56 protein-coding genes, 1 tRNA gene and 1 pseudogene (1 of these 58 only partly in view) are annotated in these 56335 nt (G+C 68.8%); 41 read left to right on the top strand and 17 right to left on the bottom strand.

The window, feature by feature from the left end; all coding sequences use genetic code 11:
* The 10 genes from ACFVVM_RS30395 to ACFVVM_RS30350 form a co-directional block, all read left to right on the top strand.
* Positions 1-301, top strand: partial view of a TIGR02234 family membrane protein gene (locus tag ACFVVM_RS30395; RefSeq protein ID WP_387625311.1) — the 3' end only. It extends 416 nt beyond the left edge of the window; only the last 301 of its 717 coding nucleotides appear in the window; its start codon lies off the left edge, out of view; its stop codon occupies positions 299-301.
* Positions 302-425: 124 nt separating this feature from the next.
* Entirely contained in the window at positions 426-1247 is an 822-nt protein-coding gene (trpC, locus tag ACFVVM_RS30390) for an indole-3-glycerol phosphate synthase TrpC (RefSeq protein WP_387625309.1), read from the top strand.
* On the top strand, positions 1244-2509 hold the full coding sequence (gene trpB / locus ACFVVM_RS30385) for a tryptophan synthase subunit beta (RefSeq protein ID WP_387625307.1): 1266 nt from the start codon (positions 1244-1246) through the stop codon (positions 2507-2509). The genes trpC and trpB overlap by 4 nt, the downstream gene beginning before the upstream one ends.
* Positions 2506-3306, top strand: a complete 801-nt coding sequence (gene trpA, locus ACFVVM_RS30380) for a tryptophan synthase subunit alpha (RefSeq protein ID WP_387625305.1) — start codon at positions 2506-2508, stop codon at positions 3304-3306. The genes trpB and trpA overlap by 4 nt, the downstream gene beginning before the upstream one ends.
* A 121-nt stretch (positions 3307-3427) precedes the next feature.
* A complete protein-coding gene (gene lgt, locus ACFVVM_RS30375) occupies positions 3428-4504 on the top strand; it encodes a prolipoprotein diacylglyceryl transferase (RefSeq protein WP_387625303.1) in 1077 nt (358 codons plus the stop codon).
* 191 nt (positions 4505-4695) lie between these two features.
* The gene (locus tag ACFVVM_RS30370) at positions 4696-5232 is read left to right on the top strand and encodes an NINE protein (RefSeq protein ID WP_387625301.1); all 537 of its coding nucleotides are present in this window, start codon (positions 4696-4698) and stop codon (positions 5230-5232) included.
* Between the two features lie 170 nt (positions 5233-5402).
* On the top strand, positions 5403-6155 hold the full coding sequence (locus tag ACFVVM_RS30365; protein ID WP_387625299.1) for an amino acid ABC transporter substrate-binding protein: 753 nt from the start codon (positions 5403-5405) through the stop codon (positions 6153-6155).
* 3 nt (positions 6156-6158) lie between these two features.
* A complete protein-coding gene (locus ACFVVM_RS30360) occupies positions 6159-6830 on the top strand; it encodes an amino acid ABC transporter permease (protein WP_387625297.1) in 672 nt (223 codons plus the stop codon).
* Positions 6831-6918: 88 nt separating this feature from the next.
* Entirely contained in the window at positions 6919-8337 is a 1419-nt protein-coding gene (pyk, locus tag ACFVVM_RS30355) for a pyruvate kinase (protein WP_387625295.1), read from the top strand.
* Between the two features lie 2 nt (positions 8338-8339).
* Positions 8340-9248 (top strand): acyl-CoA thioesterase, encoded by a 909-nt coding sequence (locus ACFVVM_RS30350; RefSeq protein ID WP_387625293.1) that lies wholly within the window; start codon positions 8340-8342, stop codon positions 9246-9248.
* A gap of 5 nt (positions 9249-9253) precedes the next feature.
* Here ACFVVM_RS30350 and ACFVVM_RS30345 read toward each other — a convergent pair whose 3' ends face one another.
* The 3 genes from ACFVVM_RS30345 to ACFVVM_RS30335 all read right to left on the bottom strand — a co-directional run bounded on the left by ACFVVM_RS30345 (position 9254) and on the right by ACFVVM_RS30335 (position 11075).
* A complete protein-coding gene (locus tag ACFVVM_RS30345; RefSeq protein WP_387625291.1) occupies positions 9254-9634 on the bottom strand; it encodes a hypothetical protein in 381 nt (126 codons plus the stop codon).
* Between the two features lie 131 nt (positions 9635-9765).
* Positions 9766-10380, bottom strand: a complete 615-nt coding sequence (locus tag ACFVVM_RS30340) for a low molecular weight phosphatase family protein (RefSeq protein WP_387625289.1) — start codon at positions 10378-10380, stop codon at positions 9766-9768.
* 185 nt (positions 10381-10565) lie between these two features.
* Entirely contained in the window at positions 10566-11075 is a 510-nt protein-coding gene (locus ACFVVM_RS30335) for a monooxygenase family protein (protein ID WP_387625287.1), read from the bottom strand.
* A gap of 110 nt (positions 11076-11185) precedes the next feature.
* Between ACFVVM_RS30335 and ACFVVM_RS30330 the strand changes: the two genes are divergently transcribed.
* From ACFVVM_RS30330 to ACFVVM_RS30280, 11 genes and pseudogenes are all read left to right on the top strand, one after another.
* A tRNA-Leu gene (locus ACFVVM_RS30330) sits at positions 11186-11272 on the top strand.
* A 174-nt stretch (positions 11273-11446) separates the two neighbouring features.
* The gene (locus tag ACFVVM_RS30325; RefSeq protein WP_071927361.1) at positions 11447-12064 is read left to right on the top strand and encodes an ANTAR domain-containing response regulator; all 618 of its coding nucleotides are present in this window, start codon (positions 11447-11449) and stop codon (positions 12062-12064) included.
* A 272-nt stretch (positions 12065-12336) separates the two neighbouring features.
* On the top strand, positions 12337-13494 hold the full coding sequence (locus ACFVVM_RS30320; RefSeq protein ID WP_387625284.1) for a branched-chain amino acid ABC transporter substrate-binding protein: 1158 nt from the start codon (positions 12337-12339) through the stop codon (positions 13492-13494).
* Positions 13495-13559: 65 nt separating this feature from the next.
* A complete protein-coding gene (locus ACFVVM_RS30315) occupies positions 13560-14597 on the top strand; it encodes a branched-chain amino acid ABC transporter permease (RefSeq protein WP_387625282.1) in 1038 nt (345 codons plus the stop codon).
* A complete protein-coding gene (locus ACFVVM_RS30310) occupies positions 14594-16012 on the top strand; it encodes a branched-chain amino acid ABC transporter permease (RefSeq protein ID WP_387625280.1) in 1419 nt (472 codons plus the stop codon). Before ACFVVM_RS30315 ends, ACFVVM_RS30310 begins: the two co-directional genes overlap by 4 nt.
* Positions 16009-16959 (top strand): annotated as a pseudogene (locus ACFVVM_RS30305) (ABC transporter ATP-binding protein); the annotation flags it as partial. The gene ACFVVM_RS30310 and the pseudogene ACFVVM_RS30305, both read left to right, overlap by 4 nt.
* 150 nt (positions 16960-17109) lie before the next feature.
* Positions 17110-17805, top strand: a complete 696-nt coding sequence (locus ACFVVM_RS30300; protein WP_387625462.1) for an ABC transporter ATP-binding protein — start codon at positions 17110-17112, stop codon at positions 17803-17805.
* 344 nt (positions 17806-18149) lie between these two features.
* On the top strand, positions 18150-18416 hold the full coding sequence (locus ACFVVM_RS30295; protein ID WP_387625278.1) for an acyl-CoA-binding protein: 267 nt from the start codon (positions 18150-18152) through the stop codon (positions 18414-18416).
* A 132-nt stretch (positions 18417-18548) separates the two neighbouring features.
* Complete coding sequence (gene polA, locus ACFVVM_RS30290; RefSeq protein WP_387625276.1) at positions 18549-21281, top strand: DNA polymerase I; 2733 nt, start codon at positions 18549-18551, stop codon at positions 21279-21281.
* 212 nt (positions 21282-21493) lie between these two features.
* Complete coding sequence (locus tag ACFVVM_RS30285) at positions 21494-22846, top strand: glycosyltransferase (protein WP_387625274.1); 1353 nt, start codon at positions 21494-21496, stop codon at positions 22844-22846.
* A 113-nt stretch (positions 22847-22959) separates the two neighbouring features.
* Entirely contained in the window at positions 22960-23730 is a 771-nt protein-coding gene (locus ACFVVM_RS30280; protein ID WP_387625272.1) for an acyl-[acyl-carrier-protein] thioesterase, read from the top strand.
* Positions 23731-23844: 114 nt separating this feature from the next.
* Here ACFVVM_RS30280 and ACFVVM_RS30275 read toward each other — a convergent pair whose 3' ends face one another.
* On the bottom strand, positions 23845-23964 hold the full coding sequence (locus ACFVVM_RS30275; protein WP_387625270.1) for a DUF6191 domain-containing protein: 120 nt from the start codon (positions 23962-23964) through the stop codon (positions 23845-23847).
* A 370-nt stretch (positions 23965-24334) separates the two neighbouring features.
* Between ACFVVM_RS30275 and ACFVVM_RS30270 the strand changes: the two genes are divergently transcribed.
* Positions 24335-24757: a 2-keto-3-deoxygluconate kinase gene (locus ACFVVM_RS30270; RefSeq protein WP_387625268.1), complete on the top strand. Its 423-nt coding sequence runs from the start codon at positions 24335-24337 to the stop codon at positions 24755-24757.
* Positions 24758-24821: 64 nt separating this feature from the next.
* On the opposite strand, the gene trxA is transcribed toward ACFVVM_RS30270, so the two are convergent.
* Positions 24822-25196 carry a thioredoxin gene (gene trxA / locus ACFVVM_RS30265; protein WP_387625266.1) on the bottom strand — a complete coding sequence of 125 codons (375 nt, stop codon included), beginning with the start codon at positions 25194-25196 and terminating at the stop codon, positions 24822-24824.
* 142 nt (positions 25197-25338) lie between these two features.
* On the opposite strand from trxA, the gene ACFVVM_RS30260 reads away from it, so the two are divergent.
* The 4 genes from ACFVVM_RS30260 (at position 25339) to ACFVVM_RS30245 (ending at position 29166) form a co-directional block, all read left to right on the top strand.
* Positions 25339-26418, top strand: a complete 1080-nt coding sequence (locus tag ACFVVM_RS30260; protein ID WP_387625264.1) for an isocitrate/isopropylmalate dehydrogenase family protein — start codon at positions 25339-25341, stop codon at positions 26416-26418.
* Between the two features lie 126 nt (positions 26419-26544).
* Positions 26545-27450, top strand: a complete 906-nt coding sequence (locus ACFVVM_RS30255) for an ABC transporter substrate-binding protein (RefSeq protein WP_387625262.1) — start codon at positions 26545-26547, stop codon at positions 27448-27450.
* A 1-nt stretch (position 27451) separates the two neighbouring features.
* The gene (locus ACFVVM_RS30250) at positions 27452-28390 is read left to right on the top strand and encodes an ABC transporter permease subunit (protein WP_387625260.1); all 939 of its coding nucleotides are present in this window, start codon (positions 27452-27454) and stop codon (positions 28388-28390) included.
* A 23-nt stretch (positions 28391-28413) separates the two neighbouring features.
* Positions 28414-29166 carry an amino acid ABC transporter ATP-binding protein gene (locus ACFVVM_RS30245; RefSeq protein ID WP_387625460.1) on the top strand — a complete coding sequence of 251 codons (753 nt, stop codon included), beginning with the start codon at positions 28414-28416 and terminating at the stop codon, positions 29164-29166.
* 48 nt (positions 29167-29214) lie between these two features.
* On the opposite strand, the gene ACFVVM_RS30240 is transcribed toward ACFVVM_RS30245, so the two are convergent.
* The gene (locus tag ACFVVM_RS30240) at positions 29215-29856 is read right to left on the bottom strand and encodes a MerR family transcriptional regulator (protein WP_387625258.1); all 642 of its coding nucleotides are present in this window, start codon (positions 29854-29856) and stop codon (positions 29215-29217) included.
* A 101-nt stretch (positions 29857-29957) separates the two neighbouring features.
* Between ACFVVM_RS30240 and ACFVVM_RS30235 the strand changes: the two genes are divergently transcribed.
* Both ACFVVM_RS30235 and ACFVVM_RS30230 read left to right on the top strand, forming a co-directional pair.
* Complete coding sequence (locus tag ACFVVM_RS30235) at positions 29958-30908, top strand: hypothetical protein (protein ID WP_387625256.1); 951 nt, start codon at positions 29958-29960, stop codon at positions 30906-30908.
* The gene (locus tag ACFVVM_RS30230) at positions 30905-31366 is read left to right on the top strand and encodes an ABA4-like family protein (protein WP_387625254.1); all 462 of its coding nucleotides are present in this window, start codon (positions 30905-30907) and stop codon (positions 31364-31366) included. Before ACFVVM_RS30235 ends, ACFVVM_RS30230 begins: the two co-directional genes overlap by 4 nt.
* Positions 31367-31444: 78 nt before the next feature.
* On the opposite strand, the gene ACFVVM_RS30225 is transcribed toward ACFVVM_RS30230, so the two are convergent.
* Positions 31445-32359 carry a LysR family transcriptional regulator gene (locus ACFVVM_RS30225; RefSeq protein ID WP_387625252.1) on the bottom strand — a complete coding sequence of 305 codons (915 nt, stop codon included), beginning with the start codon at positions 32357-32359 and terminating at the stop codon, positions 31445-31447.
* A gap of 71 nt (positions 32360-32430) precedes the next feature.
* Between ACFVVM_RS30225 and ACFVVM_RS30220 the strand changes: the two genes are divergently transcribed.
* The 3 genes from ACFVVM_RS30220 to ACFVVM_RS30210 all read left to right on the top strand — a co-directional run bounded on the left by ACFVVM_RS30220 (position 32431) and on the right by ACFVVM_RS30210 (position 34945).
* Positions 32431-33783, top strand: a complete 1353-nt coding sequence (locus tag ACFVVM_RS30220) for an FAD-binding oxidoreductase (protein ID WP_387625250.1) — start codon at positions 32431-32433, stop codon at positions 33781-33783.
* Between the two features lie 93 nt (positions 33784-33876).
* Positions 33877-34764, top strand: coding sequence for an SPFH domain-containing protein (locus tag ACFVVM_RS30215; protein ID WP_387625248.1), 888 nt, complete (start codon positions 33877-33879; stop codon positions 34762-34764).
* Between the two features lie 10 nt (positions 34765-34774).
* Positions 34775-34945, top strand: a complete 171-nt coding sequence (locus ACFVVM_RS30210; protein WP_387625246.1) for a hypothetical protein — start codon at positions 34775-34777, stop codon at positions 34943-34945.
* 35 nt (positions 34946-34980) lie between these two features.
* On the opposite strand, the gene ACFVVM_RS30205 is transcribed toward ACFVVM_RS30210, so the two are convergent.
* On the bottom strand, positions 34981-35628 hold the full coding sequence (locus ACFVVM_RS30205) for a TetR/AcrR family transcriptional regulator (protein ID WP_387625244.1): 648 nt from the start codon (positions 35626-35628) through the stop codon (positions 34981-34983).
* A gap of 112 nt (positions 35629-35740) precedes the next feature.
* On the opposite strand from ACFVVM_RS30205, the gene ACFVVM_RS30200 reads away from it, so the two are divergent.
* Positions 35741-36610 (top strand): NAD-dependent epimerase/dehydratase family protein, encoded by an 870-nt coding sequence (locus ACFVVM_RS30200; RefSeq protein WP_387625242.1) that lies wholly within the window; start codon positions 35741-35743, stop codon positions 36608-36610.
* A gap of 200 nt (positions 36611-36810) precedes the next feature.
* A complete protein-coding gene (locus tag ACFVVM_RS30195; protein WP_387625240.1) occupies positions 36811-37365 on the top strand; it encodes a hypothetical protein in 555 nt (184 codons plus the stop codon).
* Here the strand turns inward: ACFVVM_RS30195 and ACFVVM_RS30190 are convergent.
* Positions 37362-38216, bottom strand: coding sequence for a class I SAM-dependent methyltransferase (locus tag ACFVVM_RS30190; RefSeq protein ID WP_387625238.1), 855 nt, complete (start codon positions 38214-38216; stop codon positions 37362-37364). The two genes, ACFVVM_RS30195 and ACFVVM_RS30190, sit on opposite strands and share 4 nt — an antisense overlap.
* Before the next feature lie 285 nt (positions 38217-38501).
* Here ACFVVM_RS30190 and rpsA point away from each other — a divergent pair, with 285 nt between their 5' ends.
* Positions 38502-39974, top strand: coding sequence for a 30S ribosomal protein S1 (rpsA, locus tag ACFVVM_RS30185; RefSeq protein ID WP_387625236.1), 1473 nt, complete (start codon positions 38502-38504; stop codon positions 39972-39974).
* A 155-nt stretch (positions 39975-40129) separates the two neighbouring features.
* Here the strand turns inward: rpsA and ACFVVM_RS30180 are convergent, their stop codons facing one another.
* On the bottom strand, positions 40130-40342 hold the full coding sequence (locus ACFVVM_RS30180) for a hypothetical protein (protein WP_387625234.1): 213 nt from the start codon (positions 40340-40342) through the stop codon (positions 40130-40132).
* A gap of 149 nt (positions 40343-40491) precedes the next feature.
* On the opposite strand from ACFVVM_RS30180, the gene coaE reads away from it, so the two are divergent.
* Together coaE and ACFVVM_RS30170 are read left to right on the top strand one after the other, a co-directional pair.
* Positions 40492-41697: a dephospho-CoA kinase gene (gene coaE, locus ACFVVM_RS30175; protein WP_387625232.1), complete on the top strand. Its 1206-nt coding sequence runs from the start codon at positions 40492-40494 to the stop codon at positions 41695-41697.
* 120 nt (positions 41698-41817) lie between these two features.
* The gene (locus tag ACFVVM_RS30170) at positions 41818-42249 is read left to right on the top strand and encodes a hypothetical protein (RefSeq protein WP_387625230.1); all 432 of its coding nucleotides are present in this window, start codon (positions 41818-41820) and stop codon (positions 42247-42249) included.
* A 65-nt stretch (positions 42250-42314) separates the two neighbouring features.
* Here the strand turns inward: ACFVVM_RS30170 and ACFVVM_RS30165 are convergent, their stop codons facing one another.
* Positions 42315-42839: a DUF402 domain-containing protein gene (locus ACFVVM_RS30165; RefSeq protein ID WP_387625228.1), complete on the bottom strand. Its 525-nt coding sequence runs from the start codon at positions 42837-42839 to the stop codon at positions 42315-42317.
* Between the two features lie 89 nt (positions 42840-42928).
* On the opposite strand from ACFVVM_RS30165, the gene uvrB reads away from it, so the two are divergent.
* Complete coding sequence (gene uvrB / locus ACFVVM_RS30160; protein ID WP_387625226.1) at positions 42929-45112, top strand: excinuclease ABC subunit UvrB; 2184 nt, start codon at positions 42929-42931, stop codon at positions 45110-45112.
* An 84-nt stretch (positions 45113-45196) separates the two neighbouring features.
* On the opposite strand, the gene ACFVVM_RS30155 is transcribed toward uvrB, so the two are convergent.
* Positions 45197-45661: a VOC family protein gene (locus tag ACFVVM_RS30155; RefSeq protein ID WP_387625224.1), complete on the bottom strand. Its 465-nt coding sequence runs from the start codon at positions 45659-45661 to the stop codon at positions 45197-45199.
* 82 nt (positions 45662-45743) lie between these two features.
* Between ACFVVM_RS30155 and ACFVVM_RS30150 the strand changes: the two genes are divergently transcribed.
* Positions 45744-46562: a DUF6597 domain-containing transcriptional factor gene (locus tag ACFVVM_RS30150; RefSeq protein WP_387625458.1), complete on the top strand. Its 819-nt coding sequence runs from the start codon at positions 45744-45746 to the stop codon at positions 46560-46562.
* A 286-nt stretch (positions 46563-46848) separates the two neighbouring features.
* Complete coding sequence (locus tag ACFVVM_RS30145; protein ID WP_302873926.1) at positions 46849-47301, top strand: universal stress protein; 453 nt, start codon at positions 46849-46851, stop codon at positions 47299-47301.
* A gap of 72 nt (positions 47302-47373) precedes the next feature.
* Here ACFVVM_RS30145 and ACFVVM_RS30140 read toward each other — a convergent pair whose 3' ends face one another.
* Genes ACFVVM_RS30140 through ACFVVM_RS30130 form a run of 3 tightly spaced genes read right to left on the bottom strand, consistent with a single transcriptional unit; the run spans position 47374 to position 51417 of the window.
* The gene (locus tag ACFVVM_RS30140; protein WP_387625222.1) at positions 47374-49674 is read right to left on the bottom strand and encodes a HelD family protein; all 2301 of its coding nucleotides are present in this window, start codon (positions 49672-49674) and stop codon (positions 47374-47376) included.
* A gap of 44 nt (positions 49675-49718) precedes the next feature.
* Complete coding sequence (locus tag ACFVVM_RS30135) at positions 49719-50066, bottom strand: antibiotic biosynthesis monooxygenase family protein (protein ID WP_387625220.1); 348 nt, start codon at positions 50064-50066, stop codon at positions 49719-49721.
* A 13-nt stretch (positions 50067-50079) separates the two neighbouring features.
* Entirely contained in the window at positions 50080-51417 is a 1338-nt protein-coding gene (locus tag ACFVVM_RS30130; RefSeq protein ID WP_387625218.1) for a diguanylate cyclase domain-containing protein, read from the bottom strand.
* 84 nt (positions 51418-51501) lie between these two features.
* Between ACFVVM_RS30130 and ACFVVM_RS30125 the strand changes: the two genes are divergently transcribed.
* A complete protein-coding gene (locus ACFVVM_RS30125) occupies positions 51502-52695 on the top strand; it encodes a beta-ketoacyl synthase N-terminal-like domain-containing protein (RefSeq protein WP_387625215.1) in 1194 nt (397 codons plus the stop codon).
* 3 nt (positions 52696-52698) lie between these two features.
* Here the strand turns inward: ACFVVM_RS30125 and ACFVVM_RS30120 are convergent, their stop codons facing one another.
* A complete protein-coding gene (locus ACFVVM_RS30120; RefSeq protein WP_387625213.1) occupies positions 52699-54525 on the bottom strand; it encodes a GAF domain-containing protein in 1827 nt (608 codons plus the stop codon).
* A 143-nt stretch (positions 54526-54668) separates the two neighbouring features.
* Between ACFVVM_RS30120 and ACFVVM_RS30115 the strand changes: the two genes are divergently transcribed.
* On the top strand, positions 54669-55448 hold the full coding sequence (locus ACFVVM_RS30115; protein WP_387625211.1) for a sigma 54 modulation/S30EA ribosomal C-terminal domain-containing protein: 780 nt from the start codon (positions 54669-54671) through the stop codon (positions 55446-55448).
* A 4-nt stretch (positions 55449-55452) separates the two neighbouring features.
* Here the strand turns inward: ACFVVM_RS30115 and ACFVVM_RS30110 are convergent, their stop codons facing one another.
* Positions 55453-56085, bottom strand: a complete 633-nt coding sequence (locus tag ACFVVM_RS30110) for a response regulator transcription factor (RefSeq protein ID WP_302873938.1) — start codon at positions 56083-56085, stop codon at positions 55453-55455.
* Positions 56086-56335: the final 250 nt, after the last annotated feature.

Raw genomic sequence — 56335 nt, 5'->3', positions numbered from 1 at the left:
CGCCGACACACACCTCGGGCCTGCGATTCTGTCGATTCTGGCGGCCACTCTCGCCCTGATCGCCGGCGTCCTGCTGACCCGCCGGACCGGCCGGGGCACCGAACTGTCGAGCAAGTACGACAACCCGGTGGTCCGCCGCGCCGACGCCAGCGCGCAGGTGAGCAAGCAGCAGTCGGAGACGCGAACCGCCGCGCCGCTGTCGGACCGGGTGCTCTGGGACGCGCTCGACGCGGGCACCGACCCGACCGAGGACCCCGACGAGCCCGGTGCGGACCGCGCGCCGGGCGAGCGGAAGCCGTGACGCCCGGCACCCCCGCCGCAGTGACACGCGCGGCGGCCATTTATTCTTGTCCAGCATCGGTGAGACAGCGCCTGAGGGGACTCTCAGGTGAGAAGTTCGTCTCCCCAGAAAGGATTCGAGCCAGATGACGGTACTCGACTCGATTCTCGACGGGGTGCGGGCGGACGTTGCCGCCCGCGAAGCCCTCCTCGATTTTCAGGCGATCAAAGCTGCCGCGGCCGCCGTGAAGGCACCGCTGGACGCGCGGGCCGCGCTGCACGAGGACGGGATCGGTGTCATCGCCGAGGTGAAGCGCGCCAGCCCCTCCAAGGGCACGCTGGCCGACATCCCCGATCCCGCCGTGCTGGCCAAGGCCTACGAAGACGGTGGCGCGCGCATCATCAGCGTGCTCACCGAGAGCCGCCGCTTCGGCGGTTCCCTCGACGACCTCGACGCCGTGCGCGCCGCGGTGAACATCCCGGTCCTGCGCAAGGACTTCGTCGTCGGCCCGTACCAGATCCACGAGGCCCGTGCCCACGGCGCCGACGTGATCCTGCTGATCGTGGCCGCGCTCGAACAGGATGTGCTCGCCTCGCTGATCGACCGCACCGAATCCCTCGGCATGACCGCCCTGGTGGAGGTGCACACCGAGGAAGAGGCCGATCGCGCGCTCGAGGCCGGTGCGTCGGTGATCGGCGTCAACGCCCGCAATCTCAAGACCCTGGAAGTCGATCGCGACGTGTTCGCGCGGATCGCGCCCGGTCTGCCCTCGGAGGTCATCCGGGTGGCCGAGTCCGGGATCCGCGGCACCGCCGACCTGCTGGCCTACGCCGGTGCGGGCGCCGACGCGGTGCTCGTCGGCGAGGGCCTGGTGACCAGCGGCAACCCGCGTTCGGCGGTGTCCGAACTGGTGACCGCGGGCACCCACCCGTCCTGCCCGAAGCCGGCCCGCCGGAGTATTCGGTGACCGCTCTGCCCCCGGCCAGTGCCGGTGTCGCCCGGTACAGCGACTACGAGCCCGACGCGGGCGGGCACTTCGGCGTCTACGGCGGACGGCACGTCCCCGAGGCGCTGATGGCGGTGATCGAGGAGGTCACCGCCGAGTACGACAAGATCCGTTCCGATCGCGGCTTCCTCGACGAGCTCGACCGGCTGCAGCGCGACTACACCGGCCGGCCGTCGCCGGTGTTCGAGTGCACCCGGCTGGCCGAGCACGCCGGTGGCGCGCGGATCTTCCTCAAGCGCGAGGACCTCAACCACACCGGTTCGCACAAGATCAACAACGTCCTCGGCCAGGTCCTGCTGGCCAAGCGGATGGGCAAGACCCGCGTCATCGCCGAGACCGGCGCCGGTCAGCACGGCGTCGCCACCGCGACCGCGTGCGCGCTGCTCGGCCTGGACTGCGTGATCTACATGGGCGCGGTCGACACCGCCCGCCAGGCGCTCAATGTCGCCCGGATGCGGTTGCTCGGCGCCGAGGTCATTCCGGTCGATTCCGGTTCGCAGACCCTCAAGGACGCCATCAACGAGGCGCTGCGCGACTGGGTCAGCAACGCCGACGACACCTTCTACTGCTTCGGCACCGCCGCGGGCCCGCACCCGTTCCCGCTGCTCGTGCGCGATTTCCAGCGCGTGATCGGGCTCGAGGCGCGCGAGCAGATCCAGCAGCCGAGCCAGGCGGGCCGGCTGCCCGACGCGGTGGTGGCCTGCGTGGGCGGCGGCTCCAACGCCATCGGCATCTTCCACGCCTTCATCCCGGACGCCGGTGTGCGCCTGGTCGGTTTCGAGGCGGCCGGTGACGGCGTCGAAACCGGGCGGCACGCGGCCACGTTCACCGGTGGCACGCCCGGTGCGTTCCAGGGCGCCTACTCCTACCTGCTGCAGGACGAGGACGGGCAGACCATCGAATCGCATTCGATCTCGGCCGGTCTGGACTATCCGGGCGTCGGGCCCGAGCACGCCCACCTCAAGGACATCGGTCGCGCCGAGTACCGGCCGATCACCGACACCGAGGCCATGGACGCGCTGCTGCTGCTCTCTCGCACCGAGGGCATCATCCCGGCCATCGAGTCCGCGCATGCCGTGGCGGGCGCGCTGAAGCTGGGCCGTGAGCTCGGCGAGGGCGCGGTCGTCCTGGTCAACCTGTCCGGTCGCGGGGACAAGGACATGGACACCGCGGGCCGCTGGTTCGGTCTGTTCGACGACGACGCCGAGGAGAACCAGTCGTGAGCCAGCAGTCCCGTCTGGCGAACACCTTCGCCGCCGCGCGCGCGGAGAACCGGGCCGCGCTCGTGGGGTACCTGCCCGCGGGCTATCCCGATCTCGCCGGATCGATCGACGTGGTTCGTGCCATGGTCGAATCCGGTTGCGACATCGTGGAAGTCGGCGTCGCCTACTCCGATCCGGTGATGGACGGACCGACCATCCAGGCCGCCGCCGAGCAGGCCCTGCGCGGCGGGGTGCGGGTGCGCGACGTGTTCCGGGTCGTCGAGGCCATCACCGAGGCCGGGGGACAGGCCGTGGTGATGAGCTACTGGAACCCGGTGCTCAAGTACGGCGTCGACACCTTCGCGCGCGACCTGGCCGCGGCCGGTGGCGCGGGCATCATCACGCCGAACCTGATCCCCGACGAGGCCGACGACTGGTTCATCGCCTCGTCCACGCACAATCTGGACCGCATCTTCCTGGTCGCGCCGTCCTCGACCGAGGAGCGACTGGTCAAGACCCTCGAGGCCTCGCGCGGTTTCGTCTACGCGGCCTCCACCATGGGCGTGACCGGCGCCCGTGACGCGGTCTCCTCGGCCGCGCCCGCCCTGTGCGCCCGGATCCGCGCGCACTCCGACATCCCGATCGGCGTCGGCCTCGGCGTGCGCTCGGGGGCACAGGCCGCCGAGATCGCCGGCTACGCCGACGGCGTGATCGTCGGCTCGGCCCTGGTCTCGGCCGCCGCCGAGAGCCTCGACGCCGTGCGGGCACTGACCGCCGAGCTGGCCGAGGGCGTGCGTTCGGCGACCGTCCGCATCTAGTTCGTCCGACATCCGGGCCCGGCAGCGCAGACGCTGCCGGGCCCGGTGTCGTCATCGGTGCGGCGACCACTGTTCGGGTGGCGGCAACGTGCCCGTGCGCCCTTCCATTAACCTGGGGCGCGTGAACTCAGTCCTGGCCTACATTCCGAGTCCGCCCCAGGGCGTCTGGCACCTCGGACCCGTCCCGCTCCGGTCCTACGCGCTGTTCATCATCCTCGGCATCATCGTCGCCCTGTGGTGGGGTGAGCGCCGGTGGCGCGCGCGCGGCGGTCAGCCGGGGGCGGTGCTCGATGTCGCGATGTTCGCGGTGCCCGCCGGGCTGATCGGCGGCCGGATCTACCACGTGGCCACCGACTGGCAGAAGTACTTCGGCGAGGGCAAGGACCCGATGGAGGCCCTCTACGTCTGGCAGGGCGGCCTTGGCATCTGGGGCGCGGTGTTCTTCGGCGGCGTCGGCGCCTGGATCGGCTGCCGGGTGTACAAGATCCCGCTGCCCGCCCTCGGTGACGCGATCGCGCCCGCGGTGCTGCTCGCCCAGGCGATCGGCCGCCTCGGCAACTACTTCAACCAGGAGCTCTACGGCCGCCCGACCGATCTGCCGTGGGGTCTGGAGATCTACAACCGGTTCAACCCCGAGACCGGCGCGCGGGACATGATGAACGGTGTCTCGACCGGCCAGGTCCAGGAGGTCGTGCACCCGACCTTCCTCTACGAACTCATCTGGAACGTACTGATCGTCGTGCTGCTGGTGCAGCTGGACAAGCGCTACCGGATCGGGCACGGACGCCTGTTCGCCCTCTATGTCGCCGGGTACAGCTTCGGCCGGTTCTTCGTCGAGCTGATGCGCAGCGACGAGGCGACCCAGGTGCTCGGCATCCGGATCAACTCGTTCACCTCCGCGATCGTCTTCCTCGGCGCCATGGCCTATTTCGCACTGGCGACCAAGGGCAGGGAGACCCCGGCGCAGTTGCAGCCCAGCGATGAGGTGCGGCCGTGGCCGTGGCAGATCTCGAAGCTGCGGGCGGCCGGTGCGGCCGACAACGCCGCGGACGCCACGTCCACGGACAAGGCGGCGACCACGGACAAGGCCGTGAGCACGGACAAGGCCGCGCCGACCCAGGACAAGTCCGACGACGAGACCCCGGCGGCCGAGGACGCGGTCGCCGAGCCGACGAAATCGGGGACGAAGAAGTCCTGAACCACGAAGGGTTCGCCAAATCGGCGGGCGTGCGGCAACATTCCAGACGCCCGCCGCGATATTTCGTCGACAGTGTCGCCGGTCGTTCGAGGGGCGCCCGAGGCGACACCGGCCGCGGGCGCGCCGCCGTTCGGCCGATCGCCACCGGCCGGGGGCCACGACGGGTACCGCACGAATGATGGAGGACATGAGTGACCGACCCCTACAACCCCAATCCACAATACGGCCCTGACCTCGGCAAGCAGCCCGATTCCGGTGCCCAGCCGCAGTACGGTCAGCCCGCCTACGGCCAGCCGTCGGATCCTTACGCGCAGCAGCCGGGCTATGGCCAGCCGCAGCCGGGATACGGTCAGCCGCAGTACGGTCAGCCGCAGCCGGGGTACGGTCAGCCCGCCGATCCGTACGGTCAACCCCAGCCCGCCTACGGCGGGGCGCCCTACGGCATGCCGCAGGGCTACAACCCGGCCGATCCGGAAGCGCCGTACGGCCGGGACATGTACGGCGTCCCGTTCTCGGACAAGCAGAAGCTGATGGCAGGCCTGCTGGAGATCTTCCTCGGCAGCTTCGGTGTCGGCCGCTTCTACCTCGGCTACACCGGTCTCGGCATCGCCCAGATCGCCGTGGTGTGGCTGACCTGTGGCCTCGGCGCGATCTGGCCGCTGATCGACGGCATCATGATGCTGACCGGCAAGGTGCCCGACGCGCAGGGTCGTCCGCTGCGTGACTGAGCGTGATCACCGCTCGCGCCGAACGGGTGCTCCGCCTCCGCGGGGCACCCGTTCGCGTTTCCGGGTGAGAATTCCGATCATGGTGAGCGATACTCTGTGTCGGTCTGTGGCGGCGCCGTAGCGTCGCTTGGCCTGCGCGTACCGACGCGCAGCGGAGAAAGGGATCTCTCGTGCGCAAATTACTTGCCGCCGCCGTACTCGCCGTCGTCACCGCGACCGGCCTGTCGGCCTGCTCGTCCGACGCCGACCCGAACGTGCTGAAGGTGGGCACCGAGGGCACCTACGCGCCGTTCAGCTACCAGGAGGGCGGCACGCTCACCGGCTACGACGTCGAGGTCGCGCAGGCGGTCGGCGAAAAGCTCGGCAAGCGGGTGGAATTCGTGCAGACCCCGTGGGACTCGATCTTCGCCGGCCTCGAGTCCAAGCGCTTCGATCTGGTCGCCAACCAGGTCACCGTGAATCCCGAACGCACCGAGAAGTACTCGCTCTCGCAGCCCTACACCATCTCCGAGGGCGTGATCGTCACCGCCGCGGACAACACCACCATCACCTCGCTCGCCGATCTGGCGGGCACGACCACCGCGCAGTCGGCCACCAGCAACTGGGCCAAGGTCGCCGAGGGCGCGGGCGCGAAAGTCGAAGCGGTGGAAGGGTTCGTCCAGGCCGTGCAGCTGCTCAAGGCCGGTCGCGTGGACGCCACCGTCAACGACACCCTCGCCGTGGGCGAGTACGTGAAGAAGACCGGCGACACCGGTGTGAAGATCGCGGGCCAGACCGGCGAGACGAGCGAGCAGGCCTTCGCCGCGCGTAAGGACGACGCCGCGCTGATCGCCGACGTCGACAAGGCGCTCGCGGAACTGGCGGCCGACGGCACCCTGGCCCGGCTGTCGGAGAAGTACTTCGGCACCGACGTCAGCAAGTAGCGGATGGACTCCGCGACCAGGGAGCTGATCTGGCACAACCTGTGGCCGATGCTGAAGGCCACGGTCACCATGACGCTGCCGTTGACGGCGATCAGTTTCGTCATCGGCCTCGTCATCGCGGTGGGTGTCGCGCTGGCGCGGATGTCGTCGCGGCGGGTGTTCTCGGCACCCGCCCGCTTCTACATCTCGATCATCCGCGGCACGCCCCTGCTGGTGCAGCTGTTCATCGTGTTCTACGCACTGCCGCAGTTCGGGGTGGTGATCGATCCGTTCCCGGCCGCGGTGATCGCGTTCAGCCTCAATGTCGGTGGCTACGCGGCCGAGGTGGTGCGCTCGGCGATCATGAGCGTCGCGCACGGGCAGTGGGAGGCCGCCGAGTCACTCGGCATGACCTATCCGCAGACGCTGTGGTTCGTGGTGTTCCCGCAGGCTTCGCGGATCGCGGTGCCGCCGCTGTCGAACACGCTCATCTCCCTGGTCAAGGACACCTCGCTGGCCTCGACGATCCTGGTGACCGAGCTGCTGCGCACCGCCCAGCTCGCCGCCGCCCCCACCTTCGACTTCTTCGCCCTCTACGGTGTCGCCGCGATCTACTACTGGATCATCTGCCTGTTCCTGGGCTTCGGCCAGACCCGGCTGGAGACCCGATTGTCGCGGCACGTGGCGGTTCGGTAGCAACCGATTTCGTGAACACCTCGCTAACTCACCGGTCAACCCGACCGGGGAAAAGACGCGCCGGGGCGGGAGGACTACGCTCTTACCCGTGATGCGACGGACGAAGATTGTGTGCACCCTCGGACCGGCCACTGCCTCCCAGGACCGTATTCGTGAGCTCGTCGAAAGCGGCATGGATGTGGCCCGGCTGAACTTCAGCCATGGCGACCACGCCGACCACGCCGACAACTACAAGATGGTCCGCGCGGCCTCCGACGAGACCGGCCGCGCGGTCGGCATCCTGGCCGACCTGCAGGGCCCCAAGATCCGCCTCGGCCGCTTCGCCGAGGGCCGCACCGAGTGGGCCAACGGCCAGCAGGTGCGGATCACCGTGGACGACGTCGAGGGCACGCACGGCCGCGTCTCGACCACCTACAAGGAACTCGCCACCGACGCCAAGGCCGGTGACCGGCTGCTCGTCGACGACGGCAAGGTCGGGCTCACCGTCGAGCACATCGACGGCAACGACGTGGTCTGCCGGGTCACCGAGGGCGGCCCGGTCAGCAACAACAAGGGCCTGTCGCTGCCGGGCATGAACGTGTCGGTGCCCGCCCTGTCCGGCAAGGACATCGAGGACCTCGAGTTCGCGCTGAAGCTGGGTGTGGACTTCATCGCCCTGTCGTTCGTGCGCTCGCCCGCCGACATCGAGCTCGTGCACGAGATCATGGACCGGGTCGGGCGGCGGGTGCCGGTGATCGCCAAGCTGGAGAAGCCCGAGGCGATCGACAACCTCGAGGCGATCGTGCTCGCCTTCGACGCGGTGATGGTGGCCCGTGGCGACCTGGGCGTGGAGCTGCCGCTCGAGCAGGTGCCGCTGGTGCAGAAGCGCGCGATCCAGATGGCCCGTGAGAACGCCAAGCCGGTGATCGTGGCGACCCAGATGCTGGAGTCGATGATCGAGAACTCCCGCCCGACCCGCGCGGAGGCCTCCGATGTCGCCAACGCGGTGCTCGACGGCGCCGACGCGGTGATGCTGTCGGGGGAGACCTCGGTCGGCGCCTGGCCGATCGACGCGGTCCGCACGATGGCGCGCATCGTCACCGCCGTGGAATCGGAGACCTCCCGGGTCCCACCCCTGACCCACGTCCCGCGCACCAAGCGCGGCGTGATCTCCTACGCCGCCCGCGACATCGGCGAGCGCCTCAACGCCAAGGCGCTGGTGGCGTTCACCCAGTCCGGTGACACCGTGCGCCGCCTGGCCCGGCTGCACACCCCGCTGCCGCTGCTGGCGTTCACCCCGCTGCCGGAGGTGCGCAGCCAGCTGACGCTCACCTGGGGCACCGAGACCTTCATCGTGCCCATGGTGGAGAGCACCGACGCGATGATCCACCAGGTGGATCAAGCGCTGCTGTCGATGGAGCGTTATCGCAAGGGTGACCTCGTGGTCATCGTCGCGGGCTCCCCGCCGGGTACCGTCGGTTCCACCAACCTGATCCATGTGCATCGCATCGGCGAGGAGGACCACTAGTCGTGAGTAGTTCGGTAGGCGGATCGGTCGAGGTCGACGCCGCGCAGGGTGAGCCGTCCCCCGATCTGGGGGTGCTGCTCGGTCTGCTCGACCTCGAACCGATCGGCGAGGACGTCTTCCTCGGCAACCATCCCGAGAAGGTGTGGAGCCGCACCTTCGGCGGGCAGCTGGTGTCGCAGGCGATCGTCGCTGCCGGACGCACCGCGGTGGGTCGCCCGCTGCACGCGATCAACGCGCATTTCGTGCGCGGCGGAGATGTGAAGAAGCCGATCGAGTACCACGTGCAGCGTCATCGTGACGGTCGCGCGCTGGCCAACCGGACGGTCACGGCCAGCCAGGACGGGCAGGAACTGTTCGTCATGCTGGCCGCCTTCCAGGACTGGGGCAAGGGGCTAGAGCACTCGCACGAGGGGCCGGATGTGCCCGACCCCGAGACCCTGCCCCGGGTCGAGGAGAGCTTCGCGGGCTTCGAGGACAAGCTCGAGATGTTCATCAACGCCCCGCACCCGATCGACATGCGCTACACCAACGACCCGGCGTGGATCCTCAAGGGCACCGGCGAGAAGCTCAACCACAACCGGGTCTGGATGCGCACCGACGGCACCATGCCCGACGATCCGCTGCTGCACGTCGCCGCGCTGGGCTACTCCTCCGACACCACCGTGCTGGATTCGATCATCACCACGCACGGTTTGTCGTGGGGGCTGGACCGAATCCTCGCGGCGACGGTGAACCATTCGATCTGGTTCCACCGGCCGTTCCGGTTCGACGACTGGACCCTCTACGCCACCGAGTCACCGGTCGCGGCGGGCTCGCGGGGCCTGGCGACCGGCCGGTTCTACTCGCGCACCGGCGAACTGCTCGCCACCACCGTGCAGGAAGGCGTCATCCGGCACTTCCCGGCCCGCTGAATCGCTCAGCGCTGCTCGCGGTCGAGTTCGAGGGCGAGGTCGGTGCGCTGGTCGGCGCGCAGCCGGAAGGGGATGCCGGGGCACGGCGGTGGCCCGACCGCGCCGTAGACGGCCAGCACCAGACAGTCCTCGAGCTCGGTGACATCGGTGTCGGTGAATTCGACCGGGTCGCCGACCAGGCTCAGCGCGATCTCGTAGGTGGCCTCGGTCTTCGGGTCGAGACCGGAATGCGTACCGCGCCACTGTGTTTCGAGATCGTGGTGGATCGGGTCGGCGGTGTCGACGGGCAGGGTGAACCGCCAGGCGAAGACGTCTCGGTCCTGAAGATGGTCGTCGACCACGGTCCGGATACTGGCGACGATGCGGTCGAGGATTTCCGGCGTCACGAACACATGGAGCGAAACATCCGAAATGCGTTTCGGCAAGTCTCCAGTCCTGTCCTGTGTCGAACCAGCAGGGCAACAGCGCGTCCGCGCCGAAGTGTAATCCCTGTGCGGCCCGGGGAACAGAGCCTCGTTCAGCGGCCCCGCTGAGCGGCCAGGAATGCCGAGAGCGGGCGCGCCGCCCCCGGCTCGATCACCAGGCCGGGACGCTGCTCGACGTATCGGGTCTGTTCGTGCGGCGCCAGCGCGCCCAGCAGCGGGAACAGCAGTTCGGCGATGCGGTCGCCGACCTCGAGGAAGGCCTCGGCCGAGAGCCCGATCGGGTCGGCGATGTTCTCCCGGCCCACATAGGCCAGGTCGTTGCGGGCCCGGTGCAGTGCGGCAATGGATTTCGCGCCGGTGACCTTGGCGATCCGGTGTGCCTCCGGCAGGGTGAAGGTGCGCGCCGCGGCGCCGAAGCCGAGTTCGGCCACCTGCTCGCGCAGTGATTCGGTCATCGTCAGCACCAGGTCGGCGCGATCGACCATCTCGGGCTTCAGTTTGCGCGCCTTGAATCCCTCGGTGTCGCCACCGAGTCCGGCAATGGTCTCCGCGGCGAGCGGTTCGGCCGGAAAACCCACCAGCGCACGTGTTCCGGCGCTGTCGGCGGTGAGGCCGGGCAGGCCGTGGTCCACCGCGAACGCCCTGGCCAGTCGTTCGGCGATCACCGAGCGGCAGACATTGGAGTTGCAGACGAACAGCACGTGCATACCGACACCGTAATCGGGTCGATTGTCGTGCAATAGACTGAAATTGTAACCATCACAGGCGTGGTACCGGTTATTCACCTTTCGGTTGAATTCCGTACATGAATCACGATGCGGAAATCCGTTGCGTGTGACCGTGATACCCACGAGATAGGTGCCGGAAACCCCGCGATGATATGTGTCGGTGATCACTCGTTCGGGTCATAATAATTCGATTCGGTAATAACCGGCGGTACGGTGGGCTCGGTGCCGTGCACCCGGCCGCGGGTGGAGAACATCGGCCCGCGCGCGGGCACCACCGGCGCGAAGGCGGCCAGCCCGGTCGCCGCCGTCATGTCGTCGTAGACCGCGTCGATCCCCCCGCGCCGGAAGTACGCCTCGTGCCAGAAACCGGTGCCGCCGGAATCGCGCAGGAATTGCTGCCACCACTGCCGGTGCGGCGCCGAGCGGGTCCAGCGTTCGAGCGAGTCCAGATCGCGCCAGTACTGCCTGGCGCCCCAGTGCGGCGGCAGCATCGACCACACCACGTCCTCGTGGTGGAGCAGGCCGTCGGGGCGGTCGGCGTGCGAGCGGTAGAGCTTGGGGCCGACCCCGAGCAGTCGCAGCACGCCACGCGGGGTCCGCACCCGCATGCCGAGCAGGATCATCACCAGGTCGGGATAGGCGTCCAGATCGACCGTCGTCCGCTGTACCCGCATGTCCGCGCCCTTTCGCCGTGCCGCTCTCCTGGTACTACGGTGCGCCCGCCCCGGCGGTTCGACGGCGGTTCGCTTCCCGACGCGCCGAGACGCTATAGTGGCCGCGGTGCGCCGGGTTGGCGGAACTGGCAGACGCGACGGTCTCAAAAACCGTTGTCCGAAAGGACGTGTGGGTTCGAGTCCCACACTCGGCACCACGGCGGCAGCGCGGCGTCTCGCCGCGCTCCGCGGGGGAGTATCCGGTGCGGGGTCGCGAGCGACCGCCACGCCCGCGGTCACCCGCGGCTTCGGAGGTACTCTCTACATCACTCGGTCACCGTCGCCAGTCGTGGTGTGATCGACAGGCATCGGAATCCAGAGGGGTCGAACCTATGAGCACGAATGCAGGGGGCGCTGACGCCACTCGTGAGGCCGTGGCCAAGCGTGTCGTCGTCGCCGAGGACGAGGCCCTCATCCGGATGGACCTCGTGGAAATGCTCAAGGAAGAGGGCTACGACGTCGTCGGCGAGGCGGGCGACGGTCAGCAGGCCGTCGAGCTGGCCGAGGAATTGCGCCCCGATCTGGTCATCATGGACGTGAAGATGCCCCGTCGTGACGGCATCGACGCCGCGGCCGAGATCGCCACGAAACGTGTTGCGCCCGTGGTGATCCTGACCGCGTTCAGTCAGCGCGACCTGGTCGAGCGGGCCCGCGACGCCGGCGCGATGGCCTATCTGGTCAAGCCGTTCACCAAATCCGATCTGGTGCCCGCGATCGAACTCGCGGCCAGCCGTTTCCACGAAATCACCGCGCTGGAAACCGAAGTCGCGAATCTGTCGGATCGGCTCGAGACGCGCAAACTGGTCGAACGCGCCAAGGGCGTGCTCATGCAGACCCAGGGGCTGTCGGAACCGCAGGCGTTCAAATGGATTCAGCGCACCGCGATGGATCGCCGCACCACCATGAAGGCGGTCGCCGAAGTCGTGCTGGAGAACCTCACCCCGCAGTGACGCGGAACGCGTTGTGCCGGTACGCGCGCCGAAAGCCGAAAAACTTTACGTAAGCGAAACAATAATGTGAACTACGACTGGACACGAAGCATCCGACATGATGCGAATGTGATGCGGATCTAACAATCCGACGATATGTTCTGTCCGGGCTGAACGTGGTCGGCCCCCTCGGTGACCCCGGGGAGCACAGAACATAGAGGTGAGACGTGCTCAGTTCGACATGGCGCAGTCGTTCGACGCGAGGAGTTCTGGTTATCGGAGCTGCCGCGTCGTTGGTGCTGTCCGGATGCAGCGACAAGTCCTCCGACGGCGGTGGGGGTGGCGGCTCCGAACTGTCCATCCAGCCGGTCGTTCAGGTCGATACCGAGGGCAACGCGGTCGAGCAGACCGATGCCGGTGCGGCCGCCGACCCGGCAGGCGACGGCACGGCCAAGTGCGCGCCGACGAGCATCGCGATGGCCGGTCCGCTGACCGGCGGCAACGCCGCGCTCGGCATCAACGTGGTGATGGGCGTCAAGCTCGCCCTCGACAAGCACAACAAGGCCAATCCCGACTGTCAGGTGACGGTCAAGGAATTCGACACCGAGGGCAAGCCCCAGGTGGCCACCAACGTCATTCCGCGCATCGTCAGCGACCCGAGCATCGTCGCGCTGATCGGCCCGACCTTCTCCGGTGAGACCAAGGCGACCGGCCAGATCCTCAGCGAGGCCGGCCTGCCGACGCTGACCGCCTCGGCCACGAACCCGGCGCTGACCGAGAACGGCTGGAAGACCTTCTTCCGCGGCCTCGGCAACGACAACTCCCAGGGTCCGGCGATCGCCAACTACCTGATCGACGAGAAGGGCTACAAGAAGATCTGCGTGGTCCAGGACAACACCGATTACGGTGTCGGCCTCGCCCAGGCGTTCACCCAGGCCGCGGGCACCGCGGTCGACGCGTCCTGCGGGGTCAATGTCAAGGAAGGCGACAAGGACTTCGCCGCGGCGGTCTCGCAGCTCTCGGCGGCCAAGCCGGACGCGATCTTCTACGCCGGCTACTATGCCGAGTCCGCGCCGTTCGTCCAGCAGGTGCGCTCCGGCGGCATCACCGCGACCTTCGTCTCCGCCGACGGCAGCAACGACCCGGAGTTCGTGCGACAGGCCGGTGAATCCTCCAAGGAGGCGCTGCTGTCGTGCCCGTGCTCCCCGGCACCGGATTCCTTCACCACCGAGTACAAGGCGCTCAACGGCCAGGCCCCCGGCGTCTACTCGGTCGAGGGCTACGACCTGACCACGATCCTGCTCAAGGGCATCGACTCGGGCAAGGTCACCCGGCCCGAGCTGGTCGACTTCGTCCGCGACTACGACGGTGCCGGTATCGCCCGTCAGTACAAGTGGGGTGACACCGGCGAACTCGCCAACGTCCAGATCTGGATGTACGAGGTCAAGTAGTCACGACTGTCGAACGGTGCGCCCGGTGATCCCGCGCGCACCGTTCGCCTGACACGAGAGAAACCATGACATCAGCGGCTTCGCTCGGTGTGGCTCTGTTGGCGGACGGGTCCATCGATTTCAACGTCTCCGGGGTGATCGACCAGTTCTGGCGATTGACCGTGGACGGTCTCACCTACGGATCGGTCTACGCCCTCGTGGCCGTCGGTTACACATTGGTGTACGGCGTGCTGAGGCTGATCAACTTCGCCCATTCGGAAATCTTCATGCTCGGCATGTTCGGTAGCTATGTCGGCTTGGAGCTGCTCGGGTTCGCCCCGAGCGGGAACGTGTATTCCCAGGGCGTCGTCCTCACGGTGATCTATCTGGGTATCGCCCTGCTGTTCGGCATGGCGGTCTCCGGTGTCGCCGCGGTGGGACTCGAACGGGTGGCCTATCGGCCGTTGCGTAAACGCGGTGCCAAGCCGCTGGCCTTCCTGATCACCGCGATCGGCATGTCGTTCGTGATCCAGGAATTCGTGCACTACATCCTGCCCAAGATCAAGCCCGGCCTCGGCGGCACCAACGCCCAGACCGGCATCCGGCTGGTCGAGCCGAAGGTGCAGTTCACCTTCCTCGGCGCCGAGGTCACCAACGTGGCGATCGTGATCGTGGTCGCCGCGGTGTTCCTGGCGATCTGCACCGAGGTGATGATCAACCGCACCCGGTTCGGCCGGGCCATTCGCGCGGTCGCCCAGGATCCCGACACCGCGACCCTGATGGGTGTCTCGCGGGAACGGGTCATCATGCTGACCTTCCTCATCGGCGGCCTGCTCGCCGGCGCGGCCGCGCTGCTCTACACCCTGCGCGTGCCCACCGGCATCATCTTCTCCGGCGGCTTCATCCTCGGTATCAAGGCGTTCAGCGCCGCGGTGCTCGGTGGTATCGGCAACCTGCGCGGCGCGCTGCTCGGTGGCCTGCTGCTCGGGATCGCCGAGCAGTACGGGCAGATCCTGTTCGGCTTCGAATGGCGTGACGTGGTCGCGTTCGTGCTGTTGGTGACCGTGCTGATGTTCCGGCCCACCGGCATCCTCGGTGAGAGTCTGGGGAGGGCAAGAGCATGACCGACCTCACGAAAACCCCTGTGCCAGAGCCACAGTCCGAGCCCCACCGGGCCGGTGTCGGCGACGGGATCCGCAGCTGGTGGGACGGGCTCTCGCGGCCCGCCCAGTGGATCGTCGGCATTCCGATCGTCGTCGTGCTCGCCCTGATTCCGGTGTTCCCGCCGCCGCTGCTCGACACCCCGGGGGTGAGCTTCGGCGGTGTGATGGCGCTGTTCTCGATGTACGCGCTGATCGCCATCGGCCTCAACGTCGTGGTCGGCCAGGCCGGTCTGCTCGACCTCGGCTACGTCGGCTTCTACGCCGTCGGCGCCTATACCGTCGGCCTGCTCACCAGCCCGAACAGTCCGTGGAACCAGACCGACAACTGGCTGGAACCGAGCTGGGCGTGGGTGGCGTGCGTGCCGATCGCGGTGGCGCTGACCGCGGTGTCGGGCCTGATCCTCGGCACGCCGACGCTGCGTGTGCGCGGTGACTACCTGGCCATCGTGACGCTGGGCTTCGGCGAGATCGTGCGGCTGATGGCCGACAACCTCGGCGATCTCACCAACGGCAGCCTCGGGCTGTCCAAGATCGCCTACCCCGAGGTCGCGGTCTCGGAGTCGAAGCCGGGCGGGGTGTTCTCGCCGGGCAATCTCGGTGACACCAGCAGCTGGAATCCGTTCGAGCGGGCCAACAGCGGCACCTGGTGGTTCTGGCTGGGCCTGATCCTGGTGATCGGCGCGCTGCTGATCATCGGCAACCTGGAACGCAGCCGGGTCGGGCGCGCGTGGGTGGCCATCCGCGAGGACGAGGACGCCGCCGAGATCATGGGCGTGCCGACCTTCAAGTTCAAGCTGTGGGCCTTCGTCATCGGCGCCTCGGTCGGTGGCCTGTCCGGTGCCATGTACGCCGGGCAGGTGACCTATGTGAACCCCAAGCAGTTCGACATCATCCTGTCGATGCTGTTCCTGTGCGCGGTGGTGCTCGGCGGTTCGGGCAACAAGCTCGGCGTGATCGTCGGCGCGTTCCTCATCGCCTACCTGCCGATGCGCCTGCAGTCGGTGCAGCTGGTGTCCAACGAGTCGACCGGGTATCTGCTGCTCGCCCTCGTGCTGGCGGTGCTGCTCGGGCTGTGGTTGCTGTGGCGCAAGCGCGGGGACACCCTGGGGGTGTGGGCGCGGCGGGCGGTGATCGCCACCGCGATCTTCGGGGTGGTGGCCGGGCTGCTGCTGTTCGGCAGTGTGCTGCTGTTCCGCGCGGGCGGCGCGCAGTCCCTGGGTGACCTGAAGTACCTGTACTTCGGCCTGGCCCTGGTGGTGATGATGGTGCTGCGGCCGCAGGGCCTGTTCCCGGTGCGGCAGAAGCTGCTCGCTTACGGCAGGCAGGTGTACCAGGCCGTGCGCAAGCCGGCCGAACTGATCGGAGCGAAGCGATGACCGGGCCGGGCGCGGGTGACGCGCTGTTCGACAACGAGGACATGGCGGCGGGCTATCAGCCGCCGCCGGAGGCCGAGAGCGCGGGCGATGTCGACCTGACCGCGGTGCTGCCCGAACTCGGCGATGCCGAGACGGTCGCCGATGTGGTCGCACCGCACCGCGCGATCGAGACCGCGGTCGGTGAGCCGCTGCTGCGCACCGACGGTCTGACGGTGCGCTTCGGCGGTCTGACCGCGCTGGACGGGGTGAGTTTCGAGATCCGCCGCGGCGAGATCCTCGGGCTCATCGGCCCCAACGGCGCGGGCAAGACCACCTGCTTCAACGCCATCACCGGTGTGTACAAGCCCGCCGCGGGCACCGTGTACTTCGACGGCAAGCCGCTGGCCAAGACCAAGCGCAACGAGATCACCCGGCTCGGGATCGCGCGCACGTTCCAGAACGTGCGCCTGTTCAACGAGATGACCGCGCTCGAGAACGTCGTCGTCGGCACCGACGCCAGGCATTCGACCTCGGTGCCCGGCGCGATCTTCCGCACGCCGCGGCACCGGCGGGAGGAACGCGACGCGATCGAACGCGGGATGGCGCTGCTGGAATTCGTCGGCATCGCCCCGCGCGCGGTGGAGAAGGCCCGCAACCTCTCCTACGGCGATCAGCGCAGGCTCGAGATCGCGCGGGCGCTGGCCACCGAGCCGAAACTGCTGTGCCTGGACGAACCGGCGGCCGGGTTCAATCCCAGCGAGAAGTCGGCGCTGATGGATCTGATCCGCAAGATCCGCGACGACGGCTACACCGTGCTGCTGATCGAGCACGACATGCGCCTGGTGATGGGCGTGACCGACCGGATCGTGGTGCTCGAGTTCGGGCGCAAGATCGCCGACGGCCTGCCCGCCGAGGTGCGTGAGGACCCGGCGGTCATCGCGGCCTATCTCGGTGTGCCCGACGCGGACACCATCGAGGAGGTGCGCGAGGAGGCCGAAGTCGCCGCGGCCGAGGGCGCGACACCGCCGCCGGTGCCCGCCACAGTGGTCGTGGAGAAGGCACCGCAGGGCGAAGCCGAGGAGATCGTCACCGAGACACCGCTGCTCGAGGTACGCGACATGGTCGTGAACTACGGGCGGATCGAGGCGCTGCACGGCATCTCGCTGACGGTCTCGGCGGGCGAGCTGGTCACCCTGCTCGGCGCCAACGGCGCCGGGAAGACCACGACCATGCGGGCGCTGTCGGGTCTGCTGCCGTTGACCTCGGGCAAGATCCTGTTCGAGGGTGCCGACATCACGGGGATGAAGGCGCACGATCGGGTGGTCGCGGGGCTCATCCAGTCGCCGGAAGGTCGCGGGGTGTTCCCCGGCATGACGGTGCTGGAGAACCTCGACATGGGGTGCTACGGCAGGCCGTTCGAGGAGAAGGCGGAGTATCAGCGGACGCTGGACTGGATCTTCGAGCTGTTCCCGCGGTTGGCCGAGCGGCGTAAGCAGGTCGGCGGGACGTTGTCGGGTGGTGAGCAGCAGATGCTGGCCATCGGGCGGGCGTTGATGGCGCGGCCCAAGTTGTTGTTGCTCGATGAGCCGTCGATGGGGTTGGCGCCCATGGTGATTCAGCAGATCTTCCGGATCATCAGTGAGATCAACAGTCGGGGTACGACGGTGTTGCTGGTGGAGCAGAACGCTCAGCAGGCGCTCACCCGCAGTGATCGGGCGTACATCATGGAAACCGGCGAGATCACCAAGACCGGTGCGGGTGCAGACCTGCTGGTGGATCCGGCGGTGAAGTCGGCGTATCTGGGTGTGGACTGACTCGGGGTCTACCTGCCCCGGGCGGTGTACGGGCTGTGTTTATTTGAGCGCTGGCGCGCTCGAGTTCGCGCCCCGGGAGGTCCCGACGATCAGGCGCCGTGGCTTGCTCCTTCGTCGCCTACGCCACGGCACCTGATCGTCGGGACGGGCGCGAACCGCCGACTTCGTCGGCGATCCCTCCTCGAGGTCGGGATGTGCGGGGCTGGGAGTGCGGTGATGGCGGACTCGGGTTCGCCGTCTCGGCGGTCCCGACGTGCGGGGTGGGTTCGTGGGTGACCGCTCGGGTCCGAGCGGTGCGAGGATGGCAGCGTTCGATTCAGCGATAGCGAAGGAAGTGGTCACCGGTGTCCGGTACCGAGCAGGCGTTCACCCAGGCGAGCGTCGATGTCAAGCAGCTCACCAAGAAGCCGAGCAACGAGCAGTTGCTGAAGCTCTACTCCCTGTTCAAGCAGGGGTCGGTGGGGGACAACACCACCAAGAAGCCGGGGCTGACGGATTTGGTCGGTAAGGCCAAGTGGAATGCCTGGAACGATCTGAAGGGCACCTCGACCGCGGACGCGCAGGCGAAGTACATCGCCCTCGTCGAGGAACTCAAGACCACCCTCGGCTGACACGGTCCGGCCGCGGCGGCCACTGCGGGGCCGCCGCTCCCCGGGGTCGCGGGTGCGGGGCTGGGAGTGCGGCACGGCGGACTCGAGTGGTGGTGTTCGGGGATGTCGGGGGGTGTCCCTAGACTCACTCGGGTGAGTTCACCGACGACTGCTCAGGCATCGACAACGACCACTCCCGGCGAGGGCGAGCGGCCTACGCTGCTGCTGCTCGACGGGCATTCGATCGCCTATCGCGCGTTCTTCGCGCTACCGGCGGAGAACTTCAAGACCGTGACGGGGCAGACCACCAACGCGGTGTACGGGTTCACCTCGATGCTGATCAATCTGCTGCGCGACGAGAAGCCGAGCCATGTGGCCGCGGCGTTCGATGTCTCGCGCAAGACCTTTCGCACCGAGGCGTATCCGGAGTACAAGGCCAATCGCAGTGCGACCCCGGACGAGTTCCGCGGGCAGGTCGAACTCACCAAGGACGTGCTCGGCGCGATGGGTATCCCGGTGATGGCGATCGACGGCTACGAGGCCGACGATGTGATCGCCACCCTCACCACCCAGGCGGTGGCCCAGGGGTATCGGGTGCTCATCGTCACCGGTGACCGCGATGCCATCCAGTTGGTGAACGACGATGTCACCGTGCTCTACCCGCGCAAGGGCGTCTCGGACCTGACCAGGTTCACCCCGGCCGAGGTGGAGACCAAATACGGGCTGACCCCGGCGCAGTACCCGGACTACGCGGCCCTGCGCGGCGACCCGAGCGACAACCTGCCGGGCATCCCGGGCGTCGGTGAGAAGACCGCGGCCAAGTGGATTCGCGAGTACGGCGACCTGGCCACCCTGGTCGACAAGGTCGATCAGGTGAAGGGCAAGGTGGGCGACTCGCTGCGCGCCAACCTGTCCAGCGTGGTACTCAACCGCCAGCTCACCGAGATGGTGCGCGAGGTACCGCTGCCCTACACCCCGGACCAGCTGGCCAAGGCGCCGTGGGACCGGGACAAGATCCACCAGCTCTTCGACGACCTGGAATTCCGGGTGCTGCGCGATCGGCTGTTCGAGACGCTCGGTTCGCCCGAGCCCGAGGCCGAGTCCGGCTTCGAGATCAGCGGCGGCGCCCTCGATCAGGGCGCGGTCACCGACTGGCTGGCCGAGCACGCGAAAGCCGGTGTGCGCCACGGTCTCTCGATCGTCGGCACCGGCACCCCGGTGCACGGTGACGCGCGGGCGCTGGCCATCGCCGCCGCCGACGGCGAGGGCGGCTACATCGATCTCACCGTGCTCACCCCCGAGGACGAGACCGCACTGGCCGCCTGGCTGGCCGACCCGGCCGTGCCCAAGGCGCTGCACGAGGCCAAGGCCGCCGGGCACGCGCTGCGCGGGCGCGGTTTCACCCTGGCCGGGCTCACCAGCGACACCGCGCTGGCGGCCTACCTGGTGCGCCCCGGCCAGCGCAGTTTCAACCTCGACGACCTGTCGCTGCGCTACCTCAAGCGCGAACTGCGCGCCGAGACCGGCGACGACGGGCAGCTCTCGCTGCTCGACGACGAGGACACCGTCGCCGCCGACATCGCCCGCGAGGAGATGCTGCGCGCCCGTGCGGTCGCCGACCTGGCCGACGCGCTCGACGCCGAACTGGCCCAGATCGAGTCGCGGCCCCTGCTCGACGAGATGGAACTGCCCCTGCTCGGCGTGCTCGGCGAGCTGGAGGAGGCCGGCATCGCCGTCGACGTGGCCCAGCTCGAATCGCTGCAGCGCCAGTTCGCCGACCGGGTCACCGAGGCCGCGAACTCCGCCTACGAGGTGATCGGCAAGCAGATCAACCTGGGCTCGCCCAAGCAGCTGCAGGTGGTGCTGTTCGACGAGCTCGACATGCCGAAGACCAAGCGCACCAAGACCGGCTACACCACCGACGCCGACGCGCTGGAATCGCTGTTCGAGAAGACCGGCCACGCCTTCCTCGAACACCTGCTCGCCCATCGCGACGCGACCCGGCTCAAGGTCACCGTCGACGGGCTGCTCAAGTCGGTGTCCGACGACGGCCGGGTGCACACCACCTTCAACCAGACCATCGCCGCCACCGGCCGGCTCTCCTCGACCGAGCCGAACCTGCAGAACATCCCGATCCGCACCGACACCGGCCGCCAGATCCGCGACACCTTCGTCGTCGGCCCCGGCTACGCCGAACTGATGACCGCGGACTACAGCCAGATCGAGATGCGGATCATGGCGCACCTCTCCGGTGACGCGGGCCTGATCGAGGCGTTCAACTCCGGCGAGGACCTGCACACCTTCGTCGCGTCCAAGGCCTTCGACATCCCGCTCTCGGAGGTGAGCCCCGAACTGCGCCGCCGGATCAAGGCCATGTCCTACGGCCTGGCCTACGGCCTGAGCTCCTATGGCCTCTCGGCCCAGCTCAAGATCAGCACCGCCGAGGCCAAGGAGCAGATGGACGTCTACTTCGACCGTTTCGGCGGTATCCGCGACTACCTCGCCGATGTCGTCGACCAGGCCCGCAAGGTCGGCTACACCCAGACCCTGTTCGGCCGCCGCCGCTACCTGCCCGACCTGGACTCCAGCAACCGCCAGCGCCGCGAGTCCGCCGAACGCATGGCGCTCAACGCCCCCATCCAGGGCACCGCCGCCGACATCATCAAGGTCGCGATGATCAACGTGCAGAACGCGATTCGCGAGGCGGGCCTGCGCTCGCGCATGCTGCTGCAGATCCACGACGAACTCGTCTTCGAGGTCGCCGAGGGTGAACGCGAGGCACTCGAGACGCTGGCTCGCGACGAGATGTCCTCGGCCATCGAACTCTCGGTGCCGCTCGACGTCTCCGTCGGCACCGGTCGTAGCTGGGATTCGGCGGCGCACTGAGGAATTCGGCCACCACACCGAGCGCCGGTGCCTGGGGCGCCGTCGACAGCGCGGTGTGGTGCAGTCGGTCGGCGCCGCGGAATCCCAGCTGCGACCGGGGTCGGGGCCGCCGTACCGGGGGTTCAGTGGTTCGGCGGCGCTGCGGTCGGCGCCGGGATGTGTGACGATCGCTGAGATGGACAACCGGGTCGGGGTTGGACAGGTGGGTGGACATGCGTATTGCGATGCTGTTCTACGGCAGTCGCGGAGATATTCAACCGGGTGTCTGCCTGGCGCTGGAACTGCAGCGTCGCGGGCATCGGGTGACAGTGGCGGTGCCGCCGAATCTGGTGGCGCTGGCCGAGGCCACGGGTGTGACCGACGTGGTCGCGGTCGGCAAGGACACGCACACGGCGTGGACGTCGGCGGCGGCCAAGGAGTCACTGTCGGGGCGGAATCCGTTGCAGCGGGCGAAGTTCGCGTTCGACACCGTGCGCGCGGGGTTCGCGGCCTTCGACGCGGATCTGTGTGAGCTGTTCCTGCGCGCGGACGTTGTAGCGGGCGGAGATGTCGATTCGGCGGGGAGTGCTTCGGCCGCAGACGCTACAGCCGCGCGGGGCGAATTCGACCTGCTCGTGGTCGGGCCGCTGTGTCAGGAGCGTGGCTTCGCCGTCGCCGAACGACTCGGTGTGCCCCTGGTGGTGCTGCGCTACGGCCCGATGTCGGAGAACGGCGTGATCGGGGCGATCCCCGGCATGCCCGAGGACTGGTCGCCGACCTGGAAGCGCCGCTCCTGGCAGCTCGCCGACGGCGTCACCTGGCTGGCCACCGGCTGGAACGAGAACTCCTTCCGCCGCCGGATCGGCCTGCCGCCCGCCCGCACACCGCTGCCCGGCCGCCTGCGCCGCGCGGGCGTCCCGCAGATCCAGGCCTACGATCCCGCGATGGTTCCCGGCCTGGTCGAGGAGTGGGGCGAGCGCAAACCGGTGGTGGGTTTCCTCGACCTGCCGCGCGAGAGCAGATCCGGGCTCGGTGAGATCACCGCCGACGATCCCGTGCTGGCGGGCTGGCTGGCCGCGGGCACGCCCCCGGTGTTCATCTCCTTCGGCAGCATGCCGCTGACCGACCCTGACGCCGTGGTGGACACCCTGCGCGGTGCCTGTCGCCGGGCCGGGGTGCGGGCGCTGATCGCCGTGGGGGAGCGGCGCGGCCCCGACCCCGCCGACCCGGACGCCTACTTCACCGGACCGGTCGACCACTCGTCGGTACTGCCGCACTGCGTCGCCGCGATCCACCACGGTGGCGCGGGCACCACCGGCGCCACCCTGCGCGCCGGACTACCCACCCTGATCTGCGCGGTCACCGCCGATCAACCGTTCTGGGGCGACCGCGTCCGTGCCCTCGGCGTCGGCGCGGGGATACGGATCGGGGCGCTGACCGAAGATCTCGCCAACACCGAGCTCACCGCCCTGCTCACCGAGGAGGCCCGCGAGCGTGCCGCCGCGTTCGCCACCGCCATGATCGCCCCGGACAAGGCGGTCTCGAGCGCCGCCGACCTCGTCGAATCCCGGATCGGCCCACGCTGAGGAGTCCCGGCCGGGAGTCCGGTGCCATCGCGCGCGGGTGGGCCGCTGTGCGGGCTCACAGCGTCGTGCGCGGTGATCGGGCAGCGCCCGGGAAATGTGGCAGCATCAGCACCATGTCCGCCGATGTCATCGCGACCCCGCTGCCCGCCTGCCCCGATATCTCCCGCGCCTTCGCGGCCTCGTGGCCGGTGCGGCTCGCTGACACCGACGGCCAGGACCGGCTGCGCCTGGACGCGGTGGCCCGGTACCTGCAGGACATCGGCTTCGATCACCTCGACGCGGTGGAGGACGGCGACACCCACCAGGCCTGGATCGTGCGCCGCACCGTCATCGACGTCTACGAGCCGATCGTGTTCGGCGACCGGGTCCACCTCCGCCGCTGGGCCGACGCCCTGTCGAATCGCTGGTGCGACATGCGCATTCAGCTACGCGGCGAACGCGGCGGCCACATCGAGGCCGCGGCGTTCCTCATCCACATCGACCCTGTCGCCGGACGACCAGCCCGCATGAGCGAGGCGTTCATGGCACCCATGCTGGCCAGCACCACCGAGCACCGCTTGCGCTGGCGCGCCGCCCTCACCGAACTCGACGACGCAGAGGTCGAGTCCGTGCCGTTCCCACTGCGGGTCACCGACGTCGACCGCCTCGGCCACGTCAACAACGCCGTCTACTGGGAAGCCGTCGAGGAGACCCTCGCCGCCCATCCCGCCCACCACGAACTGCCCTACCGCGCGATCGTCGAACACGTCGGCCCGGTGATGATCGGCGACAAGGTCGCGCTCCGGACCGCCCAGCGCGCCGACGGCCTGCGCCTGCAACTCGACGTCGACGGCTCGGCGCGCGCCCTCGCCTCGGTCGATCGCCTGCCCGGCGCGACCAGCTGAGCGTGCCGGCGCTGGTTCAGCCCTCGGACACCGTACTGCCCGGACCCACCGGCTGACGGAATTCGGCGGGTCGATCACCGCCCGTCCGGGCCACCAGCTGCGCCGACCCGCCGGTCAGATCCACTCGATCGCGCGGCGGCGCCCCTCCGAAGGCGTCTCCCGATGCATCAAGGTGCTCTGCCGCTGCTCGAACTCGTGGTGCTTGGACCCCTGGAACAGGGCGGCGAGGTGCAAGCGGGGGAGATTACCGCACTACCGAGCCCCGCGCCGAACTGTGCGCGGGCCCACCGGGGCTGAGCTGGGGTGATGGTACTCACGGGTAGACACTCCGGATGTCTATCAGGTTGCGATCTCGAGACAATCGACCTATTGTCGAACCCGTGCCGAATCCCGCCGACCGCCTTGCCGCGCTGCTTGTCGCTGACCGCGACCGCGCGGCCGCTGCCGCGCAGACCGCGCCGGTGGCCACCCGGCAGATTCTTCTCGTAGTAACCCGCCGTAGCGGGGTCTGATTCGGACCAGCCCCCTCGCTGCGGGCTGATTTTCATTGTTCTGCTGGTCCCACCTGCCAACGAAGACGATCTTCGGGAAGACCTCACCTGCAATGACACTGCTGACACTGGACCATGCCCTGCTCGCCGCCGCTCCCGCCGGGCTGCGCGCCGAGCTCATCGACATCGACCCCGCCGAGTTCCTCGACCGGTACACCCGCATCGACGGACCGGTCACCCTCGGCGAATGGTCTTGTTCCGGAACGGATTTCACCGTCACCCTGGAACTGGCCGACCACCTGCGCACCGTCATCGCCACCGGCAGCCCCGTGGCGGCCATGACCTCCGCGCTCTACGACGAGGGCTACCCCCTCGAGATCCTGCAGTTCCGGCAGCGCCGCACCGAGGCGGGCACCGCCACCTTCGTGCAGTGCGAGTTCAACGGCCGGCGCGGCTGGGCCGCGGCGATGGCCGACGACGGTGCGGAATCGACCGTGCGCGCCATGATCGCCGGAGTCAACCTGCTCGCGCGCTGACCACGTGACAACGAAGGGCCCGTTCACCGCGAAAGGTGAACGGGCCCTTGACGTTTGATGTCGCCTACTCGGCGGGCGAAGCCTGCTGCTCGGCGATCTGCTTGCGTACCTCGTCCATGTCGAGGCCCTTGACCTGGGTCACCAGATCCTCGAGCGCGGCAGGCGGCAGCGCGCCCGGCTGGGCGAACACGAGCACGCCCTCGCGGAAGGCCATGATGGTCGGGATCGACTGGATGTTCGCGGCGGCGGCGAGCCCCTGCTCGGCCTCGGTGTCGACCTTGCCGTGCACCACATCGGGGTGCTTGTCCGAGGAGGACTCGAAGGTCGGGGCGAAACTGCGGCACGGGCCGCACCAGGAAGCCCAGAAATCGACGAGAACCACGTCGTTTCCGGTGATGATGTCGTCGAAGTTCTGCTGGGTCAGCGTCTGGGTGGCCATGACGTCCTCTCCTTGTCGGTGTCCTCGGCTGTAACGCCGTGGCTTCCCTCTATCTTCCACCGATCACGATCACGGGGCGTATGCGGCGTGTCGGGGTGCCCCGCACGCGCGTCGGGACGGGGGCAGGCGCGAGGATGTGGGGGTGAACGGTGCGAAGGCGAGCCTGCGGCTCGGTGTGATCGACGGTGACGGAATCGGCCCCGAGGTGGTCGCCGCGACCCGCGCGGTCGTCGACGAGGCGGTCGGCGCGGCGGGCCTGGCGCCGGTGGACTGGGTGCCGCTGCTGATGGGCCACGACGCGATCGCCGCCCATGGCGATCCGCTGCCCGAACAGACCATGGTCGCGCTGGCGGACCTCGACGCCTGGATCCTCGGCCCGCACGACAACGCCTCCTATCCCACCGACCTGCGGGTGGCCCCCGGCGGCGCCATCCGCAAGCGGCTCGGGCTCTACGCCAACATCCGGCCCGCCGCCGCGTTCGCCGGTGTCCGCGCCGCCGCGCCCGACATCGACCTGGTGATCGTGCGCGAGAACAGCGAGGGCTTCTACGCCGATCGCAACATGTTCGCCGGGTCGGGGGAGTTCCGGCCGACCGCGGACGTGGCGATGGCGGTCGCGGTGATCACCCGCCAGGCGTGTGAGCGGATCGCCCATCAGGCGCTGCGGCTGGCGCGTGGCCGTCGCAAGCGGGTCACCGTGGTGCACAAGGCGAACGTCCTGCCGATGACGACCGGACTGTTCCGTGACGTCTGCTACGAGGTGGCCACGCAGTACCCCGACGTGCGCGTCGACGACGAGCACGTCGACGCGATGGCCGCGCACCTGGTTCGCGAGCCCGGTGCCTATGACGTGATCGTCGCCGAGAACCTGTTCGGCGACATCCTCTCCGACCTCGCGGGCGAACTCAGCGGCTCGCTCGGGCTCGCCCCTTCGCTCAACTGCTCCGACACCAAGGCGATGGCCCAGGCCGTGCACGGTGCCGCGCCGGGTCTGGCCGGGCACAACAGGGCCAATCCGGCCGCCCTGCAACTCTCGGCGGCGATGTTGTTGCGCTGGTTGGCCGTTCGCGACGGCGACCATGCCGTGCACGATGCCGCCGAGCGGATCGAGCGGGCCGTCGCGGCGACTTTCGCGGCCGGAATCGCGACCGCGGATCTGGGCGGCCTGGCTTCCACCAGCGAATTCACCGAGCAGGTCAGAGCGCGCGTGCACCGGAGGTGAAGGGACCCCTTTCACATTCGCTGATTAATCTTCGGTTACTGTCTCTGCACGCTGTGTCCGGTTCGCATACATTGCCAAACAGGCGCTGACACGTGGCCGGCGTCGACGTGAAATGTGGAGGCTCCTTTGTCTGTTCGAACTGTGCTCGGCCGCGGTGCCGTGCGCGCGCTCTGTATCGTCGCCGGCGGCGCCCTGGTGCTGGCCGGCTGTGCCGAGAACACCGAGGGCGACGGCACCGAGGTGGCGAAGGTGTCGGTGGAGAAGGTCGACGAGCTCGCCGCGACCGTTCCCGACAAGGTGAAGCAGGCAGGCAAGATCGTGGTCGGCGTGAACGTGCCGTACCAGCCCAACGAGTACAAGGACGCCAGCGGCAAGATCGTCGGCTTCGACGTCGACCTGTTCGACGCGGTCGCCGCCACCCTCGGACTGACGGTCGACTACGTCGAATCCTCGTTCGAGAAGATCATTCCCTCGGTCCAGGCGGGCACCTACGACGTGGGTATGTCCTCGATCACCGATTCGCGCGAACGTGAACAGCAGGTCGATTTCACGACCTATTTCTCCGCCGGTATCCAGTGGGCCCAGCAAACCGGTAAAGCGATCGATCCCAACAATGCGTGTGGGAAGAAAGTCGCCGTACAGTCCACTACGGTCGAGCACACCGACGAGATTCCCGCCAAGAGCGCCAAGTGCGTCGCCGAGGGCAAGCCCGCCATCGATATGAAGGCCTTCGACGAGCAGAGCGCCGCGACCAACGCGCTGGTGCTCGGTCAGGTCGACGCGATGTCGGCCGACTCCCCGGTGACCGCGTACGCGATCAAGCAGAGCGACGGCAAGATCGAGGCCGCGGGCCCGCTGTTCGACTCCGCGCCCTACGGCTGGGCCGTGGCGAAGGGCTCGCCGCTGGCGGTGTCGCTGCAGAAGGCGGTGCAGCACCTGATCGACAACGGCCAGTACGGCGAGATCACCACGAACTGGGGTGTGCAGGAAGGTCAGATCGAGACCTCGGTGATCAACGGCGCAGTGAGCTGACGTGACCGAGAAGTTCACCAAGGCGGAGGTGCCCGGACCGGGCACCGAACCCGAACCGATCAAAGCGGTCCCGCTGCGCAGGCCGGGCCGCTGGATCGCGGCGGCAATCATCCTGATCCTGGTCGGATTGTTCGCCTACGGCGCGGCCACGAACCCCGCCTACCGGTGGGACACCTACGGCAAGTACCTGTTCGACAGCCGGATCACCGCGGGCGCGATCGTCACCCTGGAACTCACCGTGCTCGCGATGGCGATCGCGGTGAGCCTCGGCACGGTCCTCGCGGTGATGCGCCTGTCGCCGAATCCGGTGCTTCGCACCGCCGCGTGGGTCTACCTGTGGATCTTCCGCGGCACTCCGGTGTTCGTGCAGTTGGTCTTCTGGGGCCTGGTCCCCTCGATCTACAAGCAGATCGATCTCGGGGTGCCGTTCGGCCCGCAGTTCTTCCACCTGGACGTGCAGCAGTTGCAGGCGGCGTTCCTGTTCGCGGTGATCGGCCTGGGTCTCAACGAGGCCGCCTACATGGCCGAGATCGTGCGTGCCGGTATCAACTCCGTCGGCGAGGGGCAGCGCGAGGCCTCGGTGGCGCTGGGCATGTCGTGGACGCAGACCATGCGCCGCACGGTATTGCCCCAGGCCATGCGGGTGATCATCCCGCCGACCGGCAACGAGCTGATCGGCATGCTCAAGACCACCTCACTGGTCACGGCCATTCCCCTCAGTACCGACCTGTTCGGACGCGCGCGTGACATCTACGGCGTGAACTTCCAGCCGATCCCGCTGCTGCTGGTCTGTGCCACCTGGTACCTGGCGATCACCAGTGTGCTCATGGTCGGGCAGTACTACTTGGAGCGCTACTACTCGCGCGGTGCCACCCGGCAGCTGACGGCCAAGCAGCTGCAGGAACTGGCGACGGCGCAGGCGGCGGTGAAGGCGAAATGACCGAAGCAGTGACCACACCGCCGATGGTGCTGGCCGACCGGGTGTGCAAGAACTTCGGTGCGCTGAAGGTGCTCAAGGGCGTCTCGCTCGAGGTGCAGCGCGGCAAGGTGCTGTGCCTGGTCGGGCCGTCGGGCTCGGGCAAGTCGACGTTCCTGCGCTGCATCAACCATTTGGAACAGGTGAACGCGGGCCGGCTCTACGTCGACGGCGAACTCGTCGGCTACCGGGAGAAGAACGGCAAGCTCTACGAGATGCATCCGCGCGATGCCGCGATCCAGCGTCGCGACATCGGCATGGTGTTCCAGCATTTCAACCTGTTCCCGCACCGCACGGCGCTGGAGAACGTGATCGAGGCGCCGACCCAGGTGCGCGGCATCCGCAAGGCGGAGGCGATCAAGCGGGCCGAGGAGTTGCTCGACCGGGTTGGCCTCGGGCCCAAACGCAATGCCTATCCGGCGCAGCTCTCCGGCGGTCAGCAGCAGCGCGTCGCGATCGCGCGGGCGCTGGCGATGGATCCCAAGCTGATGCTGTTCGACGAGCCGACCTCGGCACTGGATCCCGAGCTGGTCGGCGAGGTGCTCACCGTTATGCGTGAGCTCGCCGACTCGGGCATGACCATGCTCGTGGTGACCCACGAGATGGGCTTCGCCCGCGAGGTCGCCGACGAGCTGGTGTTCATGGACGGGGGTGTGGTCGTGGAATCGGGCCCGCCGCGCGAGCTGCTGGCCAACCCGCAGGAGGAACGCACGAAAGCATTCCTTTCCCGGCTGCTCTGAGCGCACACACGAAAACGGCCCCGCGGTGATCGCGGGGCCGTTTCTCGTTCACTCGGGCCGGTTCCCGGCCAGGAGTTCGAGGGAGACCTGGGCCTGGGCGATGCGGCGGATGGCGGCGACGGCGGTGTCGCCGAGCACTGTCAGCACCACGACCGCGTCGATGATGTCCTCGCGCCCGCCCGCGGCCAGCGCCGTCGCCACGTCGTTCTCGGCGATCGTGCGTGCGCCGTCGAAGAAGCTGGGTAGCGCGGTGGTGCCCCAGTCCGCGTAGCCGAGCTGAGCCAGGCGCACGAGCACCGAGGTGAGTGTCTCGATGGCGGGACGGCTCGGTTTCATGTCCCAGCCGCGCCGGTCCATCTCCGCGCGCACCGTCGCATACGCGCGGTCCCATTCGGTCTCCGGCGCCGCGGACGCGGGCGCGGACAGGCTGCCCTGCACCACCCCGAGGAGCTTGAACATCGACAGCTCCGGGGAGTCGACCGCGGCGAGCACCTCGCCGACCGTGGCCACCGGCAGCCCGCCCACCTCGATCATCGCGCGGATCAGGCGCAGCCTGCGCAGGTGGTCCTCGCCGTAGCTGGCCTGGTTGGGGCTGGTGCGTTCGCCCGCGGGCAGCAGTCCTTCGCGCAGGTAGTACTTGATCGTCGCCACCGCGATTCCACTGCGTTCGCTCAACTCCGAGATCCGCACGCCGCCTCCGTTGTCGTTTCCCCTCTTGCCCATCGAGTCTGTCGCAGATAGTCTAACTATCCATAACGGATAGTAGGACTATCTATCTAGGGGAGATTCATATGTCCGTCCTGACCGCTCTCGACGCGCTGCCCCGCAGGCGCGCTCCACTGCATCGCCCGCTGCTGTACTTCGCCGCCGCCAACGCCGTGCTCGCCGTCGTCGCGGTGGTCGGCATGCTGGTCGACGACCGCGTCATCGCCGGATCGGCCGCCTGGTTCAAGCCGCTGAAGTTCGCCGTCTCGTTCGTGCTCTACAGCCTGGCGCTGGCCTGGCTGATCGCCTTGCGGCCCAAGGCTTCCCGGCTCGTCGGGCGGATGGCCACGGTGATCGTGATCGCGGGCACGATCGAGCAGGTGATCATCGTCGGACAGGTGATGCGCGGCCTGCGCAGCCACTTCAACACCGCCACCTCGCTCGACACCACCCTCTGGATCACGATGGGGGTCACCATCATCGTGCTGTTCCTGGCGACCCTGGTGATCGGCATCCGGCTCGCGGTGACGCGCATCGGTGATCTCGCGATCAGCTGGTCGATCCGGCTCGGGCTCGCGATCACCCTGGCGGGCCTCGCCCTGGGGCAGCTGATGACGCGGCGGGATTCCGGGGTGGAGGGGATCATCGGCGCGCACACCGTCGGCGCGCCCGACGGCACGCCGGGCATGCCGTTGACCGGATGGAGCACCACCGACGGTGACCTGCGCATCCCGCACTTCTTCGGCATGCACGCCCTGCAGGTGCTGCCGCTGCTGGCCGCCCTGCTGGTGGTCCTCGCGCCGCGCGTCCCCCTGCTGCGGTCGCTGCGGGTGCGGCTCGGTCTGATCCTGACCGTGTCCGCCGGGTACGCCGCGACGCTGGCCCTGCTCACCTGGCAGGCGCTGCGTGGACAGCCGCTCATCCATCCCGACCGCGCCACCCTCACCGCCGCGGCGGCGATTCTCACCGGAGTCGTTGTCGGAGTACTGATCTCGGTCGCGAGCGCGACCACCGTCCGAAAGGCAGTCACCGCATGAGCACCCTGTTCGACCTGGTCTTCTACGCCGTCGTCCCGTTCTGGGCACTGATGATCTTCGCCCCCACCTGGCGCCACACCCGCACCATCATCTCCTCGCCGTGGATCGTCGCACCGGCGCTGGTGATCTGGGCCGTCGTCACCATCCCGGTACTCGACACGTTCTGGTCGATGGTGAGTTCCCCGTCGCTGGCCGGGATCACCGAGGCCGCGGCCGACCCGGCCATCCTGACCGCGCTGTGGGCACAGATCATCGCCTGGGACCTGTTCCTCGGGCGCTGGGTCTACCTCGACAGTCGCGCCCGCGACATCCACCCGCTGCTGATGGGACCGATCCTGCTCGGCACGATCATGTTGTCGCCCATCGTGTTCCCGGTGTACCTGCTGGTGCGCGAGGTGGCAGGGCGCGCCCCCGCCGGGAATTCGCGGGTGGCACAGGCGGATCCGGTGACTGCCTAGCCCCTCCCTCGCGGAGCCGTCCCCGGCCTCCGCGCACCGGGGAGCACGGCGCCTGGGCTCCCTCGATCCGATCGGTATTCACTGTTGGCCGGGGCCGAGCGCGATGCGTAGTTGGCCGAGAAGCACTTTCGCGGCTGGGCTGCCCGGTCGATCCGCGCGCCAGACCAGGGCGAGACGGCCGCGGACGACCGGGTCGACGACGCCGAGCACGCGGACGCCGAACGCGGCGGCTTCCGCGTCGGTGAGCGCGGGCACGAGTGCGGTGCCGAGGCCGCGGGCGGCCAGGCGGAGCAGCAGCGGGGGAGCGGCGGCCTCGAAGGCCACCTGCGGGGTGAAACCGGCGGCGGCGCAGGATCGTTCGAACACCCCGCGCAGGCCGGTTCCGCGCGGCAGGCAGATGAGACGGCGGTCGGCGAGCGCGGACAAGGGGATCGTGCCCGCCGATTCGGCCGGATCGACCGGTGTGTCGAGGGCGACCGCGGCCACGACCGGAGTTTCCAGCACGACCTGGACCCCGAGGCCGGGACCGGTCGGCGCGCCGGACAGTCCGATCAGCGCGATGTCGAGTTCATCGCGTTCGACGGCGGCCAGCATGTTCTCGGCGGTGTCCTCGGTGAGGCTGATCCCGACCCCGGGGTGATCGTCGTGAAAATCGGCCAGGATGCCCGCCACGTCGAACTCCTCGGTGGCGGCGCCGGAGATCACGCCGAGCCGGACGTGTCCGCGCAGGAGGCCGGTGAACTCCTGCACCGTCTCGGCGATCCGGTCGGCGGCGGCCAGTGCCGCGCGGGCATGGGCGAGCACCGCGGTGCCGACCTCGGTGGGCGTCACCGCGCGGGCGCCACGGTCGAGCAGGCGCTGGCCGAGTTCGCGTTCGAGCTGACGGATCTGGGCGCTCAGGCCCGGCTGGGTCAGGTGCAGGCGCTCGGCGGCCCTGGTGAACCCGCCTTCGTCGACCACCGTCACGAAGTACCGCAGCTGCCGCAATTCCATAACTGGTGATTATAGGTTTCAGAAGAACTATCTGTTGTACTTCTTCCTCTACGGCGGGCACCGTCGAAGACATGACAGACAACGCGACCGACACCCTCGATTCCGCCCGCTTCACCGGCCCGGTGTTCAACCCCGGCGATCCCGGCTACGCCGAGGAGATCGCCGGATTCCAGACCGCCTACACCCACCGCCCCGCCCTGGTCGTCGGTGCCGTGCACGCCGAAGACGTGCGTGCCGCCGTGGAATACGCGGCCCGGCACGGACTTCCGGTGGCCGTGCAGGCCACCGGCCACGGCCTCTCGGTGGCCGCCGACGGTGGGGTACTCGTCACCACCGGCCGCATGGACACGATCACCATCGACCCGCAGGCCCGCACCGCGCGCATCGGCGCCGGGGTCAGGGCCGGTGCGCTGATCGAGGCGGCGGCGCGGCACGGGCTGGCGCCGCTCAACGGCTCCTCGCTCTCGGTGGGCGTCACCGGATATGTACTCGGCGGCGGACTCGGCCTGCTGGCCCGCGAATTCGGCTACGCCGCCGACCATGTGCGCTCGATCGACCTGGTGACCGCCGACGGCCGGATGCGCACGCTCGTCCCCGGCGACGAGTTGTTCGGCGCGGTCCTCGGTACCGGCGGCAATTTCGGTGTCGTGACCGGCCTGGAGCTCGGGCTCGTCGCCGTCACCGAGCTCTACGGCGGTCAACTGATGTTCGACACCGACCTGGTCGACGAGGCGCTCGACGCGTGGCGCCAGTGGACCGCGACCGTGCCCGAGACCCTCACCTCCAGCATCGCCGTGCTGACCTTCCCCGACATCCCGCCGGTCCCGCAGCCGCTGCGCGGCAGGCACGTCGCCTCGATCCGCATCGCCTTCGACGGACCGGCCGAGGATGGCGAGCGACTGGTGGCACCGCTGCGCGCCCTCGGCGACCGGCTGCGCGACGACCTGCGCACCATGCCCTACACCGAATCGCACGCCATCCACAGCGATCCGGACTTTCCGCATGCCTACGCCGCGACCAACGCGCTGCTCGACGATCTCACCCCGGCGGCGCTGTCGGCACTGCGCGCGCAGACCGCGCCCGGCGGGCCGGTGGACGCGGTGATCGACGTTCGTCACCTCGGCGGTGCCCTGCGGCGCGGCGACGGCATCGCGGTCGATCATCGCGACGCCGAGTACGTGGTGCGCGTGATCACCGGCGCGGGGGAGGGGGATCAGGCGCCCGCCGGGCTGGCTGCCGTCCGGGAAGCCTTGGTGCCGTGGACGATCGGGCACAGTCTGAACTTTCTCTACGGTGCTGGCGCCGCGGCAGACGCGGCGCAGACCGCGGCCGGATACGCGCCCGAGACCTACGCCCGGCTGCGCGCGCTGAAGTCGAAGTACGACCCGCACACCATGTTCCGGCTCAACCGCACCATCGCCTAGAACGGGCAGTGTCGTTGTCCGGATTGTCCGAGCTTGTGTCGCCTGTCGGCCTCCGCTATCGTAGTGATATCACTCAGATATCGGGAGGATGTCATGGAGCTGCGGTCCGCATTCCGCGTCAACGGATTCTTCGTCTTGCTGGGGTGGCTGGCGCTCACCCTGTTGTTCGGTGCCGCCGCCACGCTGGCATTCATCTCGTTCTCGCAGCACAACGGTGGTCCGGCGACCCTGGTCGGGGCCATCGCCGCCACCGTCGTCGTGGTGGCGCTGGCGCTGGCCGCCACCGGGCTGATCATCGTCAACCCCAACGAGGCCAAGGTCGTCACCTTCTTCGGCCGCTACATCGGCTCGGTCAGTGAGCCCGGGTTCTTCTCGGTGGTGCCGCTGTCGGACCGCAAGTCGATCTCGTTGCGGGTGCGCAACTTCGAGACCCAGAAGCTCAAGGTCAACGACGCCGACGGCAATCCGGTCGAGATCGCGGCCGTCGTGGTCTACAAGGTGGTCGACAGCTTCAAGGCGGCCTTCGCCGTCGACGACTACGAGGAGTACGTCGAGACCCAGTCCGAGGCCGCGGTGCGCCACCTCGCCACGACCCACCCCTACGACGCCCACGACGACGAGCGCACCAGCCTGCGCGACGGCGCCGAGGTGGCCGAGGAACTCACCGTCGAACTGCGCGAACGCACCCTCACCGCGGGCATCGAGGTGATCGAGGCCCGGATCACCCACCTGGCCTACGCCCCCGAGATCGCCCAGGCGATGCTGGTCCGCCAGCAGGCGGCCCAGGTCGTCGCCGCCCGCACCCACATCGTGGAAGGCGCGGTCAGCATGGTCGGCCTCGCCCTGGACCAGCTCACCGCGGCCGGCACCGTGGAACTCGACGAGGAACGCAAGGCCACCATGGTCTCGAACCTGCTCGTGGTCCTGTGCAGCGACCGCGCGGTCCAGCCGGTCGTCAACACCGGATCCCTCTACTCCTGAGGGTCCTTCGATGACCGCGCCGAAGAAGGAACCCAAAAAGGTCCTGGTCCGGCTCGACCCGGCCGTCCACGAGGCCATCGCCAAGTGGGCGGCCGACGACCTGCGCAGCGTGAACTCCCAAATCGAGTACGCGCTGCGCCTGGCGTTGGAGCAGGCGGGACGAAAGCCCAAGCGGGACTGAGCTACGTCGGGTCGGCCCGATCGCGTTGACTCGGCTCAGCCGGACGCGGTCGCCGTGGGGGAGCCGAACAGCCGGGTCAGATCAGCGAGCAGGAGTCGGCCACGCTCTCCGCCGCCCTTGACGCGGCCGTCGAGTACCAGACCGACCAGCCCGTGCAGCTGGGCCCACAGCAGATCGGCCGCGGCGTCCTCGTCGTGGGCCCACTCGTGCACCTGCCGGCCGGGCTCCGGGGCGACCGCCCGACGTAACGCCTCGAAACACGCGCGCGCGGGCGCGGACGTGTCGGCGGTGCCGAACGGAACCTCCGGCAGGGTGTGCATGAGGCGGTAGAGGTGCGGGTCGGCCATGGCGAACTGCCAATAGGCCATCGCGGTCGCCGGGAGCAGGCCGCCTTCGCGCTGCTGGATCGTCGGGCACCGGGCGCGATCGAGGTGCTCGGCGAGCTCGGTGAATCCGACATCCACCAGATCCAGCAGCAGCGCGCGTTTGCCGGCGAAGTACTGGTAGACGATCGGCACGGTATAGCCGACCCGGTCCGCGACGGAGCGCATGGTGATGCCGTCGAAACCGTCGGACTCGGTCGCGATCGCGCGCGCCGCGGTCAGCAGCTCGGCCCTGAGCTGCTCGCGAGCCTCGGCTCGCGCACAGGCGGACCCTTTGATCCGCTTTCCTTCTGGGGGCACGGCGCTACTCCTCGGTCATTTTCTAACAAGGGTAGACAATGCCGCGGATCGGCTCTACCGTCAATTTCTAACGTTGATAGAAATTGACGTGTACCGAGTTGAGGAGCACTCCATGCGAGTTCTTGTTACCGGCGTTTCGGGCACCATCGGGAGTGCGGTGGCGCGGGCGCTGCGCGGGCGCGGGCACACCGTCGTCGGCACCGTGACCGCGCCCGGCCGTCCGGTGCCCGAGGGTGTCGAGCCGCTGGTCGCCGACCTGTTCGACCCGAGCGCGTTGTCTGCCACCGCCGCGCGGGTCGATGCCGCCGTTCATGCCGCGTCGAGCAATGACGAACGCGCCGGTGAGCTGGACGGAATCGTCGTCGAGTCGCTGCTGTCGGCCTTCCAGGGCACCGGCAAGGCGCTGGTCTACACCAGCGGCCTGTGGCTGCACGGCGATACCGGTGACGAGCCGGCCACCGAGGTCTCGCCGTTCGCGCCGCCGATGGTGGTCGCCTGGCGGCCCGCGCTGGAGCAGGTCCTCGTCGACGCCGCCGCCGAGCGGGGTGTGCGTACCGTGCGAATCCGGCCCGGCCTGGTCTACGGAGATGGCCGCGGCTACGTGCCGATGCTGCTGAGTCCGCAGGAGGATGCGGACGGCACCGTGATCCGCCACCTCGGCGACGGCTCCAACCGCTGGTCGGTGGTGCACGCCGACGACCTCGGCGAGCTCTACGCCTCGGCGGTGGAGTCCGCGCCCGGCGGTTCGGTCTACCTGGGCACGAACGAGGACTCGGTGTTGGTCCGTGACGCGGCGAAGGTCGTCGCCGCCCGGGTGGGCGCCCGGATCGAGCGCTGGGATCCCACTGCGGCTCAGCAGTACTGGAGTGTCCTGGTCGAAGCGTTCATGCTCGACCAGGTCGCCGGCTCGGCCAAGGCTCGGGCGGATCTCGGCTGGGTGCCGTCGCGGCCGGGCTTGCTCGAGGACCTCGCCGCGAACTGATCCGGGATGCGCGGCGCCGGCCACCGTGGTGGCGACGGCGCATGGGCGGGCCATGGTGACCGGTCACCAATCCTGGCTGGTCGACTTGGTCGAGGAGCGCATTTCTGCCTGGGTGACGCGCCCCAGGCGCGCTCTGGGGCAACCGAACTCGACGACGCCGGTAAGTTGGATCGGTGCCCATCTCGTTCGACATTCCTGGAATGCAGCAGTTGGACAACACGACCTGGGGGAATCCGGCCACTCGTGATGTCGTCGCGTTGACCTATGTCAACGGCGCGCCCGATCTGCCCGCGCGGCTGCACGATCTGAAACGGCTGCGCAAGCGGTTGGCCGAGCACCATGCGAGGACCGGCTGTCTGATCGAGGCCTTCGTGGTCTGGGTCGACCAGCTGCCCGCGCTGCTGCGGGTGGAGAAGACACTGCTGCCGGGGCAGCGCGGGGAACTGGTCTTCGCGGCCTCGATCGTGGTTCCCAAGGATCGGTGCTCGGCGGTGTTCCAGATCATCTGCCCCGAGACCGGGATACCCGGCGAGCGGGAGGCCACGGTCGGCCGCCGGTTCCGGCGCGAGCAGATGTGCCCGCCGCACCCGTACGCGCCCGGCCTGCGCGGGCGCCTGCCCTATCTGCGCTCCGACGACGTCGAGTTCGACCTCGAGTTCCCCGACCACGCCCTGACCAGAACGCGACGGTGGATCGCCGACACGGTGCCGAACGTGCGCGTCGACCCGTCCTTCGCGGCCCTGCCGGAGTTCTAGGCGCTGGCCTTCTCGCTGATGAAGATGGCGGTGCCGGGGAAGATCTGCCCGCGCAGCGGCGACCACTGACCCCACTCGCGGTCCAGCCACTCCGGCCAGTCGGGTTCGACGATGTCGACCAGGGTCAGCCCGGCGCCGACGATCTCGCGGACCCGGTCACCGATCGTGCGATGGTGCTCGACATAGGTCGGCACGCCGTCGCCGTCGACCTCTACATAAGGAGTGCGATCGAAATAGGGGATCTGCGCGACGAGGCCCTTCTCGCCGGGATCGTCGGGGAAGATCCAGCGCATCGGGTGGTTGACCGAGAACACCCAGCGCCCGCCCGGCCGCAGCACCCGCGCCACCTCGCGCATCACCAGCGCCGAATCGGCCACGAACGGGACGCCGCCGAAGGCCGAGCACGCCAGATCGAACGAGGCGTCGGCGAACGGCAGGGCCTCGGCGCCCGCCTGCACCAGCGGCACCCGCGGTCCGCCCTGATCCATCGCGGCGACACCACGCTCGAGCATGCCCATCGAGACGTCGAGGCCCACCGGACGCGCGCCCTGCCCGGCCAGCCAGCGCGAGCACGGCGCCGAACCACAGCCGATCTCGAGCACCGACTTGCCGGCCAGATCACCGAGAAAGCCCATGTCACCCTCGTGCAGGCCCTCCGGGCACCACACGAACTCGCCGCCGGGGGAGTCCACACCGAGGAAATCGGCGTGGGTCTGGTGGTACTGATCGGCGTCGGCGTCCCACCAGCGCCGGTTCGCGCGCTCGCTGTCGCGCGAACCGATCTTGGTTCGGGTGGTGGCTGAGGTCCCCAGCAGCGCGTTGGCCTGCGCGTGGCGTTCGTCGTCGGACACGCCGAACAGGGTATCGGCGTGGCGCGGGGGGTGGTTTGCCCGGCTCGGCGGGGTTCGCGTACGCTGAGGCACGCGAGTGTCTTTCGAGGAACACTGTGCGCCGGGGTTGAATGCGTACGGTATCCGATGACGGAGTCGCCCGTGCTGAGTTCCATCACCAGCAAGTGTGGCGGTCCGTGCGATACTTTCCCAGTATCCTTCGTCGCCTCGTCGCGGTGATCTCGCAGCGTACCGAAAGTTCCAATGTCCGCAACCGACCACAATCCGTCCGGAGCAAACCCACATATGCCCACCACCGTCACCTCGCCGCAGGTAGCCGTCAACGACATCGGCTCCGCCGAGGACTTCCTCGCCGCCATCGACGCCACGATCAAGTACTTCAACGATGGAGACATCGTCGAGGGCACCATCGTCAAGGTCGATCGTGACGAGGTTCTGCTCGACATCGGTTACAAGACCGAAGGCGTCATCCCCTCCCGTGAACTCTCCATCAAGCACGATGTCGACCCCAACGAGGTCGTTTCCGTGGGCGATGAGGTCGAGGCCCTGGTTCTCACCAAGGAGGACAAGGAAGGCCGCCTGATCCTGTCGAAGAAGCGGGCGCAGTACGAGCGCGCGTGGGGCACGATCGAGGAGCTCAAGGAGAAGGACGAGGCCGTCAAGGGCACCGTCATCGAGGTCGTCAAGGGCGGCCTGATCCTCGACATCGGCCTCCGTGGCTTCCTGCCCGCCTCGCTCGTCGAGATGCGTCGTGTCCGCGACCTCCAGCCGTACGTCGGCAAGGAGATCGAGGCCAAGATCATCGAGCTCGACAAGAACCGCAACAACGTGGTTCTGTCGCGTCGCGCCTGGCTCGAGCAGACCCAGTCCGAGGTTCGTTCCGAATTCCTGCACCAGCTGCAGAAGGGCCAGGTCCGCAAGGGTGTGGTCTCCTCGATCGTCAACTTCGGTGCCTTCGTGGACCTGGGTGGCGTCGACGGCCTGGTGCACGTCTCCGAGCTGTCCTGGAAGCACATCGACCACCCGTCCGAGGTCGTCGAGGTCGGCAACGAGGTCACCGTCGAGGTCCTCGACGTCGATCTGGACCGCGAGCGCGTCTCCCTCTCGCTCAAGGCGACCCAGGAAGACCCGTGGCGTCAGTTCGCCCGGACCCACGCCATCGGCCAGATCGTGCCCGGCAAGGTCACCAAGCTGGTTCCCTTCGGTGCCTTCGTGCGCGTCGAAGAGGGCATCGAGGGCCTGGTGCACATCTCGGAGCTGGCCGAGCGCCACGTCGAGGTCCCGGACCAGGTCGTTGCCGTCGGCGACGACGCGATGGTCAAGGTCATCGACATCGACCTCGAGCGTCGCCGGATCTCGCTGTCGCTGAAGCAGGCGAACGAGGACTACCACGCCGAGTTCGACCCGTCGAAGTACGGCATGGCCGACAGCTACGACGATGCGGGCAACTACATCTTCCCCGAGGGCTTCGATCCCGAGACCAACGAATGGCTCGAGGGTTCGGACAAGGTCCGCGAGGAGTGGGAAGGCCGCTACGCCGAGGCCGAGCGTCGCCACAAGATGCACACGGCTCAGATGGAGAAGATGGCAGCCGACGCTGCCGCCGAGGCCGCCAACGGCGGACCCGCCTCGGGCAACTACTCCTCCGAGAGTGGCGCTCCGCAGGCCTCCTCCGGCCCGGCCGAGTCCACCGGTGGCTCGCTCGCCAGCGACGCCCAGCTCGCGGCTCTGCGGGAGAAGCTCTCCGGCAACGCCTGATTCGGGTAGAGCAGTACCGAAGGCCCTGGTCCACACGGACCAGGGCCTTCGGCCATTTCCGGGGTGTCGCCGCCACGCACACACAGACGCACCGGGCCGTGGATACGGCCCGGTGCGTTCGGTCTTGGTGGGGGAGCAGGGCTTTCGCCCGCCGATCAGTTCGCGGCGGCGGGGACCCAGTAGGTCGAGGCCATGCCGGTGCGCTTGCGCATCGCGGCGAAGCTGTGCCGGGCGGGGGAGAGCAGGGCCGTGAACCAGGATCGGCGGTATTCGGCGAGGGTCGCGGCGACGGCGGGGAATTCGGTGCAGTGCACACCACCGGGCATCCCGAGGCGGTGGCGAGCCGTCCGGTGATCTCTGGTACCCATGCTCATCCTTCGGTAGTCGTGCTGGCCTTCTCGCCGTGGGGGAACATTAATCGACGCGACGCGCCCGACGCCGCATTGTGCGGTGGTCGACCCTTGGGCGTGTCGGAAATATGTCGCCGCGGCGCCGGGCGGGATGCGAGACTGGGCCCATGTTGCGGATCGGCCTCACCGGAGGCATGGGAGCGGGAAAATCCACAGTGGCGCGCAGCCTCGTCGAGCTCGGGGCGGTGCTGATCGACTCCGATGCGATCGCCCGTGAGGTCGTCGCCCCCGGCACGCCGGGCCTGACCGCGCTGGTCGAGACCTTCGGCGACGGGATCCTGGCCGCGGACGGCAGCCTGGATCGGCCCGCGCTGGCCGCGGTGGCCTTCGCCGACGACGAGGCGCGCGGCAAGCTCAACGCCATCGTCCATCCGCTGGTCGGCGCCCGCACCGCCGAGCTGATCGGCGCGGCCCCCGCCGACGCCGTCGTGGTGCAGGACATTCCGCTGCTGGTCGAGAACGGGCTCGCCCCGCTGATGCAGCTCGTCGTCGTGGTCGGCGCCGACGTCGAGACCCGGCTGCACCGGCTGGTGGAGCTGCGCGGGGTCGACGAGGCCGACGCCAAGGCCAGGATCGCCGCGCAGGCCACCGACGAGCAGCGCTGCGCGGTCGCCGATGTCTGGCTGGACAACAACGGGGCACCCGGCGAGGTCGAGGCCCAGGTGCGCACGCTGTGGGAGCAGCGGCTCGTCCCGTTCGAGCGCAACGCGCGCGAGGGTGTCCGCGCGCGGGCCGGCTACCGGCTGGTGCCGCACGAGCACGAGTGGGCGGTGCAGGCGCGCCGGATCATCGCCCGCCTGCACCTGGCCTGCGGTGCCTCGGCGGTGCGCATCGACCATGTCGGGTCGACCGCGGTGAACGGGCTGCCCGCCAAGGACATCATCGACATCCAGGTGACGGTGGCCGACCTGGCGACCGCCGAATCGCTCGCGGATCCGTTGGCCGCGGCCGGATTTCCGGTGGCGACCGGGATCACCCACGACAATCCGAAGCCGACCGCGACCGATCCGGCGGGCACCGACCTCGCCCTGTGGGGAAAACGCCTGCACGGCAACGCCGATCCGGCACGCCCGGCGAACATCCATCTGCGCGTGCAGGATTCGCCCGGCCAGCGCTTCGCCCTCGACCTGCGGGACTGGTTGCGGGCCGAGGAGGGTGCCCGCGCGGAGTACCTGGCGATCAAGCGCGAGGCCGAGCGGGCCGCGGCGGACAAGGCCGGCGAGGCCGCGGGTGAGGCGTATTACGCGGTGAAGGAACCCTGGTTCGACGCGGTGTACCCCAAGGTCACCGAGTGGGCTCGCGCCCGCGCGTGACCCCGATGCCGATCTGTTAAACATCAATGTTTCGGAAATTGGCCGGACGGGCACGCGCGCTGGGTACATTGTGGCGGGTCACCACAAGGTGACTCGGTTCACAGGGAAGTTGTAGCGCGTATGACAACACATCACCGTCAGCTCGGCCGTGCGGGCTTCGGCATCACCGCCATCGGCGCCGTCGCCGTCAGCCTCGTGCTGGCCGCCCCGCAGGCCTCGGCCTGGGTCGGAAACCTCAATGTCGCCGGCACCGATCACAAGGTCGGCTGCAGCTACAAGCTGACCGCCAGCGTCGAGGTCGACCGGCTGACCTCGGTGAAGTTCACCGACAACGGCAAGGACATCCCGGGCAGCCCGGTCTCGCCCTCGCTGCTGTCGGGCACCGTGAGCATCGACTGGAAGCCGACCACCGCGGGCCAGCACAAGCTCGAGGCGCGTCAGCTGCTGATCAGCGACTCGATCACGGTCACCGTGGCCGAGGCGGCCAATACCGGCAGCGCGGGCTGCGGCGGCGGCCTCGGCGGGCTGATCCCCAGCCTGTCGGCGGGCTGAGTCACACCGACGCCCGAGCTACCGACCGTCCGCGCCCCGACCGGGGTGCGGACGGTCTCGTCGTTTCAGCGCCAGGTCAACGTCATGCCGCGGGTCGCCAGCCAGCGCTCGATCGAATAGCCGTTGGCGGCGATCCCGTCGACCGCGGCGGTGGCGTGCTCGATCGCGGCCTGGGACTGCGCGGTGTCGAGAAGGCCGTCGGCGTGCGCGACCAGCAGTTCGTCGATGTCGACCAGGCGCACGTCCCGGCCGGTGCGCACCAGCAGGTCGAGGTAGTGGTCGACCGAACGCCACAGCGTGGGCGAGTCCCTGGTGAACTCGCCGACGTCGACGTAGACGTCCTGCCACTGATCGATGCCCGGGTTGTAATGGAGCTTCGAGGCACGCAGCGACAACTCGGGCACCACCCAGGACTCCAGGTAGTGGAAGCTCCGATGATCGGAGTGGCGGCCCATGTAGAGCCCCCACGGCTCCTCCCGGTAGACCTCCACCGGCCGCACGAACCCCTTCGGATCGGTGTTCGTCTGCGCCGCGATGTCGAAGTACTCGACCTTGGGTGGGTGCACGTGCACGGTGGATGCCTGGGTCATAGCCGCAGAATCTACCGGCGCCCGGTGGCGATCGCCCGGTCGCGAAACGATCCGGCGAACCTGTCGGTGGTGCGGCCTAGTCTGGTCCCATGGCATTCGCAACCGAGATCCCGGCCGAAGGGTACGAGGAGCGGGGCAGCACCCCGCTGGCTCATTCCGAGCATCGCCCGGTCGGCACCATCGCGCGCGCCGGTGGGCAGTTCGAGGTGGTCAGCGAGCATTCACCGGCCGGTGACCAGCCCGCCGCCATCACCGAGCTGGAACGCCGGATCACCGCGGGTGAGAAGGACGTGGTCCTGCTCGGCGCCACCGGTACCGGTAAATCGGCAACCACGGCCTGGTTGATCGAGAAACTGCAGCGGCCCACGCTGGTGATGGCACCGAACAAGACTCTCGCCGCCCAGCTGGCCAACGAACTGCGCGAGATGCTCCCGCACAACGCGGTCGAATACTTCGTCTCGTACTACGACTACTACCAGCCCGAGGCCTACATCGCCCAGACCGATACCTACATCGAGAAGGACAGCTCGATCAACGACGATGTCGAGCGGCTGCGGCACTCGGCCACCTCGAGCCTGCTCTCGCGCCGCGATGTGGTGGTCGTCGCGTCGGTCTCGTGCATCTACGGCCTCGGCACGCCGCAGTCGTACCTGGACCGCTCGGTGCAGCTCGAGGTCGGCACCCAGATCGACCGCGACGCGCTGCTGCGCCTGCTCGTCGACGTGCAGTACACCCGCAACGACATGGCCTTCACCCGCGGTTCGTTCCGGGTGCGCGGCGACACCGTCGAGATCATCCCGTCCTACGAGGAGCTCGCGGTGCGCATCGAGTTCTTCGGTGACGAGGTCGAGGAGCTCTACTACCTGCACCCGCTCACCGGTGACGTGGTGCGCAAGGTCGATTCGCTGCGCATCTTCCCGGCCACCCACTACGTGGCCGGTCCGGAGCGGATGGAACGCGCGGTCACCGACATCGAGGCCGAACTGGCCACCCGCCTGGCCGAACTGGAACGCCAGGGCAAGCTGCTCGAGGCACAGCGGTTGCGCATGCGCACCGAATACGACCTGGAGATGATCCGCCAGGTCGGGTTCTGCTCCGGCATCGAGAACTACTCGCGCCACATCGACGGCCGCCCCGCCGGATCGGCGCCGGCCACCCTGCTCGATTACTTCCCCGACGATTTCCTGCTGGTGATCGACGAATCGCACGTCACCGTGCCGCAGATCGGCGGTATGTACGAGGGCGACATGTCGCGCAAGCGCAATCTGGTGGAGTTCGGCTTCCGGCTGCCGTCGGCGGTGGACAACCGCCCGCTGACCTGGGAGGAGTTCGCCGACCGGATCGGCCAGGCGGTGTATCTGTCCGCGACGCCGGGCCCGTACGAACTGGGCCAGGTCGGCGGTGAGGTCGTCGAGCAGGTGATCCGCCCGACCGGTCTGGTCGACCCGCAGGTGGTGGTGAAGCCGACCAAGGGCCAGATCGACGATCTGGTGCACGAGATCCGCGGGCGCACCGACCGCGACGAGCGCGTGCTGGTCACCACGCTGACCAAGAAGATGGCCGAGGACCTCACCGACTACCTGCTCGGGCTCGGGGTGCGGGTGCGCTACCTGCACTCGGAGATCGACACCCTGCGCCGGGTGGAATTGCTGCGGCAGCTGCGCCTGGGCGACTACGACGTCCTGGTCGGCATCAACCTGCTGCGCGAGGGCCTCGACCTGCCCGAGGTGTCGCTGGTGGCGATCCTGGATGCCGACAAGGAAGGCTTCCTGCGGTCGAGCACCAGCCTCATCCAGACCATCGGCCGCGCGGCGCGCAACGTCTCCGGTGAAGTGCACATGTACGCCGACAAGATCACCGACTCGATGCAGCACGCCATCGAGGAGACCGATCGCCGCCGCGCCAAGCAGGTCGCCTACAACGAGGCCAACGGCATCGATCCGCAGCCGCTGCGCAAGAAGATCGCCGACATCCTCGACCAGGTCTATCTGGAGGCCGACGACGAGGTGGCCGTCGGCGGTTCGGGCCGCAACGTCAGCCGCGGCCGCCGCGCCCAGGGCGAGCCCGGCCGTGCCGTCAGCGCGGGCATCTACGCCGAACGCGATGTGAAGTCCATGCCGCGCGCCGAACTGGCCGACCTGGTCAAGGAACTCACCGCGCAGATGATGAACGCGGCCCGCGAACTGCAATTCGAACTGGCGGGCCGCCTCCGCGACGAGATCGCCGACTTGAAGAAGGAACTACGCGGCATGGACGCCGCCGGGCTGAGCTGATCGGCCATGACACCGGCAACCCGACCGCCACGGGTTCTCGGCCGCTTCGCACCGCCGAAGAACCCGCGGCGCCGGCCGCCAGAACTACTGCTGCTGCATCCACTCGGCGACGCGGCGGTCGGCTTCCTCGCGGGAGACGTCCTCGACCCGGGTCATCACGGCCCAGCGGTGGCCGAACGGGTCGACCACCACGCCGTAGCGGTCACCGGTGACGAAGGTCTGGGGTTCCTCGGCACTGCGGGCGCCGTGGGCGATCGCGCGGGCGACCACCGTGTCGACGTCGGGGCAGTAGTGCACGATCGAGGTGTGTACCCAGCCTTCGGGGGCGCGAACGTTGTTGTCGGGGATCGGCATTCCCAGCTGCAGGGTGGAGTCGCCGATGAGCAGTTCGGCGTGTGCGGGCTGCCCGTCGGGCAGGTCGGCGCGGCTGAGGAGCTTCGCGTCGAAGACCGCGGTGTAGAAGTCGATGGCGGCGTTGCCATCGGGCACGGCGAGGAAGCAGGTGATGGAGTGGTAGCCCTCGGGAACGGGCGCGACGGATTCGGTCATGTGTTCGATCCTGCTCGGCGCGGGCGGGCCGGTCTTGTAAGAACGCGACAGATCCGGATCGGCGGATCGGCGGCCCGTGCCCATGCCGGGTGAACCGCCGGATCCCAGTGACGTGAAGGGCATTCTGCATCCGGGCGAGCAGGCCAGGCACCGCACGCTGAACCGGTTGCCGGTCGGGCCCGCACTGGCCGAATTCGCCGACTGGTACTGGGTGGTGCGCTGGGATCTGCGCGGCAGGCCCGACTATCGGGCCGAGATCCTGTCGTTTCCCTGCGTGAATCTCACCTTCGAGCGCAGCACCCTGCGCACCGGGGGTTTCGTCACCGGTGTGTGCACGACGAAGTACGTGCGTGAGCTCAGTGGGGAGGGGGAGACCTTCGGCCTGCGGTTCAGTCCGGGCGGATTCGGCGCGTTCACCGGCACCGACGTGGGCACCCTGCGCGATGATTCGGCCCCGCTGACCCAGCTGCTGCCCGACGCGGCAGGGCTGGCCGAGCGCGTGCTGGCCGAACCCGACGACGACCGGCGCCGGGTGCTCGTCGAGTCCTTCTTCGCCGGGCGGGGTCGCGGTGACGATCCGCAGTACGCGCAGGTGGCCGCGATCGTGCGCGCGATGTCCTCCGACGCGAGCCTGACGAGGGTCGATCAGGTCACCGAGCGGTTCGCGATCCCCATCCGGACCCTGCAGCGCCTGTTCCGTCGCTATGTGGGCGCGGGCCCGAAGTGGGTGCTGTGCCGATTCCGGTTACAGGACGCCGCCGACCGGCTCGCCCACGGCGGCGCACCGGATCTGGCCGTGCTCGCCGCCGATCTCGGTTATTTCGACCAGGCCCATTTCTGCCGCGAGTTCGTCGCCGAAATCGGGATGTCGCCGACCGAATACGCCCGCCGGTCGCGATGACCCCGATCGACCTGGCGTTGTGACGAAAATCCCAGCCCCGCAGCGGCATTGATTGTGTTGTGATAGACCACAGTTTCATCGACGCTCGGTTCGATCGCCCCAGGTGGACTTGTACTGTTGTCGCCTCGACCACGGTCGACGCGACAATTCCCGCCAACACTCCCGGTGTGATCTGTTGCGATTTCTGATAAATCGGCCTGTTTTGGCGTTAGGGTCGACCCAATTGCCGCGCTGACGCTCGATTCCCGGGTGGCTCGGTGCTGGCACCGACCAAGTTGGAGGAGAGATGACCGCCTACCGGACCATTGTCGTCGGTACTGATGGCTCGGACTCGTCGTACGTCGCAGTGGAGAAGGCCGCGGCGCTCGCCGGCGACGCGGACGCGACTCTCGTGCTGGCCTGCGCCTACTTCCCGACCGATGACCGCGATGTCGCCGCCGCGGCCGATGTGCTCAAGGACGAGGCCTACCAGGTTCGTGGCTCGGCCCCGACCAACGAGATCCTGCACGTGGCGCGGGAGAAGGCCGTGGCCGCGGGCGCCAAGAACATCGTCGACCGGGCCATCGTCGGTGAGCCGGTCGATTCGCTGCTCGACCTGGTCAAGGAGACCAAGGCCGATCTGCTCGTCGTCGGTAACCGGGGCCTGAACACCCTCACCGGGCGCTTGCTCGGCTCCGTCCCCTCGGACGTGGCCCGCAAGTCCCGCTCGGACGTGCTGATCGTGCACACCGTCCGATAATCGACACAGACAAAGCGCCGACGCCCGCCAGGACGTCGGCGCTTTGTCGTTGTGGACCCGTTCGCGCGATGATCACGCCTCCAGTGCGGCGAGGACCTCCGGGAGTGGCGCGGTATGCACGACCGCGAGGCGCTGGGTGGCTCGGGTCAGCGCCACGTAGAGGTCGTTGAGCCCGCGGGGTGACTCGGTGAGGATGGTGTGCGGGTCGACCAGGTAGACGCGGTCGAATTCCAGCCCCTTCGCGTCGTGGACGGTCAGGACCTGCACCGATTCACCGGCCAGGGCCGACAGATCCGGCACCAGGGCCGCGGGCGCCAGGACCGCGCTCGTGCCTGGACCGTGCTCGGCGTCCAGGAGCCGGGCCAGCTCGCCGGCGACCTGGTCGGGCCGAACCCGGTGCGCCCGGGGCGGATTGCCGGTCTCGCGCACCGAGCGCGGCACCTTGACCCCGGGGTCGATGGCGGCGAGGACGTCGGCGGCGACGGCCATGATCTCGGCGGGCGTGCGGTAGTTCACGGTGAGCTCGGTGAGCTTCCAGCGTTGTGCCACATAGGGTTCCAGCACCCGCTGCCAGGACGAGGCACCCGCGGGATCACCGGTCTGGGCGACATCGCCGACGACGGTCACCCAGCGATTGGGGATGCGCCGCATCACCATCCGCCACGCCATCTCGGAGAGCTCCTGCGCCTCGTCGACGATCACGTGGCCGTAGGTCCAGGTGCGGTCGCCCGCGGCGCGTTCGGCGGTGGTCTGCCGGTTGCCGAATTCCTGGCGCTGGGCCAGCTGGGAGGCGTCGATCAGGTCGTAGGCCATCAGGATCTCGGGATCGAGTTCGTCCTCGATGTCCTGGGGCGCCGAACCGGTGAGGATGTCGAGCGCGTCCTGGGCCTCGGCGAGCTGGGCGCGCCAGCGGCGACGGGATCGCTCGCGCTCCTCGGTGTCGTCGACGCCGAGGAGTTCGGCCAGCTCGTCGAGCAGCGGGGCGTCGGCGGCGGCGAAGGTGCCGTCGTCGGAGCGCACGAGCTCGGCGCGGTCCTGCGGGCTCAGCGTCTTGGCCGCGCGGTCGAGGCGGGCGGGGTCGGCGAGCAGGTCGGCCAGCACCTCCTGCGGGGACAGGATCGGCCACAGCGCGCTGATCGCGGCCTGCACCTGCGGGTCGGCGCGCATCTCGTCGCCGATCTCGCTGAGATCGGCCGAGCTGAGCAGGCTCGTCCCGCCGGACAGGTCGGCGCCCATGGTCGCGGCCAGCTGATCGGTGAGCGCGTCGATCACCGAGGACGCGAAGATCGGGCGCGCCAGATTGTGCGGGCGGCGCGAGGAGCGGGCCCGGCCGCGTGCCTTGGTCGCGATCTTGCGGTCCAGCGTCACCGGGTATCCGTCGAAGCTCAGGCGCACCGGCTCGGCGGGCACCTCCTGGCGGTCGCGCACGGCCTGCTTGAGGACCTCGAGCATGTCGAGGGAGCCCTTGATCTCCCCGGCGCGCAGCGAGTCCTCGCGCACCGCCTTCACACCGGGATACAGGTCGCCGATGGTCGACAGCAGCACGCCGGTCTCACCGAGCGAGGGCAGCACCTGCCCGATGTAGTCGAGGAAGGTGGCGTTGGGGCCGATGATCAGCACGCCGCTCTTGGCCAGCTGCTGGCGGTAGGTGTAGAGCAGGTAGGCCGCCCGGTGCAGCGCGACCGCGGTCTTGCCGGTGCCGGGACCGCCCTGGACCACCAGCACGCTCTTGTGCTCGGAGCGGATGATCGCGTCCTGCTCGCTCTGGATGGTCTCGACGATGTCGTTCATGTGCCCGGTGCGGGCGGCGTTGAGTGCCGCCAGCAGCGCGCTCTCGCCGCCGACGCCGTCGTCGGTGCCGATCGCGCCGTCGCGCTCGGCGGTGGTCAGATCCAGGTATTCGTCGTTGATCGCGGTGACCGCGCGATTGCGGGAACGGATGTGGCGCCGCCGCGTGACGTCCTCGGGATTGGCGGTGGTGGCCAGGTAGAACGGGCGGGCCAGCGGCGCGCGCCAGTCCAGCAGCAGCGGCTCGTAGTCGTTGTCCTCGTCGAGGATGCCGAGACGGCCGATGTAGCGCGGCTGCTCCTCGGCGGCGGCCAGGTCGATGCGGCCGAAGCACAGCCCGTGCTCGGCGGCGTCGTACTTGGCCAGGTCCTCGCTGTAGAGCGCGGTGAACGACTCGCGTTCACTGCGCGCCTGCGGGGTGCCGCCGGATTCCAGCAGCACGGTCTTGAGCCGGGTCTGCGCGTAGTCGCGCATGCCGTCGAGCCGGTCGTAGAGCACCGAGAGGTACTGCTGCTCCTGTTCGATCTCGCGGCTGCGCGCGTCCGGCTCGGCGGTGGCGCGGTCTTCGGCGAGGCGGTCGGGCAAAACAGGACTCCTTTGTCACCGCGTTGAGAACAGAGTTGTCGAGTCTACTTGTCCGCGGGCGCACTCGTAGCGACCGCGGCCGAAGCGGGGAAGACCTCGTCGCCGAGGACCGGCGCGAAGTGCTCGACCACCGGGAACGGCTCGTAGAAGTGGTGCAACAGCGCCCGCCAGCGCTGGTATTCCGGCGAGCCGCGGAAACCCTCGGTGTGATCGGTGAGCCGCTCCCAGCGCACCAGCAGCAGATAGCTGTCGGGCCGCTCGACACACCGCGACAGCGACAGCCCGCCGAAGCCGGGCATGGCGGCGATGATCGGATACGCCTCGGCGAAGGCCGCCTCGAAGGCGTCGGCGAGGCCGGGGCGAACGGGCAGCAGCGCGTGTTCGACGATCACGCCGATCAGTCTGTCAGGAGGCGTGGGTGTTGTTCGAGCGTCGATTCTGACCGAGACCGAGCTCACGATGACCGGACGGCTTGTCGCGGTACATGGCCAGGTCGGCGTCGTGCAGCACGGCCTCGGGGGTGCGCCGTTCGTGCGGACCGAGTTCGGTGATGCCGATCGAGGCGCTCACCTCGAGCCGGTGGCCGTGGGCGATGATCGGCTCCGACATCGTCACGCGCAGCCGTTCCACCAGCGCGGGCAGGTCGGCGCGCTGCGGATGACCGGCCAGCAGGACCAGGAACTCGTCACCGCCGAGCCGGCCGACCAGATCCTCGGCCCGCAGCGCGCGCTGCAGCCGCTGGGCCACGATCTGCAGCACGGTGTCGCCGATGGCGTGGCCGAGGGTGTCGTTGATCGCCTTGAAGCCGTCGAGATCGATGAACAGCACCGTGGTGACCATGGTGCCGCCCTCGTCGGCCAGCGCGGTCGAGAGCTGCGACAGGATCAGCGAGCGATTGGCCAGCCCGGTCAGCGCGTCGTGGGTGGCCTGGTATTCGAGCTGGCGGCGGCTGTCCCGGAATTCGGTGATGTCGGCGAAGGAGGACACCCCCGAGGAGTCCGGGCTGTCGGGATTGAGCAGCCGGCAGTTGCACGAGAGCCACACCAGCTGCCCGTCGGCGCGCTCCACGCCGAAGACGTACTGGGTGACCACCTCGCCGGTGGCCAGCGTGCGCGCCATCGGATGCTGGTCGCCGGGCAGCGGCGCGCCGTCGCGGTCGATCATCGTGGCCGGGAGTTCGTCGAAGTGCCTGCCGATCACCGGGTCGGCGTCGTCGATGCCGAGAATCCGCCGGCCCGCCGGGTTGATCGATTCCAGCCGCCCGCGCCGATCGACGACGAGCACGCCCTCCTCCAGCTGTGAGACCACCGTCGTGAAATGCGATTCCGCCCGCCGCGCCGAGGCCTCCGCGGCCCGCTGGGCGGTGAGATCGTGCACGACCACCTGATAGGCGAGTTCGCCCTGCCACACTGTGAGAACCGACACGGTCTGCACGGGGACGGTGCGTCCGTCGATCCGGACGAGGTCCATGTCGGTGGGTGGGGAGGCCGAGCCCTCGGTCGTCAGCTGCTCGATCCGGGCCAGCATCGGCGGGATCGAATCGGGATGAACGAACATCGTGATGGACAATCCGAGCAGGTCATCGGCCGATCGGGCCCCCAGCAGGCGCACCATGGCCGGGTTGACGTAGACGACGGTGCCCGACTCGTGCACGCAGATCGCGTCGGGGGTGTGTTCGACCAGCGAGCGGTACCGCTGCGCGAGCTGTTCGGCGCTCGCCGCGTCGGTGATGCGTTCTCCCACTGCGATACCCCCGATCTCGGCCTGGTGTGATGACGATGCACAGGACTATGGTGGTGAGCCCTGATGAGATCCGCGAGGAGCGATGTGACAGCGGACGTGCTTCCCGGCGACATGGCCCACCGCTTCGATTCTATGTCGATCGGCGGCATCGGTGTCGTGTCCGGTTACGGCTGGGGCCGTGAACGCCTGTGGCAGGGGTTACTGACGGGGAAACCCGCCGCCCGTTTGTACCCCGGTTACGGCCCGGAACGCGATCAGCACGCGTGGGTCGGCCGCGTTCCGGACGGCGGCGATCCGGTGTACGGTACCGGCCTGTTCGGGCGCGCCGTGTTCGCCGCGGCCGCCGAAGCCGTCGCCGACGCGACCGCGCGCGGCTGGCGCCAGGCGGGCCGCACCGTCGGTCTGGTGCACGGGATCACCCTGGGCGATGTGGCCGATTGGCGTGATTTCTATCTCCTCGATCACGGCCACCGCCGTCCCCGCGGCTATCTGCCGCTGCTGCACTCGACGCCGATCTCGGTGGTACAGCAGGAATTCGGCTTCCACGGGCTCTCGATGAACGTCTCGGCGGCGTGCAGTTCGGGCAGTGCCGCCCTGCTGACCGCGAAGATGTGGCGCGACCTGGGAGTGGTCGACGACGTGCTGTGCGTGACCACCGACATCTCCGCCACCCCCGAGATGCTCGACCATTTCGTCCGGATGGGTGCCGCCGTCGCCGACGCCGACCCCTTCACGGCCTGTCGCCCCTTCCAGGAGGGCAGCCTCGGCTTCACGATCGCCGAGGCATCGGCGGCCTTCCTGCTCACCGACGCGGTCGAAGCGCCCTACGCCAGGCTGCTGGGCGGGGCGATGACCAACGACGCCCACCACGTGGTCTCGATCGAGCCCACCCACACCCACGTCATCGATTGTGTGCGCCGCGCGCTGTCCACCGCCGGGGTCGACGCCGCCGAGGTCGCCTACGTCAACGCGCACGGCACCGGTACCCGCCAGTGCGACGCCGCCGAACGCGACGTGCTGACCACGGTGTTCGCCGACCGTCCCGTGATCACCGCGCTCAAGCCGCTGCTGGGGCACTGCCAGGGCGCCTCCGCGGCGGTCGAGGTCGCCGCCATCGCCCTGTCCTACGAGCGCGGCCTCGCGATCTCGGCGCCGACCGTCGCGCCCGCCCACCCGCGACTGCTCGACGGGTCGGCGCCGATCATCGACGGTCCCACCGTGAAACTGTCGATGGGCATGGGCGGCAACAATGCCGCCGTCGTGCTCGCCGGGGCCTGAGCCTCAGTCGCCCTCGCCGATGTCGGGTCCACCGGCCAGGGCGTATCCGCCGGTGATCGGCTGATCCTGTGGCAACGGCACCGCCCAGCGCAGCCGGGTGCCCGGCATCTCCGGCTGATTGCCCTCGGCGTCGGGGCGGCTCGACGGTCCGATCTCGAAGTGCCCGCCCGACTCCTGGGCGCGCTGCTCGAGATTGCGCAATCCGCTGCGGATGACGTGGTTGGGAATGCCCCACCCGTTGTCGCTCACGGTGATCGTCAGATCATCGGCCACTTCTATGACGATCGCGACCGTGTCGGCGCCGGAGTGGCGCACCGCGTTGCTCACCGCCTCGCGCACCACCGCCTCGGCGTGATCGGCCAGCTGCGGATCGAGCACCGACAGCGGGCCCGAGACCTGGATCGTGGCGCGCAGGGCGATGTCGGCGGTCTGGCGGCGGATCGCCATCTCCAGGCGCTGCTGCAGTCCCGCGCTGTGGCCGGGTCCGCTGGCGTGCAGGTCGAAGATGGACGTGCGGATCTCCTGGACGACCTCCTGCAGATCCATGATCGTCGTCGACAGTCGTTGCCGCACTTCGGGAACCACCGCTTTGGGCAGGGTCGCCTGTACGGTCAGGCCGATCGCGAACAGGCGCTGGATCACGTGGTCGTGCAGGTCGCGCGCGATGCGGTCGCGGTCGGCGACGATGTCGAGCTCGCGCATCCGGCGCTGCGCGTCGGCCAGTCGCACCGCCAGCGCCGCCTGGTCGCAGAACGCGGCGGTGAGTTCGAGGATCTCGTCGGAATAGGGGGCGAAACCGGGCGGTCGGATCGTCACCAGCACTCCGAGGGTGGCGTCCGGGGTGCACAGCGGCAGCACCAGGGCCGGTCCGGCGCAGGGGGATTCGGTGTCGGGGAACTCCACGCCGAGGGTCACCGCGGAGACGTCGTCGAAGCGCAGCGGGGTGCGGCGGCTGAACGCGTCGCCCAGTGCCGTGCCCGCGATCGGGATGGTCTGCCAGTCCTGGCCAGCGTCCGGACCGGTCCACTGGGTGATCACCAATTCGGTGATCTCGCCGGGCAGTTCGTCGGGGACCGGCACCGAGGCGAGGAAGGCCTGATGCGATCCGGTCAGCTTGCGCGCGTGATCGACCACGTGGGCGAGCACCCGATCGGATTCGGTGCCGGCCAGGAACTCGGTCGCGATGTCGCGGGTCGCCTCGATCCAGGCCTGTCTGGTGCGCGCCTGCTCGTAGAGGCGGGCGTTGTCGACCGCGATGCCGGCCGCGGCCGCCAGCGCGAGGACGAGGACCTCGTCCTCCTCGGTGAACGGCTGACCGTTGGACTTCTCGGTCAGATACAGGCTGCCGAACACCTCGTCGCGAATGCGCACGGGCACACCGAGAAACGAGTGCATCGGCGGGTGTCCGTCGGGAAAGCCGACCGAGGACGGGTGCCGGGCCAGATCGTCGAGCCGCAACGGCGCCTTGTCGGCGAACACCGCGCCCAGCACGCCGTGGCCCGCGGGTAATCGCCCGATGTGGTCGCGGATCCGGTCGGGCATGCCCTCGTCGATGAACTGCGCGACCTGCTGATCATGACCGCGCACCGCCAGCGCCCCGTAGCGGGCGTCGACCAGGTTCATCGCGGTGCGCACGATGGTGCGCAGCGTCTCGTCCAGATCCAGGCCGGCGGTGACGGTGAGCATGGCCTCGACCAGGCCGTCCATCCGGTCGCGCGAGCCGATCATCACTTCGACCCGGTCCGCGACTTCGCCCAGCAGGGCGCGCAGATGCTGCTGGGACACGGTTCCGCCCACCGAATAGCGGTCACTCCGACCGTCATTCGCCATCGCCGTATCCCGTCGCCGTGCTCCCCGAACCCACCGAACGCAAAGTCTAGTCCGCAATCAGGGGACTTTCGGCCCTTCACCGGCATGGGCTGCCGATGGTGGCATAGGGCACCGGGAAATGGGATCGAGAAGTGGGGCAAGTGATGAATTCGTTGTCGAGCACCCAACACTGGACGACCGCCGCGGACCCGGAGCTCGCGGTGACCACCTGCGGCGAAGTGCCACCGCAGGACGTCACCCGCGCGGTTCGCGCCATCACCCGCGTCATGCGCAGGCATCACCTCGACAGTCCGGCCCGCGTGCGCGTCACCGCGCCGCAGGGTTGCGACGAGCCGACCCTGGTGCAGGCCAACATCCGCACCAACGACACACTCACCCGCGTGCAGGTCACCGGGCCGGGCGGCTTCGCCGTCACCTTCGCCGCCGAGCGGCTCGACCGTCAGCTCGCCCGCCGCGCGGGCAAGGAGGCGCGCGCCGCCTGGCCGGACCCGGCGCGGCGCCCGCTGTCGCGGGTCACCGAGACCCGCCCGATCATCCGGCGCAAGGACTGCGCGCTGATGACCGGCACCCCGCTGGAAGCCAGCACCGTGCTCGACGCGATGGACTACGACGCCTACCTGTTCACCGACTCCGACACCGGTGAGGACGCGATCGTCACCTGGGCCGACCCGCACGGCGTTCGCCTGGCTCGCCAGCACCACACCGCCGCGGCGGGAGAGTCGGCCGAGCTGCCGCTGACCGCCAGCGCGATGCCGGTCCGCGTGGCCCCCGACGCCGCGCCCGTCTACGCCGAGGACGAAGCCGCCGACGTGCTGTGCACCGGCGGGCTGCCCTACCTGTTCTTCACCGACACCCACACCGGCCGCGGCAACCTCCTCTACCGCCGCTACGACGGCGACCTCACCATCGTCGTCCCGTCCTGAGCCTTCACGGCTCGCGGAGTTTCGTCGCCAGGACCGCGGCCTGGGTCCGGCGTTCGACGCCGAGTTTGGCGAGGAGGCGGGAGACGTAGTTCTTGACCGTCTTCTCGGCCAGGAACATCCGCGCCGCGATCTGCCGGTTGGTCAGGCCCTCGCCGAGGAGTTCGAGGAGCCGGCGTTCCTGGTCGGTGAGTCCGGCCAGCGCGCCGGAGGGTTCCGCGCTGCGCCGCAGGCGGGCGCGCAGCGCGTCGGCGGCCCTGGTGTCGAGCAGCGAGTGCCCCGCGCCGACCTGTTTGATCGCGTCCGCCAGCCGCATCCCGTCGATGTTCTTCACCACATAGCCGCTGGCCCCGGCCAGAATCGCGTCGAGCATGGCGTGCTCGTCGGAGAACGAGGTCAGGATCAGGCAGTGCAGGTCGTCGAACTCGGCCAGCAGATTGCGGCACAGCTCGATCCCGTTGCCGTCGGGTAACCGCACATCGAGCACCGCCACATCGGGCCGGGCCTCCCGAATGAGCACCATCGCCTCGGCGACACTGCCCGCCTGCCCGATCACAGTGAGTTCAGGATCACCTTCCAGCAGATCGATCAACCCGCGCCGCACGATCTCGTGGTCGTCGACCAGAAACACCTCGAGCACGTCGGCTCCTTCATCGTGTCAATCGCCCCACCCCAACGACAAACATAATCGGAACCCCGAAATCCCGGACGCAGACCGCGAACTCGACCACCACGACCCGACCTCGAGGAGGGTCCGCCGCACAGCGGCGGTTCGCGCCCGTCCCGCCGATCAGGCGCCGTTTCGTACGCGACGAAGGGTCACAAAAACAGTGCAGAAAGTAGGGGCCGCCCGGGGGGGCGGAAACGAAGCGGCCCCCCCGCCCAAAAAA

It is taken from the genome of Nocardia sp. NPDC058176 (genome assembly GCF_042883805.1).
In the GTDB taxonomy this organism is placed as follows: Bacteria; Actinomycetota; Actinomycetes; order Mycobacteriales; family Mycobacteriaceae; genus Nocardia.
Note: the sequence above shows the minus strand (reverse complement) of the source record. Positions and strands in the feature narration are given on the sequence as shown.

What these genes read in the sequence shown, in the direction of transcription:
- ACFVVM_RS30335 (WP_387625287.1), bottom strand. Translation starts at nt 11,075, where the DNA reads ATGCGGGTACAGCGGACGACGGTCGATCTGGACGCCTATCCCGACCTG.
- ACFVVM_RS30360 (WP_387625297.1), top strand. Translation starts at nt 6,159, where the DNA reads ATGGACTCCGCGACCAGGGAGCTGATCTGGCACAACCTGTGGCCGATG.
- ACFVVM_RS30150 (WP_387625458.1), top strand. Translation starts at nt 45,744, where the DNA reads ATGCCGGGTGAACCGCCGGATCCCAGTGACGTGAAGGGCATTCTGCAT.
- ACFVVM_RS30245 (WP_387625460.1), top strand. Translation starts at nt 28,414, where the DNA reads ATGGTGCTGGCCGACCGGGTGTGCAAGAACTTCGGTGCGCTGAAGGTG.
- ACFVVM_RS30225 (WP_387625252.1), bottom strand. Translation starts at nt 32,359, where the DNA reads ATGGAATTGCGGCAGCTGCGGTACTTCGTGACGGTGGTCGACGAAGGC.
- ACFVVM_RS30180 (WP_387625234.1), bottom strand. Translation starts at nt 40,342, where the DNA reads ATGGGTACCAGAGATCACCGGACGGCTCGCCACCGCCTCGGGATGCCC.
- ACFVVM_RS30115 (WP_387625211.1), top strand. Translation starts at nt 54,669, where the DNA reads ATGAATTCGTTGTCGAGCACCCAACACTGGACGACCGCCGCGGACCCG.
- ACFVVM_RS30170 (WP_387625230.1), top strand. Translation starts at nt 41,818, where the DNA reads ATGACAACACATCACCGTCAGCTCGGCCGTGCGGGCTTCGGCATCACC.
- rpsA (WP_387625236.1), top strand. Translation starts at nt 38,502, where the DNA reads ATGCCCACCACCGTCACCTCGCCGCAGGTAGCCGTCAACGACATCGGC.
- uvrB (WP_387625226.1), top strand. Translation starts at nt 42,929, where the DNA reads ATGGCATTCGCAACCGAGATCCCGGCCGAAGGGTACGAGGAGCGGGGC.
- ACFVVM_RS30300 (WP_387625462.1), top strand. Translation starts at nt 17,110, where the DNA reads ATGGTCGTGAACTACGGGCGGATCGAGGCGCTGCACGGCATCTCGCTG.
- ACFVVM_RS30165 (WP_387625228.1), bottom strand. Translation starts at nt 42,839, where the DNA reads ATGACCCAGGCATCCACCGTGCACGTGCACCCACCCAAGGTCGAGTAC.
- ACFVVM_RS30195 (WP_387625240.1), top strand. Translation starts at nt 36,811, where the DNA reads ATGCAGCAGTTGGACAACACGACCTGGGGGAATCCGGCCACTCGTGAT.
- ACFVVM_RS30215 (WP_387625248.1), top strand. Translation starts at nt 33,877, where the DNA reads ATGGAGCTGCGGTCCGCATTCCGCGTCAACGGATTCTTCGTCTTGCTG.
- ACFVVM_RS30270 (WP_387625268.1), top strand. Translation starts at nt 24,335, where the DNA reads ATGACACTGCTGACACTGGACCATGCCCTGCTCGCCGCCGCTCCCGCC.
- ACFVVM_RS30220 (WP_387625250.1), top strand. Translation starts at nt 32,431, where the DNA reads ATGACAGACAACGCGACCGACACCCTCGATTCCGCCCGCTTCACCGGC.
- ACFVVM_RS30200 (WP_387625242.1), top strand. Translation starts at nt 35,741, where the DNA reads ATGCGAGTTCTTGTTACCGGCGTTTCGGGCACCATCGGGAGTGCGGTG.
- ACFVVM_RS30230 (WP_387625254.1), top strand. Translation starts at nt 30,905, where the DNA reads ATGAGCACCCTGTTCGACCTGGTCTTCTACGCCGTCGTCCCGTTCTGG.
- ACFVVM_RS30315 (WP_387625282.1), top strand. Translation starts at nt 13,560, where the DNA reads ATGACATCAGCGGCTTCGCTCGGTGTGGCTCTGTTGGCGGACGGGTCC.
- ACFVVM_RS30120 (WP_387625213.1), bottom strand. Translation starts at nt 54,525, where the DNA reads ATGGCGAATGACGGTCGGAGTGACCGCTATTCGGTGGGCGGAACCGTG.
- ACFVVM_RS30155 (WP_387625224.1), bottom strand. Translation starts at nt 45,661, where the DNA reads ATGACCGAATCCGTCGCGCCCGTTCCCGAGGGCTACCACTCCATCACC.
- trxA (WP_387625266.1), bottom strand. Translation starts at nt 25,196, where the DNA reads ATGGCCACCCAGACGCTGACCCAGCAGAACTTCGACGACATCATCACC.
- ACFVVM_RS30235 (WP_387625256.1), top strand. Translation starts at nt 29,958, where the DNA reads ATGTCCGTCCTGACCGCTCTCGACGCGCTGCCCCGCAGGCGCGCTCCA.
- ACFVVM_RS30145 (WP_302873926.1), top strand. Translation starts at nt 46,849, where the DNA reads ATGACCGCCTACCGGACCATTGTCGTCGGTACTGATGGCTCGGACTCG.
- trpC (WP_387625309.1), top strand. Translation starts at nt 426, where the DNA reads ATGACGGTACTCGACTCGATTCTCGACGGGGTGCGGGCGGACGTTGCC.
- ACFVVM_RS30210 (WP_387625246.1), top strand. Translation starts at nt 34,775, where the DNA reads ATGACCGCGCCGAAGAAGGAACCCAAAAAGGTCCTGGTCCGGCTCGAC.
- coaE (WP_387625232.1), top strand. Translation starts at nt 40,492, where the DNA reads ATGTTGCGGATCGGCCTCACCGGAGGCATGGGAGCGGGAAAATCCACA.
- ACFVVM_RS30280 (WP_387625272.1), top strand. Translation starts at nt 22,960, where the DNA reads ATGTCCGCCGATGTCATCGCGACCCCGCTGCCCGCCTGCCCCGATATC.
- ACFVVM_RS30310 (WP_387625280.1), top strand. Translation starts at nt 14,594, where the DNA reads ATGACCGACCTCACGAAAACCCCTGTGCCAGAGCCACAGTCCGAGCCC.
- ACFVVM_RS30340 (WP_387625289.1), bottom strand. Translation starts at nt 10,380, where the DNA reads ATGCACGTGCTGTTCGTCTGCAACTCCAATGTCTGCCGCTCGGTGATC.
- ACFVVM_RS30325 (WP_071927361.1), top strand. Translation starts at nt 11,447, where the DNA reads ATGAGCACGAATGCAGGGGGCGCTGACGCCACTCGTGAGGCCGTGGCC.
- ACFVVM_RS30285 (WP_387625274.1), top strand. Translation starts at nt 21,494, where the DNA reads ATGCGTATTGCGATGCTGTTCTACGGCAGTCGCGGAGATATTCAACCG.